Source organism: Pseudomonas sp. PB101 (assembly GCF_009764265.1).
GTDB lineage: Bacteria > Pseudomonadota > Gammaproteobacteria > Pseudomonadales > Pseudomonadaceae > Aquipseudomonas.
In genome coordinates this window covers 1-56817 of the sequence record NZ_RWIR01000005.1, presented here as the reverse complement: position 1 = coordinate 56817, position 56817 = coordinate 1, and the positions used below count along the sequence as shown (strand labels likewise).

54 protein-coding genes (1 of these 54 only partly in view) are annotated in these 56817 nt (G+C 59.9%); 31 read left to right on the top strand and 23 right to left on the bottom strand.

The window, feature by feature from the left end; genetic code table 11:
- Positions 1 to 1445, top strand: the 3' portion of a protein-coding gene (locus EI969_RS01305; RefSeq protein WP_160385598.1) for an MDR family MFS transporter. The gene continues 73 nt to the left of window position 1, outside the view; the window shows 1445 of its 1518 coding nt (coding positions 74–1518); its start codon lies beyond the left edge, outside the window; it ends in the stop codon at positions 1443 to 1445.
- Positions 1446 to 1608: 163 nt separating this feature from the next.
- On the opposite strand, the gene EI969_RS01300 is transcribed toward EI969_RS01305, so the two are convergent.
- From EI969_RS01300 to EI969_RS01285, 4 genes are all read right to left on the bottom strand, one after another.
- Positions 1609 to 2457 (bottom strand): cache domain-containing protein, encoded by an 849-nt coding sequence (locus EI969_RS01300; RefSeq protein WP_160385597.1) that lies wholly within the window; start codon positions 2455 to 2457, stop codon positions 1609 to 1611.
- A gap of 94 nt (positions 2458 to 2551) precedes the next feature.
- Complete coding sequence (locus EI969_RS01295; RefSeq protein WP_160385596.1) at positions 2552 to 3424, bottom strand: ATPase; 873 nt, start codon at positions 3422 to 3424, stop codon at positions 2552 to 2554.
- A gap of 119 nt (positions 3425 to 3543) precedes the next feature.
- The gene (locus EI969_RS01290) at positions 3544 to 4536 is read right to left on the bottom strand and encodes an NAD(P)-dependent oxidoreductase (RefSeq protein ID WP_160385595.1); all 993 of its coding nucleotides are present in this window, start codon (positions 4534 to 4536) and stop codon (positions 3544 to 3546) included.
- Positions 4537 to 4591: 55 nt separating this feature from the next.
- Positions 4592 to 5485 carry a LysR family transcriptional regulator ArgP gene (locus tag EI969_RS01285; RefSeq protein WP_160385594.1) on the bottom strand — a complete coding sequence of 298 codons (894 nt, stop codon included), beginning with the start codon at positions 5483 to 5485 and terminating at the stop codon, positions 4592 to 4594.
- A gap of 96 nt (positions 5486 to 5581) precedes the next feature.
- Here EI969_RS01285 and EI969_RS01280 point away from each other — a divergent pair, with 96 nt between their 5' ends.
- The 3 genes from EI969_RS01280 (at position 5582) to EI969_RS01270 (ending at position 7353) form a co-directional block, all read left to right on the top strand.
- The gene (locus EI969_RS01280; protein WP_160385593.1) at positions 5582 to 5983 is read left to right on the top strand and encodes an ACT domain-containing protein; all 402 of its coding nucleotides are present in this window, start codon (positions 5582 to 5584) and stop codon (positions 5981 to 5983) included.
- Between the two features lie 6 nt (positions 5984 to 5989).
- Positions 5990 to 6592, top strand: a complete 603-nt coding sequence (locus EI969_RS01275) for a LysE/ArgO family amino acid transporter (RefSeq protein ID WP_103396360.1) — start codon at positions 5990 to 5992, stop codon at positions 6590 to 6592.
- A 164-nt stretch (positions 6593 to 6756) separates the two neighbouring features.
- Positions 6757 to 7353, top strand: coding sequence for a superoxide dismutase (locus EI969_RS01270; protein ID WP_160385592.1), 597 nt, complete (start codon positions 6757 to 6759; stop codon positions 7351 to 7353).
- A 177-nt stretch (positions 7354 to 7530) separates the two neighbouring features.
- Here the strand turns inward: EI969_RS01270 and EI969_RS30390 are convergent, their stop codons facing one another.
- Positions 7531 to 7794 (bottom strand): DUF6124 family protein, encoded by a 264-nt coding sequence (locus EI969_RS30390; RefSeq protein ID WP_160385591.1) that lies wholly within the window; start codon positions 7792 to 7794, stop codon positions 7531 to 7533.
- A 770-nt stretch (positions 7795 to 8564) separates the two neighbouring features.
- Here EI969_RS30390 and EI969_RS01260 point away from each other — a divergent pair.
- The 7 genes from EI969_RS01260 to EI969_RS01230 all read left to right on the top strand — a co-directional run bounded on the left by EI969_RS01260 (position 8565) and on the right by EI969_RS01230 (position 20523).
- Complete coding sequence (locus EI969_RS01260) at positions 8565 to 10616, top strand: bifunctional diguanylate cyclase/phosphodiesterase (protein WP_160385590.1); 2052 nt, start codon at positions 8565 to 8567, stop codon at positions 10614 to 10616.
- 231 nt (positions 10617 to 10847) lie between these two features.
- Entirely contained in the window at positions 10848 to 12203 is a 1356-nt protein-coding gene (locus tag EI969_RS01255; RefSeq protein WP_160385589.1) for an imelysin family protein, read from the top strand.
- A 294-nt stretch (positions 12204 to 12497) separates the two neighbouring features.
- The gene (locus tag EI969_RS01250) at positions 12498 to 13925 is read left to right on the top strand and encodes a di-heme oxidoredictase family protein (RefSeq protein WP_160385588.1); all 1428 of its coding nucleotides are present in this window, start codon (positions 12498 to 12500) and stop codon (positions 13923 to 13925) included.
- A 27-nt stretch (positions 13926 to 13952) separates the two neighbouring features.
- Complete coding sequence (locus EI969_RS01245) at positions 13953 to 15017, top strand: imelysin family protein (protein WP_160385587.1); 1065 nt, start codon at positions 13953 to 13955, stop codon at positions 15015 to 15017.
- A 14-nt stretch (positions 15018 to 15031) separates the two neighbouring features.
- Positions 15032 to 16132, top strand: coding sequence for a DUF1513 domain-containing protein (locus EI969_RS01240; RefSeq protein WP_160385586.1), 1101 nt, complete (start codon positions 15032 to 15034; stop codon positions 16130 to 16132).
- A 190-nt stretch (positions 16133 to 16322) separates the two neighbouring features.
- A complete protein-coding gene (locus EI969_RS01235; RefSeq protein WP_160385585.1) occupies positions 16323 to 17471 on the top strand; it encodes an efflux RND transporter periplasmic adaptor subunit in 1149 nt (382 codons plus the stop codon).
- A gap of 13 nt (positions 17472 to 17484) precedes the next feature.
- A complete protein-coding gene (locus tag EI969_RS01230; RefSeq protein ID WP_160385584.1) occupies positions 17485 to 20523 on the top strand; it encodes a multidrug efflux RND transporter permease subunit in 3039 nt (1012 codons plus the stop codon).
- Positions 20524 to 20705: 182 nt separating this feature from the next.
- Here EI969_RS01230 and EI969_RS01225 read toward each other — a convergent pair whose 3' ends face one another.
- The 5 genes from EI969_RS01225 to colR all read right to left on the bottom strand — a co-directional run bounded on the left by EI969_RS01225 (position 20706) and on the right by colR (position 24423).
- Complete coding sequence (locus tag EI969_RS01225; protein ID WP_160385583.1) at positions 20706 to 20933, bottom strand: hypothetical protein; 228 nt, start codon at positions 20931 to 20933, stop codon at positions 20706 to 20708.
- Positions 20934 to 20935: 2 nt separating this feature from the next.
- Positions 20936 to 21649 carry a lipopolysaccharide kinase InaA family protein gene (locus EI969_RS01220; protein ID WP_160385582.1) on the bottom strand — a complete coding sequence of 238 codons (714 nt, stop codon included), beginning with the start codon at positions 21647 to 21649 and terminating at the stop codon, positions 20936 to 20938.
- Between the two features lie 4 nt (positions 21650 to 21653).
- Complete coding sequence (locus tag EI969_RS01215) at positions 21654 to 22322, bottom strand: class I SAM-dependent methyltransferase (protein ID WP_160385603.1); 669 nt, start codon at positions 22320 to 22322, stop codon at positions 21654 to 21656.
- Positions 22323 to 22475: 153 nt separating this feature from the next.
- Positions 22476 to 23750 (bottom strand): HAMP domain-containing sensor histidine kinase, encoded by a 1275-nt coding sequence (locus tag EI969_RS01210; protein WP_160385581.1) that lies wholly within the window; start codon positions 23748 to 23750, stop codon positions 22476 to 22478.
- Positions 23740 to 24423, bottom strand: coding sequence for a two-component system response regulator ColR (gene colR / locus EI969_RS01205; RefSeq protein ID WP_150718794.1), 684 nt, complete (start codon positions 24421 to 24423; stop codon positions 23740 to 23742). The genes EI969_RS01210 and colR overlap by 11 nt, the downstream gene beginning before the upstream one ends.
- A gap of 218 nt (positions 24424 to 24641) precedes the next feature.
- Between colR and EI969_RS01200 the strand changes: the two genes are divergently transcribed.
- Complete coding sequence (locus EI969_RS01200; RefSeq protein ID WP_160385580.1) at positions 24642 to 25385, top strand: phosphatase PAP2 family protein; 744 nt, start codon at positions 24642 to 24644, stop codon at positions 25383 to 25385.
- A gap of 123 nt (positions 25386 to 25508) precedes the next feature.
- On the opposite strand, the gene groL is transcribed toward EI969_RS01200, so the two are convergent.
- From groL to EI969_RS01180, 4 genes are all read right to left on the bottom strand, one after another.
- Complete coding sequence (gene groL / locus EI969_RS01195; RefSeq protein WP_160385579.1) at positions 25509 to 27155, bottom strand: chaperonin GroEL; 1647 nt, start codon at positions 27153 to 27155, stop codon at positions 25509 to 25511.
- A 49-nt stretch (positions 27156 to 27204) separates the two neighbouring features.
- Entirely contained in the window at positions 27205 to 27498 is a 294-nt protein-coding gene (locus tag EI969_RS01190) for a co-chaperone GroES (RefSeq protein ID WP_007985847.1), read from the bottom strand.
- Between the two features lie 248 nt (positions 27499 to 27746).
- Complete coding sequence (locus tag EI969_RS01185; protein WP_150718792.1) at positions 27747 to 28223, bottom strand: FxsA family protein; 477 nt, start codon at positions 28221 to 28223, stop codon at positions 27747 to 27749.
- A gap of 66 nt (positions 28224 to 28289) precedes the next feature.
- Positions 28290 to 29021, bottom strand: coding sequence for a HugZ family protein (locus EI969_RS01180; RefSeq protein ID WP_160385578.1), 732 nt, complete (start codon positions 29019 to 29021; stop codon positions 28290 to 28292).
- A 165-nt stretch (positions 29022 to 29186) separates the two neighbouring features.
- Between EI969_RS01180 and EI969_RS01175 the strand changes: the two genes are divergently transcribed.
- Positions 29187 to 29945 (top strand): SDR family oxidoreductase, encoded by a 759-nt coding sequence (locus EI969_RS01175; RefSeq protein WP_160385577.1) that lies wholly within the window; start codon positions 29187 to 29189, stop codon positions 29943 to 29945.
- A 91-nt stretch (positions 29946 to 30036) separates the two neighbouring features.
- Here the strand turns inward: EI969_RS01175 and apbC are convergent, their stop codons facing one another.
- Positions 30037 to 31131 (bottom strand): iron-sulfur cluster carrier protein ApbC, encoded by a 1095-nt coding sequence (gene apbC, locus EI969_RS01170; protein WP_160385576.1) that lies wholly within the window; start codon positions 31129 to 31131, stop codon positions 30037 to 30039.
- A gap of 187 nt (positions 31132 to 31318) precedes the next feature.
- Between apbC and metG the strand changes: the two genes are divergently transcribed.
- From metG to EI969_RS01130, 8 genes are all read left to right on the top strand, one after another.
- Complete coding sequence (gene metG, locus EI969_RS01165; RefSeq protein ID WP_160385575.1) at positions 31319 to 33370, top strand: methionine--tRNA ligase; 2052 nt, start codon at positions 31319 to 31321, stop codon at positions 33368 to 33370.
- Between the two features lie 131 nt (positions 33371 to 33501).
- The gene (locus tag EI969_RS01160) at positions 33502 to 34071 is read left to right on the top strand and encodes an electron transport complex protein RnfA (protein WP_160385574.1); all 570 of its coding nucleotides are present in this window, start codon (positions 33502 to 33504) and stop codon (positions 34069 to 34071) included.
- Positions 34068 to 35081 carry an electron transport complex subunit RsxB gene (gene rsxB / locus EI969_RS01155; RefSeq protein WP_160385573.1) on the top strand — a complete coding sequence of 338 codons (1014 nt, stop codon included), beginning with the start codon at positions 34068 to 34070 and terminating at the stop codon, positions 35079 to 35081. The genes EI969_RS01160 and rsxB overlap by 4 nt, the downstream gene beginning before the upstream one ends.
- Positions 35068 to 36054, top strand: coding sequence for an RnfABCDGE type electron transport complex subunit D (locus tag EI969_RS01150; RefSeq protein ID WP_160385572.1), 987 nt, complete (start codon positions 35068 to 35070; stop codon positions 36052 to 36054). Before rsxB ends, EI969_RS01150 begins: the two co-directional genes overlap by 14 nt.
- Positions 36051 to 36662, top strand: a complete 612-nt coding sequence (locus EI969_RS01145; RefSeq protein WP_160385571.1) for an RnfABCDGE type electron transport complex subunit G — start codon at positions 36051 to 36053, stop codon at positions 36660 to 36662. Before EI969_RS01150 ends, EI969_RS01145 begins: the two co-directional genes overlap by 4 nt.
- Positions 36655 to 37230, top strand: a complete 576-nt coding sequence (locus EI969_RS01140) for an Rnf-Nqr domain containing protein (protein ID WP_160385570.1) — start codon at positions 36655 to 36657, stop codon at positions 37228 to 37230. Before EI969_RS01145 ends, EI969_RS01140 begins: the two co-directional genes overlap by 8 nt.
- Positions 37231 to 37254: 24 nt before the next feature.
- Positions 37255 to 37893, top strand: a complete 639-nt coding sequence (nth, locus tag EI969_RS01135) for an endonuclease III (protein ID WP_160385569.1) — start codon at positions 37255 to 37257, stop codon at positions 37891 to 37893.
- Between the two features lie 106 nt (positions 37894 to 37999).
- Entirely contained in the window at positions 38000 to 38179 is a 180-nt protein-coding gene (locus EI969_RS01130; RefSeq protein ID WP_007972325.1) for a PA3496 family putative envelope integrity protein, read from the top strand.
- A gap of 80 nt (positions 38180 to 38259) precedes the next feature.
- Here EI969_RS01130 and EI969_RS01125 read toward each other — a convergent pair whose 3' ends face one another.
- Positions 38260 to 38886, bottom strand: a complete 627-nt coding sequence (locus EI969_RS01125) for a response regulator transcription factor (protein ID WP_160385568.1) — start codon at positions 38884 to 38886, stop codon at positions 38260 to 38262.
- A 514-nt stretch (positions 38887 to 39400) separates the two neighbouring features.
- Between EI969_RS01125 and EI969_RS01120 the strand changes: the two genes are divergently transcribed.
- On the top strand, positions 39401 to 40111 hold the full coding sequence (locus tag EI969_RS01120; RefSeq protein ID WP_160385567.1) for a hypothetical protein: 711 nt from the start codon (positions 39401 to 39403) through the stop codon (positions 40109 to 40111).
- A gap of 147 nt (positions 40112 to 40258) precedes the next feature.
- Here EI969_RS01120 and EI969_RS01115 read toward each other — a convergent pair whose 3' ends face one another.
- Both EI969_RS01115 and EI969_RS01110 read right to left on the bottom strand, forming a co-directional pair.
- The gene (locus tag EI969_RS01115) at positions 40259 to 41476 is read right to left on the bottom strand and encodes an argininosuccinate synthase (RefSeq protein ID WP_108215004.1); all 1218 of its coding nucleotides are present in this window, start codon (positions 41474 to 41476) and stop codon (positions 40259 to 40261) included.
- A 129-nt stretch (positions 41477 to 41605) separates the two neighbouring features.
- Positions 41606 to 42511: an OmpA family protein gene (locus EI969_RS01110; RefSeq protein ID WP_160385566.1), complete on the bottom strand. Its 906-nt coding sequence runs from the start codon at positions 42509 to 42511 to the stop codon at positions 41606 to 41608.
- 159 nt (positions 42512 to 42670) lie between these two features.
- Here EI969_RS01110 and pyrC point away from each other — a divergent pair, with 159 nt between their 5' ends.
- Positions 42671 to 43717, top strand: a complete 1047-nt coding sequence (gene pyrC / locus EI969_RS01105) for a dihydroorotase (RefSeq protein ID WP_160385565.1) — start codon at positions 42671 to 42673, stop codon at positions 43715 to 43717.
- Entirely contained in the window at positions 43714 to 44391 is a 678-nt protein-coding gene (gene rnt, locus EI969_RS01100; RefSeq protein WP_110660659.1) for a ribonuclease T, read from the top strand. The genes pyrC and rnt overlap by 4 nt, the downstream gene beginning before the upstream one ends.
- 170 nt (positions 44392 to 44561) lie before the next feature.
- Here the strand turns inward: rnt and EI969_RS01095 are convergent, their stop codons facing one another.
- On the bottom strand, positions 44562 to 45164 hold the full coding sequence (locus EI969_RS01095) for a peroxiredoxin (RefSeq protein WP_160385564.1): 603 nt from the start codon (positions 45162 to 45164) through the stop codon (positions 44562 to 44564).
- Positions 45165 to 45475: 311 nt separating this feature from the next.
- Here EI969_RS01095 and EI969_RS01090 point away from each other — a divergent pair, with 311 nt between their 5' ends.
- Together EI969_RS01090 and bfr are read left to right on the top strand one after the other, a co-directional pair.
- Positions 45476 to 45694 carry a bacterioferritin-associated ferredoxin gene (locus tag EI969_RS01090; protein WP_160385563.1) on the top strand — a complete coding sequence of 73 codons (219 nt, stop codon included), beginning with the start codon at positions 45476 to 45478 and terminating at the stop codon, positions 45692 to 45694.
- 198 nt (positions 45695 to 45892) lie between these two features.
- Positions 45893 to 46369: a bacterioferritin gene (bfr, locus tag EI969_RS01085; protein ID WP_110660658.1), complete on the top strand. Its 477-nt coding sequence runs from the start codon at positions 45893 to 45895 to the stop codon at positions 46367 to 46369.
- A gap of 198 nt (positions 46370 to 46567) precedes the next feature.
- Here the strand turns inward: bfr and grxD are convergent, their stop codons facing one another.
- Positions 46568 to 46909: a Grx4 family monothiol glutaredoxin gene (gene grxD / locus EI969_RS01080; protein WP_034149018.1), complete on the bottom strand. Its 342-nt coding sequence runs from the start codon at positions 46907 to 46909 to the stop codon at positions 46568 to 46570.
- 97 nt (positions 46910 to 47006) lie between these two features.
- A complete protein-coding gene (locus EI969_RS01075) occupies positions 47007 to 49115 on the bottom strand; it encodes a molybdopterin oxidoreductase family protein (RefSeq protein WP_160385562.1) in 2109 nt (702 codons plus the stop codon).
- A gap of 485 nt (positions 49116 to 49600) precedes the next feature.
- On the opposite strand from EI969_RS01075, the gene argF reads away from it, so the two are divergent.
- Both argF and EI969_RS01065 read left to right on the top strand, forming a co-directional pair.
- Positions 49601 to 50521 carry an ornithine carbamoyltransferase gene (gene argF / locus EI969_RS01070; RefSeq protein WP_110661864.1) on the top strand — a complete coding sequence of 307 codons (921 nt, stop codon included), beginning with the start codon at positions 49601 to 49603 and terminating at the stop codon, positions 50519 to 50521.
- A complete protein-coding gene (locus tag EI969_RS01065) occupies positions 50518 to 51627 on the top strand; it encodes an ABC transporter ATP-binding protein (protein ID WP_160385561.1) in 1110 nt (369 codons plus the stop codon). Before argF ends, EI969_RS01065 begins: the two co-directional genes overlap by 4 nt.
- 125 nt (positions 51628 to 51752) lie before the next feature.
- On the opposite strand, the gene EI969_RS01060 is transcribed toward EI969_RS01065, so the two are convergent.
- Entirely contained in the window at positions 51753 to 52535 is a 783-nt protein-coding gene (locus tag EI969_RS01060; protein ID WP_160385560.1) for a PhzF family phenazine biosynthesis protein, read from the bottom strand.
- A 102-nt stretch (positions 52536 to 52637) separates the two neighbouring features.
- Positions 52638 to 53108 (bottom strand): Cys-tRNA(Pro) deacylase, encoded by a 471-nt coding sequence (gene ybaK / locus EI969_RS01055; RefSeq protein ID WP_160385559.1) that lies wholly within the window; start codon positions 53106 to 53108, stop codon positions 52638 to 52640.
- A gap of 348 nt (positions 53109 to 53456) precedes the next feature.
- On the opposite strand from ybaK, the gene EI969_RS01050 reads away from it, so the two are divergent.
- The 3 genes from EI969_RS01050 to EI969_RS01040 all read left to right on the top strand — a co-directional run bounded on the left by EI969_RS01050 (position 53457) and on the right by EI969_RS01040 (position 56740).
- Positions 53457 to 54308, top strand: coding sequence for an MIP/aquaporin family protein (locus tag EI969_RS01050; RefSeq protein WP_160385558.1), 852 nt, complete (start codon positions 53457 to 53459; stop codon positions 54306 to 54308).
- Positions 54309 to 54383: 75 nt separating this feature from the next.
- Complete coding sequence (glpK, locus tag EI969_RS01045) at positions 54384 to 55889, top strand: glycerol kinase GlpK (protein WP_160385557.1); 1506 nt, start codon at positions 54384 to 54386, stop codon at positions 55887 to 55889.
- Between the two features lie 95 nt (positions 55890 to 55984).
- Positions 55985 to 56740 (top strand): DeoR/GlpR family transcriptional regulator, encoded by a 756-nt coding sequence (locus tag EI969_RS01040; protein ID WP_007971301.1) that lies wholly within the window; start codon positions 55985 to 55987, stop codon positions 56738 to 56740.
- The last annotated feature ends 77 nt before the right edge of the window (positions 56741 to 56817 follow it).

The following is a 56817-nucleotide window of genomic DNA, read 5'->3' as shown; positions in this document are numbered from 1 at the left end:
TCTTTCTCGGGGCGCTGGACCAGACCATCGTCGCGGTTTCGATGCCGGCCATCTCCGCGCAATTCAAGGACGTCAGCCTGCTGGCTTGGGTGATTTCCGGCTACATGGTGGCAATGACCGTGGCGGTGCCGATCTACGGCAAACTCGGCGACCTGTACGGGCGGCGCAAGCTGATGCTGTTCGGCATGGGCCTGTTCACCCTGGCGTCGGTGTTCTGCGGCATGGCCCAGAGCATGGAACAACTGGTCCTGGCGCGGATCTTCCAGGGCATCGGCGCCGGCGGGATGATTTCGGTCAGCCAGGCCATCATCGGTGACATCGTGCCGCCACGGGAACGCGGGCGTTATCAGGGTTACTTCAGCAGCATGTACGCGGTGGCCAGTGTGGCCGGCCCGGTGCTCGGCGGTTACATGACCGAGTATCTGTCCTGGCGTTGGGTGTTCTTGATCAACCTGCCGCTGGGCCTGGGTGCCTGGCTGGTGGCCCGTCGCACACTGGTGGGGCTGCCGGTTCCGCAACGCAAGCCGGTCATCGATTACCTGGGCACCGTGCTGATGATCATAGGGCTGACGGCGCTGTTGCTGGGCATCACCCAGGTCGGCCAGGGTCATTCGTGGCACAGCGCCGAAGTGCTGGCGCTGCTCGCTTGTGCGGTGCTGGTGCTGGGGCTGTTCGTCGTTCACGAGCGGCGGGCGCGGGAGCCGTTGCTGCCCATGCATCTGTTCGCCAACCGCAATGCGATCCTGTGCTGGTGCACGATTTTCTTTACCAGTTTCCAGGCCATCTCACTGATCGTGCTGATGCCGTTGCGCTTCCAGAGCGTGACTGGCGCCGGTGCCGACAGCGCCGCTTTGCACCTGTTGCCGCTGGCCATGGGCTTGCCGATTGGCGCGTACTTCGCCGGCCGTCGCACTTCGGTGACCGGGCGCTACAAACCGATGATCCTCACTGGCGCTGCGCTGATGCCCATCGCAATTCTCGGCATGGCGTTCAGCCCGCCGCAGGCCTTCGTGTTGAGCAGCCTGTTCATGTTGCTCTGCGGGATCTCATCCGGCATGCAGTTCCCGACATCGTTGGTGGGCACGCAGAACTCGGTGGAACAACGCGACATCGGCGTGGCCACCAGCACCACCAACCTGTTTCGCTCGCTGGGAGGCGCGGTCGGCGTGGCCTTGATGTCGGCGCTGCTGCTGGCGTTGTTGCAGGATTCCAGTTTCGCGCACCTGGCCAGTTCGACGCTGATTGCCGAAGGCAGTTCGGGGAATGTGTTGCTCGACGGTTTGAACGCCGCACCGGGCGAGGCGCAGAACGCCTTGCGCGCGGAGTTGTTGCTGACGTTCCGGCAGTTGCTGACGGTCAGTGCGGTGGTGTCGTTGCTGGGGCTGGCGGCGGCGATTGCCATGCCGAACATGTTGTTGCGCGGACGTGAGGACAAGGTTCGATAGGTAGACCGTGTTGCGGCCATCGCTGGCAAGTCGGATCGCCGCACCGCAGCTCCCACAAGTATTGATGTCGCTCACAAAATTTGTGGTCAACACTCAAACCTGTGGGAGCTGCGGTGCGGCGATCCGACTTGCCAGCGATGACGTCATGTCAAACACCTTAAATTCAAGGGCTGTAATACCCGACCGCCACCAGAAAATGCCCAACTTTCTTCAGGTAGGCATGCTTGTTCTCGACCTTGCCGGTCACCGGGTTTTTCCAGCGGTATTCGTATTCGCCGTAATCCTGCTTGCCCATCAGCGCCAGCATCGGCTCGCCCACCGGCTTGCCTTCCGGATCCACGATCTTGCTGAAGTCGGTATTGATCAGCCGCAGGTTGGTGCCGTGGGCCACGTACCGTTGGGTGTCCAGGTCGACGACAAAGACATACAGGTCATCCTGCAGGTAGCCGCCCTTGAGGGAGTTGATGGCCGTCAGGGTGCCCTTCTCGTCCCTGGCCAGATCGGTTGCCGCTTTGTTGAGCAAGGCCATGGCCTGTTCGGCGGAAGCCCGGGGCAGGTAATAACCGACCGCCAGAATCCGCTGGCCGATGCGCTGGTAGTAGACATGCTTGCGCTCGACCTTGCCGTCGTTCCAATTCTGCCAGCGATATTCCGCCTGCTGAATGCCATTGCCTTCCGGCACTTTCAGGGCGTCCTTGAAGGTTTTCTGCAAGTCCGGCCCGAGCACCTCCGATACGTCGCGGCCAATCAACGCCGACGAAGGCCCGCCGCTGGCAAGCATCACGCCCTTGGTGTCGAGCACGAAGACATAACGGTCCTTGTCGACAAACTCGCCCTGGCGACTGAATGCCGCAAACGCCTTGTCGCCATGCTCGTGGTAGTAGGCCAACGCTTTTTCCAGCAGGGCGATGGCCGCCTTGCTGTCGTCCTTTTCCGTCCCGGCCGCTTGCGCCTGCCCCAGGCAAAGCAAAAACATGCCGCACAGCAAGGCGAACCTATGCAAATACCCCATTGCGCATCCCTCGTTCCTGATGATGTTTCAAGAGCGTAGACGGCAATGGGGGATGCATGGATTTCAGCAGTCGCGGGTCTTCCCGGGCAGACGATTACTGCTTGGTGCGCAATTGCTGTTGCAGGTTCTGGATCTGCGCCTGAAGGGTATTGATGTTACGGGTGACCTGGCTGCGGAACGCATCGAACTCGGCAGTGTTGGTCGCGCCCTGCGCGGCGGCCGGACGGTTGTCCTGCACGCTTTTGAGCACGAGCATGTCTTGCTCGAGACGCTCGATGGCTGCGCTCGGGTTGCCTTGTTTCTTCAATGCGGTGATATCGGCGCCCAGGCTTTTGAGCTGCGCATCGAATTTTTCCGCGTCGGACGGGGCATTTTTCAGGGCGGTCAATTCCGCAGTCAAGGCTTTGACCTCGGCCTGCAACTGCGTATTGGTCGCCTGGTGTTCGCTGTCCTGAGCGGTCAACTGCGCCAGGCGCTTGTCCGCCTCGGTGGTTTGCGCGGTCATTTGTGCCAGTCGCTTGTCCAGGTCCGAGGCCTGGCCGGCGACGCCTTGCTGTTGGGTGCTCTGGTCCTGGAGCTTGCTTTCCAGCTGGCGGATTTGCAGCTTCAAGGCCTCGCTGTCGGTGCTGACACTGGTCTGGCTGGCAACCACCTTGCCGGAAATATCCTGCAGGCGCCCTGCCGCTTCCTCGCTGATCCGGGCGAAACTTTCCTGGGTCGCGACCAATTGCTGTTCCATCAGGGAAATCTGCTGAAAGCTCCACCAGGCCAGGCCCGCGAACGCAAAGAACAACGCCCCGACCAACGCCCACAGCGGACCGGTGCTCGCCGCCTTGACCTTCACCACCGGTGCCGTGCGCGGGTGCACGACCGAGCGGACAGTGGGCGGATAATCGTCATCGAGAACGTCTGCACGCAGGCTCGGTACATCGTCGAAGTCGTCGTTGGCATCGTTTCGCATGGACATTGAATCAACCTTAATGAATCACATAATGGCTTTATGCCGCGCAGTATAACCCCACAGGCGCAACCATTGACCCCGAAGCCCGTATCCGGTTCAGAAAGGGGGGCGCGGTTTGAGCTTCATCAGCGAATATCCTGCGCCTTCCACCAGCCACAGTACTCATCAAGCGCGGTCCAGAGGCTGACCTTGGGATCGTAATCCAGATAATGCCGGGCGCGGCTGATGTCCAGGGTGAAATTTTTCTTCATGACCTGCATGCCCAGCCGCGACAGCGTCGGCTCGGGGCGCCCCGGCCACAACTTGCACACCCCCTCGTTGAGCGCCGCCACGCTGTAGGCCAGGCCGTAGGAACGATAACGGGTGACCTGTGGGACGTCCATTTTACGCATGACGTAATTGACCACGTCCCACAAGGGCACCGGCGCGCCGTTGCTGATGTTGTAGACCTTGCCCAGCGCCGAACCGCTGGCCAGCAAACTGCTGAGCAACGCCTCGTTGAGGTTTTGCACGCTGGTGAAATCCACTTTGTTCAGGCCGTTGCCGATGATCGCCAGGCGACCCTTGCGCTGCATGTTCAACAGACGCGGGAAGATGCTCATATCGCCAGCCCCGGTGACGAAACGCGGGCGCAGGGCCAGGGTTTCGAGGCCGAATTCCTGGGCGCCGAAGACTTTTTGCTCGGCCAGGTATTTGGTGGCGGCGTAATGATGCTTGAAACGCTTGGGCACCTGCTCTTCGGTCAGGCCCAGGTGATCGCGGCCATCGAAGTAGATCGACGGCGACGACAAATGCACCAGCCGCCGAACCCGTTGCTTCAGGCAGGCTTCGACTACGTTCTCGGTGACCTGGACGTTGCCCTGGTGGAAGTCCTGATAACGTCCCCATAAACCGACGGCACCGGCGCAATGCACCACGGCCTCGACGTCCGCACACAGTTCGCGCGCCAGTTCCGGGTCGCTCAAGTCACCCTGGATGAATTCGGCTCCACGACGTACCAGATGCTCCACGCTTTCGGCCCGGCGACCGTTGACCCGCACTTCCAGGCCCTGCTCCAGGGCAAAGCGCGCAAAGCGCCCGCCGATGAAGCCGCTTGCGCCGGTAACCAGAATCTTCATGTATTGCTCCGAAATATTTCGATTTGCGTATTACGTCAGGTCTTGACGCTGCGCGTCAGGCCAAGGGCACCAGCCATTGTTTCGATGCGCTGACCAATTGATCGGTGAGCATCCCCAGCAACTGGCCGCCATTGCGCCAATGATGCCAGTACAGCGGCACATCGATCGGCTTATCTGGCAGCAACTCCTGCAATACGCCCCTTTGCAGTTGCTCGCGCACTTGCAGTTCCGGCACCAGCCCCCAGCCGAGTCCGGCTTCCGTCAGACGAATGAAACCTTCGGAAGACGGGCACAGATGGTGTTCGAAACCACCCTCGACACCCAGGGACGCAAGGTAGCGATGCTGCAGGAAATCATCCGGGCCAAACACCAGCGCCGGGGTGCGGGCCAACTGATCGGCGCGTACGCCTTGCGGAAAATGCCGGGCAATAAAGGCCGGGCTGGCCAGTGCACGGTAACGCATGGCCCCCAGCAGCACGCTGCGCGCGCCGGCCACCGGGCGCTCGCTGGCGCAGACACAGGCGGCCACCTCACCGGCACGCATGCGCTTGAGGCCGACGGTCTGGTCCTCCACGACCAGATCCATCAACAGATGCTGCTCCGCGCAAAACGCCCCCACCGCCTGCGCCCACCAGGTGGCCAGGCTGTCGGCATTCAGGGCGATCCGCAGGCGTTCCGGCAAACCCTCTTCATCCAGCGCCGGCACCAGGCTTTGCAAATCCCGTTCAAGCAGGCGCACTTGCTGCACGTGGTTGAGCAAGCGTCGACCGATTTCCGTCGGCGTCGGCGGCGTGGCCCGCACCAGCACTGGCTGGCCGACCCGGGCTTCCAGCAGCTTGATGCGCTGGGATATCGCCGATTGCGACAGGCCCAGCACCTGGGCCGCCCGTTCAAAACCGGCCTGCTCGACCACGGCGGCCAGGGCAGAGAGCAATTTATAGTCGAACATCAGTTTTCCTAATGAGCGATCAGCAAGATTGGTTTTTCTTATACAGCCTTCCCAAGGACAATGACCAGCAAGAACTCTTGAACAAGGATCACCCACATGGCTGGCGAAACTTCATTGGCAACGCTGCTGCGCAGCATGAGCCCGCAACTCAATGCCGGCGAATACGTGTTCTGCACCCTGCGCGACGGTCAGTTGCCTGCGGGTCTGGAGATTGTCGGCAGCTTCCGCGAACAGGAAGGCCTGACCGTGATTCTCGAACGCGCTCACGCCGAACGCGCCGGGTTCAGCTTCGACTACGTCGCCGCCTGGATCACCCTGAACGTGCATTCGGCCCTCGAAGCGGTCGGCCTGACCGCCGCGTTCGCCACGGCATTGGGCAAGGCCGGCATCAGCTGCAACGTGATTGCCGGCTACTACCACGACCATTTGTTTGTCGGCCAGGCCGATGCCGACCGTGCCCTGCAGGTGCTGCGGGATCTGGCAGCCAACGCGGAGTAAAAAATCATGTGGCAAAGTTATGTGAACGGGTTGCTCGTGGCCTTTGGCCTGATCATGGCGATCGGCACCCAGAATGCGTTTGTCCTGGCGCAAAGCCTGCGCCGCGAACATCACCTGCCGGTAGCGGCGCTCTGTGTGGCCTGCGACGCTTTGTTGGTGGCGGCCGGGGTTTTCGGCCTGGCGACGGTGCTGGCACAAAACCCGACACTGCTGGCGATTGCCCGCTGGGGCGGCGCAGCGTTCCTGTTGTGGTACGGCAGCCAGGCACTGCGCCGGGCCTTTTCGAAGCAGAGCCTCGAACAGGGCGAAGGCCAGACCGTACGCTCGCTGCGCGCGGTGATGCTCAGCGCGCTGGCGGTGACGTTGCTCAATCCGCACGTCTACCTCGACACCGTGTTGCTGATCGGCTCCCTGGGCGCACAACAAACCGAGCCCGGCGCTTATGTCGTCGGCGCGGCCAGTGCCTCGCTGCTGTGGTTCTTCACCCTGGCGCTCGGCGCGGCATGGCTGGCACCCTGGCTCGCCCGCCCCAGTACCTGGCGAATTCTCGATCTGCTGGTGGCAGTGATGATGTTTGCCGTAGCGCTGCAGTTGATCACGGCCATCTGATTCGCGGAACCTCTATTCCACACAGTTGTTGCGTGGTTATGCCGCCCCCCCGGTGCTATGATCCGACTCCCTGCGCCGCAAAGAGTACAAACTCCCCGGCGCTTGTCTGGCCGCCCGTGATCGGCCTTGCGCTCACCGCAACTGACCTGATTAGGAGAATCAATATGGCTTTCGAATTGCCGCCGCTGCCGTACGCACACGATGCCCTGCAGCCGCACATTTCCAAGGAAACCCTGGAATACCACCACGACAAGCACCACAACACCTACGTCGTGAACCTGAACAACCTGGTGCCAGGCACCGAGTTCGAAGGCAAGACCCTGGAAGAAATCGTCAAGACTTCCTCGGGCGGTATCTTCAACAACGCCGCTCAGGTCTGGAACCACACTTTCTACTGGAACTGCCTGGCGCCAAACGCCGGCGGTCAACCAACCGGCGCACTTGGCGATGCCATCAACGCAGCGTTCGGTTCGTTCGACAAGTTCAAGGAAGAGTTCAGCAAGACTTCCATCGGCACCTTCGGTTCCGGTTGGGGCTGGCTGGTGAAGAAGGCTGACGGTTCCCTGGCCCTGGCCAGCACCATCGGCGCCGGCAACCCGCTGACCAACGGCGACACCCCGCTGCTGACCTGCGACGTCTGGGAACACGCTTACTACATCGACTACCGCAACGTTCGTCCAAAGTACGTCGAAGCGTTCTGGAACCTGGTCAACTGGAAATTCGTGGCTGAGCAGTTCGAAGGCAAAACCTTCACCGCTTAAGCTCGACGCCAGTCAAGAAAACCCGGCTTTTTAGCCGGGTTTTTTATTGCCCGGGATTTTCAGCGTTCGTCAGGGCCCCTTCGCGAGCAGGCTCGCTCCCACATTGGGTCGGTCTACACCGGACCACTGTGGGAGCGAGCCTGCTCGCGAAGAACGATAATGCGGTCAGCCTGCCAACTACTGCGGATCGACATTATCCAACGCACGATTCACCGCCAGCTCCGCCAGCATGATGATCTGCGCAATGGCCAACGCCATGTTGCGCTGAGGGCCGGTCAGGAAGGTGGCGAAATCACTCGCCATGACATTGGCCGAAGCCAGTGATTCACAGGCGTGGGCCAGCAGGGATTCGGTACCCATGTCCGGGACGATCATGAACATGGTGTTGGGGGTGTAGGGTTTGGTGGTGTTGTTGGGGGGATCGGGGATTAACTTATCCACTGAAATATTCCTATGCGGTGGGTGCCGCCCATTGCCGTTCTCACACGGCAAAGAGGTGGCAGCTATGTGCGAGGTGAGAAACCGGTCATAGGCACCCGGCCAGACATAAGTCTGCCCGCACACAGCCGCCATAACGCACTTACAGACAGCGTATAAGCTGGCGGCAATTATGCGGACACTGGCACTGGATGACTATGACTTGCCGGGTTCTCACACCCGATCGCTGAGTTTTCAGCGACAGCCAAAGGCTATTCAGCCCGCTTCCGACGGACAACCTGAAAACTGCGTGGGAAACTTCTGGCGCTTTCCTACACCGCGCCATCCCATGTGGGAGCGAGCTTGCTCGCGAAAAACGCCAGGACAACGCGGGCAATCAGGCAGCACGCGTTATCGTTGACGTCCATCGCGAGCAAGCTCGCTCCTACAGGGCCGGGCGCTTGTTAAAAGTGACTCGCCGTAAGGGCGAAACCATAAGTGGCCGTTACCGCAGAAACGGATATGCACTCCGTTAAAAACCCAAACCCACTCACCTTGCCCCACCACCACAGACAGCTAACATCAAACAAAAGGAAAATATCTACCCCCCGCCCCTCAAGTTGAAGGACTCGACAACCGACACAGTACTAATAGGCAAACTCGTCAAGACAACTGCAAATCGGCCAAGCTGCAGGCAAAATCCCCCAAGGATGATTGTCCCTTTGACTGCCATCACGGGATTGCCAATACTCATGGCAACTTGATGCTACCCGCACGGAACAAGGAATAACCCTTTGAAGCTGGAACTCAAGAACAGCTTGTCGGTGAAGTTGCTCCGGGTCGTGCTCCTGTCGGCATTGATCGTCGGCGTGGTCTTGAGCTGCGCACAGATCGTGTTCGATGCCTATAAAACCCGCCAGGCCGTCGCTGGCGATGCCGAGCGCATCCTCGACATGTTTCGCGACCCCTCGACCCAGGCCGTCTACAGCCTGGACCGGGAAATGGGCATGCAGGTGATCGAAGGCCTGTTCCAGGACGACGCCGTGCGCAAGGCCTCCATCGGCCATCCCAACGAAGCCATGCTCGCGCAGAAATCCCGCGAGCTGCAGCAATCGAGCAGCCGCTGGCTGACCGACCTGATTCTTGGCAAGGAACGCACCTTCACCACTCAGTTGGTCGGTCGCGGGCCTTACAGCGAGTATTACGGCGACCTGAGCATCACCCTCGACACCGCCACCTACGGCCAGGGGTTCATTGTCAGCTCGGTGATCATCTTCATCTCCGGCGTACTGCGCGCGCTCGCCATGGGGCTGGTGTTGTACCTGGTCTATCACTGGCTGCTGACCAAGCCATTGTCACGGATCATCGAGCACCTCACCGAAATCAATCCGGACCGCCCCAGCGAACACAAGATCCCGCTGCTCAAGGGCCACGAGAAAAACGAACTGGGCATCTGGATCAACACCGCCAACCAGTTGCTCGAATCCATCGAACGCAATACCCATCTGCGTCACGAAGCGGAAAACAGTCTGTTGCGCATGTCCCAGTACGACTTCCTGACGGGACTGCCGAACCGCCAGCAATTGCAGCAGCAACTGGACAAGATCCTCATCGACGCCGGCAAGTTGCAGCGCCGGGTCGCGGTGTTGTGTGTCGGCCTCGACGACTTCAAGGGCATCAACGAGCAGTTCAGCTATCAAACCGGCGACCAGTTGCTGCTGGCCCTGGCCGATCGCCTGCGGGGCCATAGCGGCCGCCTGGGCGCCCTCGCCCGCCTCGGTGGCGACCAGTTTGCCCTGGTCCAGGCCGATATCGAGCAACCCTACGAAGCCGCCGAGCTGGCGCAAAGCATTCTCGATGATCTGGAAGCGGCGTTTGCCCTCGACCATCAGGAGATCCGCCTGCGCGCCACCATCGGCATCACCCTGTTCCCCGAAGATGGCGACAGCACCGAGAAGTTGCTGCAAAAGGCCGAGCAGACCATGACGCTGGCCAAGACCCGGTCGCGCAACCGCTATCAGTTCTATATCGCCAGCGTCGACACCGAAATGCGCCGTCGCCGCGAACTGGAAAAAGACCTGCGCGATGCGCTGATCCGCAATCAGTTCTACCTCGTCTACCAGCCGCAGATCAGCTACCGCGATCACCGCGTGGTCGGCGTCGAAGCGCTGATTCGCTGGCAACACCCCGAGCACGGCCTGGTGCCGCCAGACCTGTTCATCCCGCTGGCCGAACAGAACGGCACCATCATCGCCATCGGCGAATGGGTGCTGGACCAGGCCTGCAAACAGCTACGCGAGTGGCATGACCAGGGTTTCAGCGACCTGCGCATGGCGGTGAACCTGTCCACGGTTCAATTGCACCACGCCGAACTGCCGCGGGTGGTCAACAACCTGCTGCAGATGTACCGCCTGCCACCGCGCAGCCTGGAGTTGGAGGTCACCGAAACCGGCCTGATGGAAGACATCAGCACGGCCGCCCAGCACTTGCTCAGCCTGCGCCGCTCCGGCGCGCTGATCGCCATCGACGACTTCGGCACCGGCTATTCGTCCTTGAGCTATCTCAAGAGCCTGCCGCTGGACAAGATCAAGATCGACAAGAGTTTCGTTCAGGACCTGCTCGATGACGACGACGATGCGACCATCGTTCGCGCCATCATCCAGTTGGGCAAGAGCCTGGGCATGCAGGTGATTGCCGAGGGCGTGGAAACCGCCGAGCAAGAGGCCTACATCATTTCCGAAGGCTGCCACGAAGGTCAGGGCTATCACTACAGCAAACCGTTGCCGGCGCGGGAACTGGGTGCCTATTTGAAACAGGCCCAACGCAGCAATGCCGCTATTTTGTAAACCCAGCCCCCTGTAGGAGCGAGCTTGCTCGCGATGGACCTGAGAGCAACACGTTCATTCAGAATGAACGCGTCATCGTTCACGTCCATCGCGAGCAGGCTCGCTCCCACAGCGAATAAGAAATATTTCCAGCTACAACCCTTTACACATAATGCGAAAGATTTGCATTATGTCGCAGTTTTGCGTGCGCATAGCACCACTCCACCCCCTCATCGAAGCAGGATGTTCGCCATGATTCGTATGCCTCTGGCTACCGCCAGTCTGTTGGCCATCGCTATTTCCCTCGCTGGTTGCGGCGAAGGCAAAGACAAAGACAAAGCTGCCGCGCCTGCGCCAGCTGCCAGCACTGCGGCTGCCCCGGCTACTCCAGCCGCTGCGCCTGCCGCTGCCGGTAAAGTCGACGAAACCGCTGCCAAAGCCGTTGTCGCTCACTACGCCGACATCGTTTTCGCCGTTTACAGCGATGCCGAATCCACTGCGAAGACCCTGCAAACCGCCGTCGACGCCTTCCTCGCCAAGCCGAACGACGACACCCTGAAAGCCGCCAAGGCTGCCTGGGTTGCCGCTCGCGTGCCTTACCTGCAGAGCGAAGTGTTCCGTTTCGGCAATACCATCGTTGACGATTGGGAAGGTCAGCTGAACTCCTGGCCACTGGACGAAGGCCTGATCGACTACGTCGACAAGTCCTACGAGCACGCCCTGGGCAACCCGGGTGCGACCGCCAACATCATCGCCAACACTGAAGTGCAGATCGGCGAAGACAAGGTCGATGTCAAAGACATCACCCCGGAAAAACTCGCCAGCCTGAACGAACTGGGCGGTTCCGAGGCCAACGTCGCCACCGGCTACCACGCCATCGAATTCCTGCTCTGGGGCCAGGACCTGAACGGCACCGGCCCTGGCGCCGGCAACCGTCCGGCTTCGGACTACCTGGAAGGCAAAGGCGCTACCGGCGGTCACAACGATCGTCGTCGTGCTTACCTGAAGTCCGTGACTCAACTGCTGGTCAGCGACCTGGAAGAAATGGTCGGCAACTGGAAGCCGAACGTGGCCGACAACTACCGCGCCACGCTGGAAGCCGAACCGGCTGAATCCGGCCTGCGCAAAATGCTGTTCGGCATGGGCAGCCTGTCCCTGGGCGAACTGGCGGGCGAGCGCATGAAGGTTTCCCTGGAAGCCAACTCTCCTGAAGACGAACAGGATTGCTTCAGCGACAACACTCACAACTCGCACTTCTACGATGCCAAGGGCATTCGTAACGTGTACCTGGGTGAATACACTCGTGTCGACGGCACCAAAATGACCGGCGCCAGCCTGTCGTCCCTGGTGGCCAAGGCCGACCCGGCTGCCGACACCGCCCTGAAAGACGACCTGGCCGCCACCGAAGCCAAGATCCAGATCATGGTTGATCACGCCAACAAGGGTGAGCACTACGACCAACTGATCGCTGCCGGCAACACCGCAGGCAACCAGATCGTCCGTGACGCCATCGCCGCCCTGGTCAAGCAGACCGGTTCGATCGAATCCGCCGCTGGCAAACTGGGCATCGCCGACCTGAACCCGGACAACGCTGATCACGAATTCTGATCAACGCTGGCTGAGTGAGAAAGGCGACCTTCGGGTCGCCTTTTTCATGCCTGTTTTTTGGGCGATGCTCATGGCCTCATCGCGGGCAAGCCCGCTCCCACAGTATCCGTGCTGAACACATGATCTGTGTGCACCTTCAATCCCTGTGGGAGCGGGGCTTGCCCGCGATGGCAGCGCCGCGGTCTCAAGTGAAAAACCCTGCCCCACATCAAGCAAACGATAATTCCTCTTATTCAATTTCCCATGCCCTGTTAGACTTTGCGCCCTTGTTTTGCTCGTCTTGCAGGATCTCTGATGCCCCCGCTGCCTCTTCGCTTGTCCGCACTGTTTCTGGCCCTGGGCCTGAGTGCCTGCGATGACGCCCCGAAATTCACCCAGGCCGAACCCGGTGAAGCCCGCTCAGGTGGCAGTGCGACGGTGCGCAAGACCGATCAGAACGCGTTTTCCATGCCCTCGGCGAATCTGCCACCGTCACGGCGAGTGGATTTCAGCGTCGGCAACAGTTTCTTCCGCAGCCCCTGGGTGATCGCCCCGTCGACGACGACCGCCCGCGATGGCCTTGGCCCGCTGTTCAATACCAATGCCTGCCAGGGCTGCCACATCAAGGACGGCCGCGGCCATCCGCCGACTGCGGACGATGTGAACGCCGTGTCGATGCTGGTACGCCTGTCGATTCCCGACGCCCCAGCGTATGCCGGGGTCATCGAACAGCTCGGCGTGGTGCCCGAGCCTGTCTACGGTGGCCAGTTCCAGGACATGGCCGTACCCGGCGTAGCCCCCGAAGGCAAAGTACGGGTCGATTACACTGCCGTGCCGGTGCGGTTCAAGGACGGCACCGAAGTCGAGCTGCGTAAACCGAGCCTGAACATCACCCAGCTGGGCTACGGCCCGATGCACCCCGATACGCGTTTCTCGGCACGCGTAGCGCCGCCGATGATTGGCCTGGGCCTGCTCGAAGCGATTCCCGACGAGGCGATCCTGGCCAACGCCGAGGCACAGGCCAAGGCGAACGACGGCATCGCTGGACGTCCGAACCAGGTGTGGGACGACGCCCAACAGAAGACAGTGTTGGGACGATTCGGCTGGAAAGCCGGACAACCGAACCTCAATCAACAAAATGTTCACGCGTTTTCCGGTGACATGGGCCTCACGACCAGCCTGAGACCCATGGATGACTGCACGGACGCGCAAACTGCCTGCAAACAGGCACCCAGTGGCACCGGCCCGGATGGCGAGCCGGAAGTCAGCGATAACATCCTGCGACTGGTGCTGTTCTACAGCCGCAACCTTGCCGTCCCGGCCCGTCGTGATATCAACGCGCCTGCAGTGCTGGCCGGCAAAACCTTGTTCTATCAGGCCGGCTGCCAATCCTGCCACACACCGAAATACACCACCGTCGCCAACGCCGCCGAACCTGAACTGGCCAATCAAGTGATCCGCCCGTACAGCGATCTGCTGCTGCATGACATGGGCGACGGCCTGGCCGACAACCGTACGGAATTCCAGGCCAGCGGCCGCCAATGGCGTACCCCGCCGTTGTGGGGCATCGGCCTGACACAGGCGGTCAGCGGCCACACCCAGTTCCTGCATGACGGCCGCGCCCGCAACCTGCTCGAAGCGGTGCTCTGGCACGGCGGCGAGGCGACGGCGGCGCAGCAACAGGTTTTGTCTTTCAATGCCGAGCAGCGCAGTGCGTTGCTGGCGTTCCTGAATTCCCTTTAACACGCATTCCACTCGCGGGAGCCCGACATGTTCCGTCCCAAACTGTTGTTCACCAGCCTTGCCGCACTCGCCCTGGGCGCCTGCTCGCCACAGGATCCGCAAGCAGTCACCTCGGCGGCCATCGCCAAGTCGGTGATCCTGCCGACCTACACCCGTTGGGTTGAAGCCGACCGTCAATTGGCGGTCAGCGCCCTCGCCTACTGCCAAGGCAAGGAAACCCTGGAAACGGCCCGTGCCGACTTCCTGCATGCGCAAAAAGCCTGGGCCGAGCTGCAACCACTGCTGATCGGGCCGCTGGCCGAAGGCAACCGTTCGTGGCAAGTGCAGTTCTGGCCGGACAAGAAGAACCTGGTCGGCCGTCAGGTCGAGCAACTGGTCATCGCCCAGCCGCAAATCGATGCCGCAGCGCTGGCCAAGTCCAGCGTCGTGGTGCAGGGCCTCTCGGCCTACGAATACATTCTGTTCGACAGCAAGCCTGACGTGGCCAATGCAGAACAGAAGGCCAAGTACTGCCCGCTGCTGGTCGCCATCGGTGAACGCCAGAAACAGTTGGCCGAAGAAATCCTGCAAAGCTGGAACAACACCGACGGAATGCTCGCGCAAATGAGCAAATTCCCGAACCAGCGTTATGCCGACTCCCATGAAGCGATCGCCGACCTGCTGCGGGTGCAGGTCACCGCCATCGACACCCTGAAGAAAAAACTCGGCACGCCGATGGGCCGCCAGAGCAAGGGCGTGCCGCAACCGTTCCAGGCCGATGCCTGGCGTAGCCAGTCGTCCCTGACCAGCCTGGAAGCCAGCCTCGCGGCTGCCAAAACGGTCTGGGAAGGTGTGGACAACAAAGGCTTGCGCGGCCTGTTGCCGAGCGAGCAGAAGCCCTTGGCCGACAAGATCGATGCAGCCTATGCCGCCTCGCTGAAACTGTTCGCCGGCATCCAGCGTCCGCTGACCGAAATGCTCAATGACGACGCCGGCCGCCAGCAACTCAACGAACTGTACGACAGCCTCAACGTTGTCCATCGCCTGCACGAGGCTGATCTGGCCAAGGCGCTGGGCATCCAGCTGGGCTTCAACGCCAACGACGGTGACTGATGAGGGCGAGTTCCATGCTGCGACGCCAGGCTCTGACACTAGGTAGTTTGTTGCTGGGAGCGGTGACGCTGGGCGGCTGGAAGCTGTTCAGGCAAAAGGACAAGAGTCCGTTGTTGCTTTCGGCGCGGGACGATACCGATGGCCGGCATTACGCCGTCGGTTATCGGCTCGATGGCACCCTGCAGTTCGCCACCCGCGTCGGCCAGCGTTGCCACGACATCATCAACCACCCGACACAGCCTATTGCGCTGTTCGTCGCTCGCCGTCCGGGTACCGAGAGCTACCTGATCGACCTGCGCGACGGCGCGCTCCTGCAAACCGTGGTGTCACAGCCGAACCGGCACTTCTACGGACACGCGGTCATCCATCACAGCGGCGACTGGCTGTACGCCACCGAAAACGACACCACCGATCCGGGTCGCGGCCTGCTCGGCGTGTACAAATTCGAGGGTGAACGGCTGGTGCACAGCGGTGAGATTTCCACCCACGGCCTCGGTCCGCACCAGGTGTCGTGGATGCCCGACGGCGAAACCCTGGTGGTGGCCAACGGCGGGATTCGCACCGAGGCCGAAAGCCGGGTGGAGATGAACCTCAACGCCATGGAGCCGAGCCTGGTCCTGATGCACCGCGATGGCACCCTGCTGAGCAAGGAAACCCTCGCCCAACATATGAACAGCGTGCGCCACCTGGCCATCGCCAGCGACGGCACCATCGTCGCCAGCCAGCAGTTCATGGGCGCGGCCCACGAGTCGTCGGAGCTGTTGGCGATCAAGCGTCCGGGTCAGCCCTTCGTCGCGTTCCCGGTGCCCGAGCACCAGTTGCAGGCCATGGGGCACTACACCGCCAGCGTCGCGATACACAGCGACTTGCGCCTGGTGGCGTTGACTGCACCACGGGGCAACCGGTTTTTCATCTGGGACCTGGACAGCGGTGAAGTACGCCTGGATGCACCACTGCCCGATTGTGCCGGGGTCGGCGCCGTGGCCGATGGTTTTGTCGTGACTTCGGGTCAGGGGCGCTGCCGCTACTACGACTGCCGCAAGGCTGACCTCGTCGCAAAGCCGCTGGAGCTACCCGCAGGGCTCTGGGACAACCATCTGCATCTGATGGCATAAATACCTCCCCTTGCAGGCGCTGACTTGCCAGCGATGGCAATCTCGAGAGCACCGTAAATTCAACGGCACTATCGCCGGCAAGCCGGCTCCTACAGGTTATGGAGTTCCAATAAACAGCCATTGGATTACCTGTCCCAGTCGCGGTAATGTGCGCGACTGTCTCACCTGATTTTCTCCAAGGAACTGGAATATGCTGCGTCGCCGCATGCTGATCATGTTGGGTGTTGTGCTGCTGATTGTGCTGGTCCTGGGCGCGTACAAAGCCTTCTCTGTCTACACGATGATTCAAGGCTTCTCTGCGCCCAAACCGCCGATCAATGTCGCGGTGGCCACCGCCACCGAACGTCCGTGGCAAGCCCGGCTGCCTACCGTGGGCACCCTGACGGCCCTGCAAGGTGTCGACCTGAGCCTGGAAATCGCCGGCACCGTCACCGACGTGCAGTTTGAGTCGGGGCAGAAGGTCAAGGCCGGCCAGCCGATCGTGCAACTCGACAGCGCCGTGGAATCCGCCCTCCTGGAAACCGCTCAGGCCGATCTCGGGCTGGCCCAGGTGGATTACGGTCGTGGCAGCCAGCTGGTGGGCAGCCAGGCGATTTCCAAGGGTGAGTTCGACCGACTCTCGGCGGTCCTGAAAAAGAACAAGGCCACGGTCAATCAGCTGAAGGCTGCGCTCGAGAAAAAACGCATCCTCGCGCCGTTCAGCGGCACCATCGGCATTCGCCAGGTGGACGTCGGCGACTACGTCGCCAGCGGCACCATGATCGCCACCCTGCAGGACCTCAGCAGCCTTTACGTCGACTTTTTCATACCGGAACAATCGGTGCCGAAGGTCGCCATTGGCCAGCCGGTACAGATCATCGTTTCGGCCTATCCGGCCCGGACGTTCCCCGGCAGCATCAGTGCAATCAATCCCAAAGTCGAAAACAGCACCCGTAACGTGCAGGTCCGCGCCACCCTCGCCAACCCCGATGGCAAGTTGCTGCCCGGGATGTTCGCCAGCCTTGACGTGCTCCTGCCCGACCCGCAACCACGCATCGTGGTGCCGGAAAGCGCGATCACCTACACGCTCTACGGCAACTCGGTGTATGTCGCCGTGCAAAAGAAGGGCGAAGACGGCAACCCGGAAAAGGATGACAAGGGCCAGCCAGTGCTGATCGCCGAGCGGCGTTTTGTCGAAACCGGCGAACGCCGCGAGGGGCAAGTGATAATCACCAAAGGCGTGCAGAACGGCGAGAAAGTGGTGACGGCCGGCCAGCTCAAACTGGATAACGGCGCACACATTGCCATCAGCGACGATAAAACCCTGGCCGAGCAGAACAGCCCGCCACGTGCGGACTGATCAAGGAATCCCCATGGCTTTTACCGACCCGTTCATTCGCCGCCCGGTTCTCGCAACCGTGGTCAGCCTGCTGATTGTGCTGCTGGGCTTCCAGGCCTGGAGCAAGCTGCCGCTGCGCCAGTATCCGCAAATGGAAAACGCCCTGATCACGGTGACCACCGCTTACCCCGGGGCCAACGCCGAGACCATCCAGGGCTACATCACCCAACCGATGCAGCAAAGCCTGGCCAGCGCCGAGGGCATCGACTACATGACCTCGGTGAGTCGCCAGAACTTTTCGGTGATCTCGATCTACGCACGCGTCGGCGCCAACAACGACCGTCTGTTTACCGAACTGCTGGCCAAGGCCAACGAGGTCAAGAACCAGCTGCCCCAGGACGCGGAAGACCCGGTGCTGAGCAAGGAATCTGCCGATGCGTCAGCATTGATGTACATCAGCTTCTTCAGCAAGGAACTGAACAACCCGCAGATCACCGATTACCTGTCGCGGGTGATCCAGCCGAAACTGGCGACCTTGCCCGGCATGGCCGAAGCCGAGATCCTCGGCAACCAGGTGTTTGCGATGCGCCTGTGGCTGGACCCGGTCAAGCTCGCCGGCTTCGGCCTCAGTGCCAGCGATGTGACCAACGCGGTACGCCAGTACAACTTCCTCTCGGCGGCTGGCGAGCTGAAAGGCGAATACGTGGTCACCAGCATCAACGCCAATACCGAGCTCAAGTCGGCCGAAGCCTTCGGCGCCATTGCGCTCAAGGTCGACGGCGACAGCCGTGTGCTGCTGCGCGATGTGGCGCGCGTGGAAATGGGTGCGGAGAACTACGACACCATCAGCTCGTTCGGCGGCACCCCTTCGGTGTACATCGGCATCAAGGCGACGCCCGGCGCCAACCCGCTGGACGTGATCAAGGAAGTGCGCAAGATCATGCCGGACCTTGAGGCTCAGCTGCCACCGAGCCTCAAGGGTGAAATCGCCTATGACGCCACCCTGTTCATCCAGGCCTCGATCGACGAAGTGGTGAAAACCCTGTTCGAAGCGGTACTGATCGTGATCGTGGTGGTGTTCCTGTTCCTCGGCGCCCTGCGTTCGGTGGTGATCCCGGTGGTGACCATCCCGCTGTCGATGATCGGCGTGATGTTCTTCATGCAGATGATGGGGTATTCCATCAACCTGCTCACCCTGCTGGCGATGGTGCTGGCCATCGGTCTGGTGGTGGACGACGCCATCGTGGTGGTGGAAAACATTCATCGCCACATCGAGGAGGGCAAGACCCCGCTGGACGCCGCCATTGAAGGCGCCCGGGAAATCGCCATGCCGGTGGTGTCGATGACCATCACCCTGGCGGCGGTGTATGCCCCGATTGGCTTCCTGACCGGCCTGACCGGTGCGCTGTTCAAGGAGTTCGCCCTGACGCTGGCCGGTGCGGTGGTGATTTCCGGCATCGTCGCCCTGACCCTGTCACCGATGATGTGTGCGTTCCTCCTGCGTCACGATGAGAACCCCAGCGGCCTGGCCCATCGCCTGGACATGATTTTCGAAAGCCTCAAGCGCCGCTACCAGAGCATGCTTCACGGCACCCTCAACACCCGGCCGGTGGTGCTGGTGTTCGCGGTGATCGTGTTGTGCCTGATTCCGGTGTTCCTCAAGTTCACCAAGTCGGAGCTGGCGCCGGACGAGGACCAGGGCATCATTTTCATGCTGGCCAACGCCCCGCAACCGACCAACCTCGACTACCTGAACACCTACACCGACGAGTTCATCTCGATCTTCAAGGCGTTTCCCGAGTACTACTCGTCGTTCCAGATCAACGGTTTCAACGGCGTGCAGTCGGGCATCGGCGGTTTCCTGCTCAAGCCATGGAACGAGCGCGACCGAACCCAGATGGCGATCCTGCCCGAGGTTCAGAGCAAACTGGAAAGCATCCCCGGGTTGCAGGTTTTCGGTTTCAACCTGCCGTCCTTGCCGGGCACCGGTGAAGGCCTGCCGTTCCAGTTCGTCATCAACTCCGCCAACGATTACGAACTGCTGCTACAAGTGGTCGACCGGGTTAAAAAACGCGCGATGGAGTCGGGCAAGTTCGCCTTTGTCGACGTTGACCTGGCCTTCGACAAACCGGAAGTGGTGGTCGATATCGACCGCGCCAAGGCCGCGCAGATGGGGGTTTCCATGCAGGATCTGGGGGGAACCCTGGCGACCCTGCTGGGTGAAGCCGAAATCAACCGTTTCACCATTGAAGGTCGCAGCTACAAGGTGATTGCCCAGGTCGAGCGGCCGTTCCGCGACAATCCGGACTGGCTGAACAATTACTACGTGAAGAACACCAAGGGCGAGCTGTTGGCATTGTCGACCCTGATCACCATCACCGACCGTGCTCGACCGCGTCAGTTGAACCAGTTCCAGCAGCTCAACTCGGCGATCCTGTCCGGCGTGCCGCTGGTGAGCATGGGGGAAGCCATCGACCTGGTGCGTCAGATCGCCCGGGAAGAGGCACCCGTCGGTTTTTCCTTCGACTACGCCGGGGCGTCGAGACAGTATGTTCAGGAAGGCAGTGCCCTGTGGGTCACCTTTGCCCTGGCACTGGCGATCATCTTTTTGGTGCTGGCGGCCCAGTTCGAAAGCTTCCGCGACCCGCTGGTGATCCTGGTCACCGTACCGCTGTCTATCTGCGGCGCATTGATTCCGCTGTTCCTGGGTTGGTCGAGCATGAACATCTACACCCAGGTCGGGCTGGTGACGTTGATCGGGTTGATCAGCAAACACGGCATTCTGATCGTCGAGTTCGCCAACCAGCTACGCAAGGACAAGGGGCTGACGGCACGGGAAGCCGTGGAGGAAGCGGCGGCCATCCGCCTGCGTCCGGTCTTGATGACCACCGCGGCGATGGTGTTCGGCATGGTGCCATTGATCATCGCCACCGGAGCTGGCGCGGTCAGCCGGTTCGACATCGGCACGGTCATCGCCACGGGCATGTCGATCGGGACGATGTTCACCCTGTTTGTACTGCCTTGCGTGTACACGCTGCTGGCCAAACCCGATAAACCCGAAGAACACCCTTGACCCTGTAGGAGCCGGCTTGCCGGCGATGGACTCAAGTGCGCCGCGTTTATCCAGTTCATACGCGTTATCGTTAACGACCATCGCCAGCAAGCCGGCTCCTACAAGGGACCGTGACCAAACCAATGAAAGCCCGAAAAAAAGGCCTCGCAAATGCGAGGCCTTTCATTTGGGCTTCAATCGGTTCAACTTTGCGGCCTCAATCCCTGAGAAAGTCCGAACATGAACAACAACAGGTCATGATCGGGTCGAGTGGCCACGGATGCCTTCGCAACCCGTGGCAACGGACAGTGATCTTCTGCGTTTACCGAGCTGAGCACCTGGGGGCGTGGTTGCTCCCAGGCTGCCATCGCGATTGATGCAACTGCCAAGGCTCCTACCAGAAACAAACCTCGTGCAATTTCGAGTTTCATCGCTATAAACCCTTGATAGCGCTGCCAAACGCCGTCTCATAAAAGTAGACGAGCTTTTTCCAGTCCGCATCGCTGAACGACGAGTGGCGACGCAATTGCTTCATGTCATGGGCTGCTGCGCGATAGGCAGTCAAACGCTGGCGGCATTTCTCCAGATCGATCAGGGCAATCTCGACCTTGGCCGACTCGCCTTCACCGGTCACGCGAACAAACACGTGCTTGATGTAGATGCAGCTGTGCTGCCAGCGGCCCTTGTGCATGCGGGCCAGGTTTTCAGCCAGGTCCTTGAGTACGCGGTCGTTGACGGCTTCACCATGGCGTTCGCGACCGCCACCTTCGTACCAGCGCTCGATTTCTTCAAAGCCATCCAGCGACTTGGTGACCAGCAAGGCACGCCATTTGTGCACCGGGTCGCGCTGTGCGCCGCAGAAAACGATGTGCGGAACCCTTACGCCAAGCGCGGTCACACCGATGAGCGCAGCTTGCTCGCGCAGTACGGTCGGCCGCCCGAAAGGGTGCAGCCAGCTGCGATGGATATGCCCGGTCTGACGCTTGACGTAGAGCAGTTGACCATCACTGCCCGTAACGCGTTGAACGCCGCTTTCCCCGCCACGACGGACGTTGGGTTCTTCTACCCATTCACCGCGCTGATTCCAGAAATAATCGAAGCGGTCCTGGGGAGCGACTTCCGTTTCTGCTGCACACTGCACTGCCATCCTGTTACCTCTTGCGTAATACGTAAACTCGCCACATGGCATAGAGCGGCAAAAAGTCCAGTTGTTCCTGGATGCGGAAACCCGCCTGTTCAAATTCCTTTTCTACAGTAGCGGCCGGTAACACAAACCGGTTTTGGTAACCTTCCTGCCCACGTGTTTTCTCTGAACGCTTGCGTTTCCAGGCCTTGAAGTTGCCATCGACCCACAGCGAAAGGATCACGCTGTCACGGGAAACGCGCTCGAATTCACGCAAGATAGCCAGGCGATGCTCGGCTTCACCGATGTGGTGGAGCAAGCGCATGCAAAAAATGCTGTCGACGGCGTTGTCCGGCAAGGCGATGTCGAATGCAGAAGTGTGCAAGGGTTGTACCCGTTTCACCACATCGGCCGGTTGCGCCTGGGTTGCTATCTTCAGCATGGACTCCGAGTTATCGGCGCCGATGATCACGCGGTTGGGCTTTTCCGCGAGCATGGGCCAGAAACGCCCTGCACCGCACGGCAAGTCGAGGACCAGGCCAGGCTCGCCCACCAGGGCCAGTGCCTTGCGTCCCAGTTGCACGTCACGCCAGTGAGACAATTTACGGCCGAGACCGTCCTGGTGCTTACGCAGATAACGCTGTGCGTGTTGATCGTCATACTTTTCGGAAAAATCGAGTTTGATCGGGCCGTCCATCATCAGGTCTCCTGAACTTCTGATAGCAACTACCTTAGGTATCAACGTGTCGGTGCCAAGTGATCCATTTGTGAAAAATTTGTCATGTTGACCTTGAAGTATTACAGGATTTTACAGAATTGACAGGGTTTGCTGGACGTCCGGCGCAACTGATCAGGCTCGCGACAACTCCACCTGAAAACGGCAGCCATTGGGCTCCATGGTGGTCAGGCTGACGCTCCAGCCCTGGTTTTCACAAATCCGCTGCACCAGTGAAAGCCCCAGGCCCAAGCCCTCCCCGCGCTTTTCGCTGCCCCGGACAAAGGGTTCGAACATCGCCTCGCGTTTTTCCTCGGGAATGCCCACACCCGAGTCTTCGACCAGGAAGCCCGTGCCCGTCAGGGTCAGGCGGATGAAGCCCTGTTCCGTGTAATGCAAGGCATTGCGCAGCAAGTTGCCCATCACCGCGTGCAGGAGCGTCGCGTTGTAGCTTTTGGCCTCAGGCTGGCCCGGTTCGAAGATCAGCTTCAACCCTTTGTTTTCAATGGGCCCGCGCCACAGGCTGAGCAAACCCTCGGCCACCTGGCTCAGCGGCTGTTGCGGGGCCACGCCGGTGTCTTCGCGCTGGGCACGGGCGAGCATCAGGAAGGTTTGCACCAGCTCACGCATTTCCTCACAAGCCCGGGCGATGCGTTCGACCTGAGCGCGACCGCGCTGATCGATACCCGGATTTTCCAGCAACAACTCGCAGGAACTGGCCAGGATCATCAGGGGTGTGCGCAATTCGTGGCTGACGTCGCTGGTGAACAAGCGCTCGCGGGTCAGGGCCTGGCGCAAGCGCCCGAGGGTGGCGTCGAAGGCCACGGCCAGTTCGCCCACCTCATCGGCGGCATAGTCCGGCGCCAAAGGGGGGGCCAGACCGAGCAACTGATCGCGATGGCGCACCTGGCGGGCCAGCCGCACCACCGGCGCCATGACCTTGCGCGCCAGGACCCAGCCGAGGAACACCGCCAGCGCCAGGCTCAGTACGAAACCCACCAGCACCACGGCAAACAGCACCCGCTCACGCTCTTCGAAGTCGCTCTGATCCTGCAACAGCACGTACCGTCGACCGTCGACGATCTCGACCATGGCGTGGTACGACAGGTTTTCACGGAACACTTCGTGAAAGCCCGGCTCCAGGTGCCGCAGATCCTTGGGCAACCTGAAATCGCCCGGCCCATTGCTGAAGTAGAACAATTGGTCCGGCTCGGGGCGATGGCTCCAGTCCGTGACATTGTCCATCAGCAACAAGCGCTGCAAATCGCCGCCCAAGCCAGCCGAAATCAGTTTTTCTTCCACCAGGTGCACGGTCGCGACGATACCCATGGCAAAGGCGCCCGCCACCAGTGCGCTCATCAGCGCAAAGGCAATGATGATGCGTTGAGAAAGGCTCTGCTTAAACTCCATCACGCCCCTCGGCCAAGCGATAACCCACACCGTGCACGGTCTGCAGCAACGGCTTGGCGAACGGTTTATCGATCACCTGGCGCAGTTGGTGCACATGGCTGCGCAGGCTGTCGCTGTCCGGACAATCGTCGCCCCAGAGTGCCTCTTCAAGAATTTCACGGCGCAGCACGTGCGGGCTTTTCTGCATCAGCACAGCCAGCAACTTCAGGCCGACCGGATTGAGCTTCAGCAGCCGGCCTTCGCGGGTGACTTCCAGGGTGTCGAGGTCATAGCTCAGGTCGCCGACCTGCAAGGTGCGTCGCCCGCCGCCCTGGGTCCGGCGCATGACCGCTTCGATACGCGCCGCCAGCTCAGACAGGGCAAACGGCTTGACCAGGTAATCATCGGCGCCGGACTTGAAGCCTTGCAGGCGGTCGTCCAGTTGATCGCGGGCGGTGAGCATGATCACCGGCGTATCGCGGCGCGCGTCTTCGCGCAGGCGCTTGCACAAGGTATAGCCATCGATGCCGGGCAACATGATATCGAGCACGATCAAATCGTAATGCTCGGTGGCCGCCAGATGCAGGCCCGACAGGCCGTCCTGCGCGCAATCCACGGTATAGCCTTTGAGCCCCAGGTAATCGGCCAGATTGGCCAGGATATCGCGGTTGTCTTCAACCAATAGAATTCGCATGGGTATCTCTCCGTCCACAGTAACGGCCGTCATGGCCCGCGCAGCTTAAGGCGAAGTTCAGCTCACGGCTAGGACTGAGTGAAGCGTAAAAGCGTGGAAACTGACCGTTTACAGCCTTGACGAGTTTTTCACCAGTGATTCACACCCAAACGACAAAAACGGGTTCAAACTCTGCGCGGCTGCGCATTCGAGAACACTTCACTGATCAAGGAACTAGCATGGTTTCGAGCCTTTCCCGCCCCGCTCCTCGCCCCCTCAATTTCTGGGTGTGCCTTGGAGTCCCCGCCATTGCTGCGATCATTCTGGTGTTGCTCGAATTGACCACGCTGGACATGGACCTGGCCAGGCTGTTTTACGACCCGGTCGCCGGGGACTTCATCGGACGCCACAGTTACTTCCTCGAGGACATCCTGCACGATCGGGCCAAGCAAGTGGTCATCGCCTTCTCGGTGTTTGCCATCCTCGGTTACATCGCTTCGTTCTTCATGGCCAGGCTCAAACCGTTCAAGCGAGAACTGGGTTGCCTGGTGCTGTCCCTGGGCCTGGCGACGTCCTTTGTCACGCCCATGAAGGCGGTGACTGCGGTGCAGTGTCCATGGAGCCTTGAGCAATTTGGCGGTCACGAGACCTACAGCGAACTGCTGAGCCCTCGCCCGCCTACCGATAAACCGGGACGTTGCTGGCCCGGCGGCCATGCGGCTACGGGGTTCACCCTGTTTGCCCTGTTTTTCGTACTGCGTGACCGTCGTCCGCGCATGGCTCGCGCAGCGTTGGTTTTCGCCTTTGCCCTCGGCTCGGTGTTCTCCATCGCGCGGATGATGCAGGGCGCGCACTTCTTCTCGCACAACGTGTGGACGGCGGTGTTCTGCTGGCTGATTTGTCTGGGGTCGTATTACTACGTTCTGTATCGACCGGCCCTGAGGGCTAAACGCGAGGCCTGCGCGGTACCTGTCGGCGCCTGATCCGACGCCATCGCGGGCAAGCCACGCTCCCACAAGGGATTTATGTGACTCTCAAAATGAATGAATAAAAAAACCCCGCCTGCTTGCGCAGGCGGGGTTTTTTCGTACAGGGGTAAGGCTGGCTTACATCATGCCGCCCATGCCGCCCATACCGCCCATGTCTGGCATACCGCCGCCAGCACCGCCGTCTTTCTTCGGTGCATCAGCAACAGCAGCTTCGGTGGTCAGGATCAGACCGCCGATCGACGATGCAGCTTGCAGCGCGGAACGGGTGACCTTGGTTGGGTCCAGGATACCCATTTCGATCATGTCGCCGTATTCGCCAGTCGCAGCGTTGTAACCGAAGTTACCTTTGCCGTTCTTGACTTCGTTGACTACAACGCTTGGCTCGTCACCGCTGTTGGCAGCGATCTGACGCAGCGGTGCTTCAACGGCACGGCGCAGAACAGCGATACCTACGTCCTGATCAGCGTTGTCGCCTTTCAGATCGTTCAGGGTTTGCAGAGCGCGGATCAGCGCAACGCCACCGCCAGGTACCACGCCTTCTTCAACGGCTGCACGGGTAGCGTGCAGGGCGTCTTCAACGCGGGCTTTCTTCTCTTTCATTTCTACTTCGGAACCAGCGCCAACCTTGATCACTGCAACGCCGCCGGACAGCTTGGCCAGACGCTCTTGCAGTTTTTCACGGTCGTAGTCCGAGGAAGTTTCGGCAACCTGAGCACGGATCTGAGCGATACGGGCTTCAATGTCGCCTGCTACGCCAGAACCATCAACGATGATGGTGTTTTCCTTGGAGATGGTCACGCGCTTGGCGCTGCCCAGGTTTTCCAGGGTAGCGGCTTCCAGGCTCAGGCCGATCTCTTCGGAGATAACGGTACCGCCGGTCAGAACGGCGATGTCCTGCAGCATGGCCTTGCGACGGTCGCCGAAGCCTGGAGCCTTGACGGCTGCGACTTTAACGATGCCACGCATGTTGTTCACGACCAGAGTCGCCAGGGCTTCGCCTTCAACGTCTTCGGAAACGATCAGCAGTGGACGGCCGGCTTTGGCAACGGCTTCCAGCACTGGCAGCATTTCGCGGATGTTCGAGATCTTTTTGTCGACCAGCAGAACCAGTGGGTTGTCCAGTTCGGCAACCATGGTTTCCGGCTTGTTGACGAAGTACGGGGACAGGTAGCCACGGTCGAACTGCATGCCTTCTACAACCGACAGTTCGTTTTCCAGGCCAGTGCCTTCTTCAACGGTGATCACGCCTTCTTTACCGACTTTTTCCATGGCTTCGGCAATGATGTCGCCGATGGAGTTGTCGGAGTTGGCGGAGATGGTACCAACCTGAGCGATTGCCTTGGTGTCAGCGCATGGCTTGGACAGGTTTTTCAGCTCTTTGACGATGGCGATGGTCGCCTTGTCGATGCCACGCTTCAGGTCCATCGGGTTCATGCCGGCAGCGACGGCTTTCAGGCCTTCGTTGACGATCGACTGAGCCAGAACGGTAGCGGTGGTGGTGCCGTCGCCTGCGTCATCGTTGGCACGGGAGGCAACGTCTTTGACCAGCTGCGCGCCCATGTTTTCGAAACGGTCTTCCAGTTCGATTTCTTTTGCGACCGAAACGCCGTCCTTGGTGATGGTCGGAGCGCCGAAGCTCTTCTCGATGATCACGTTACGGCCTTTCGGGCCCAGGGTCGCTTTTACCGCGTCAGCCAGGACGTTGACGCCCTTGAGCATTTTTTTACGGGCGGAATCGCCAAACAGAACTTCTTTAGCAGCCATGATCGATATTCCTTAAATACTTTGTAGTAGCGGAAAATGAACGGGGGTATCAGCCTTCGATAACAGCGAGGATTTCGTTCTCGCTCATTACCAGCAGGTCTTCGCCGTCGACTTTCACAGTGTTGCTGCCGGAGTAAGGACCGAACACAACCTTGTCGCCCACTTTCACGGACAGTGCACGCACTTCACCGTTTTCCAATACGCGGCCGGTGCCTACAGCGAGGATTTCGCCGCTGTTGGCTTTTTCAGCAGCCGAACCTGGCAGGACGATACCGCCAGCGGTTTTCTTTTCTTCTTCGCTGCGACGGATGACGACGCGGTCATGCAGAGGACGAAGCTTCATTGTCGATCTCTCCTAATTGTGGTTTTCATCGGCCGGTGTAGTCCCGGCGGGTTTAACAAAGGCCGGCGGTGCCGGTTGCGGTTCGTCAAGCGAACCGCGGAAGTCTGTCTGGCGTATTCGCCAGAAACCTTGCGGTGACCGTTACATAAGGGCGCATAAGCTTATTACAAGGGCGGGGAGCGAAAAATTTTCTGTTCGCTGCCCTGCAAACGAACACGGCACCCGAAGGTGCCGTGTCGATGGGCGTATTACTTGGTATCGCGGTGTTCGAACTCGCCTTCGATCACGTTGGGCTCGCGGCCCAGCGGTTCGCGAGGCGCCGGGCCGCCACGGGCTTGCAGGTCGTCGGCGAACGCTCGCTGACGCATGGCCTGCTCTTCGGCGCGCTGGCGCATTTTATTGGCCAGCAGGCGACGGCTGAACGGCAGCAGCATGACCAGGCCGATCACATCGCTGATGAAACCCGGAAGAATCAGCAGGCCACCGGCCAATGCCAGCATCAGGCCTTCGAGCATGGTCTGGGCTGGCAGCTCGCCGCGGTTCAGGCTTTCACGGGCACGCAGCGCCGTGGCCAGGCCGGCGACGCGCAGCACGAACACACCGAACATCGAGCCGAGAATGATCAGCAGCAGGGCCGGGAAAAACCCGATAGACCCTGCCACCTTGACGAATACGAACAGCTCCAACACCGGGAACAGCAGAAAGAGCAACAAAAAAGGGCGCATCAAATGGTTCCTCAACGCAAGAATGCCTTGCCAGTTCACCTTAGATGACGTCGCCGTTTCGTGAATTCAAGCGTCGGCCTCTTCATTTTTCGGCCAATGTTCGGCGTGGGCCAGAGAAACCAAGGCTTCGCGGACTTGTGTCGGGGTATTACAAGGCGCTTGAAACGGCAACCAGTACAGGCTCTGGCCGATCCGCAGATGCATGCCTTCGGTATCGATACCGGCCATTTGCGCTGGCACGTTGTTCGGCAACCCGGCCAGATCGACGTAATGGGCGATGGCCTTGGCGTGATCGGCGTTCATGTGCTCGACCATGCTCACTTCGGCCTTGCCGGCGAACGGGTTGGCCAGGGTCAGGTCATTGACCCAGTGAATTGCGCCAAAACCACCGATGTAGCGGTGACGAACCGGCTTGAGCACCCAGAAGTCGAAATCGTGAGCCTGGTGATAACCCTGCGATTCCGGGAAGTAGCGGTAGTAACGCTCGGAGGCGGCTTCGATCGCGGCTTCGTCTTCGATCTGCTGAGCTTCGGCCAGATAGGTCAGGCGACCAACGGCCTGGACATCCTCAGCCCCGCGCTCGCCCACGAACAGCGAGCATTTAGGGTCTTTTTGCAAATTGTGAGTGTGCTGCGCGATGCGGCTGATCAGGATCAGCGGTCGGCCCAACTCGTCCAGGCAGTACGGAACCACGGAGCCGAACGGAAAACCGGGCATCGATTTGGAGTGCGTCGAGAGCACTCCACGGTATTCCTTGAGGAGCAATTCTCGTGCATGCTTAGCCGCTTCAACGCTCAATTTATGACTCCTTAAATAGAATCCGTCAAAAAAACGGACGAGCTGCTGGTGAAAGTCCCAGCACGCCATCGGGGGCAGATCTCATGTGCAGCCGGGCCACATCAGGCGCAGATCGAGAGGCTCTCTACAAGGAAACCACTCAGACCTGCTGCCGGGGGCATGCGAATGCAACTCACTGACAAAGTAATCATTATCACTGGCGGTTGCCAGGGTTTAGGCCGTTCCATGGCCGAGTATTTCGCCAGCAAGGGCGCGAAACTCGCACTGGTAGACCTCAATCAGGAAAAACTCGACGACGCCGTCGCGGCCTGCAAGGCCCAGGGTGTAGAGGCGCGCGCGTACCTGTGCAACGTCGCCAATGAAGAGCAAGTGACACACATGGTCGCCCAGGTCGCCGAGGATTTCGGCGCGATCCACGGCCTGATCAACAACGCCGGGATCCTGCGTGATGGCCTGCTGCTCAAGGTCAAGGATGGCGAAATGACCAAGATGAGCCTGGCGCAGTGGCAGGCTGTCATCGACGTCAACCTGACCGGCGTGTTCCTGTGCACCCGGGAAGTCGCGGCGAAGATGGTCGAGCTGAACAACAGCGGCGCGATCATCAATATCTCGTCGATTTCCCGCGCCGGCAACGTCGGCCAGACCAACTACTCGGCGGCCAAGGCCGGTGTCGCTGCGGCGACCGTGACCTGGGCCAAGGAACTGGCGCGTTACGGCATTCGTGTCGCCGGCATTGCACCGGGCTTCATCGAAACCGAAATGACCCTGGGCATGAAGCCTGAGGCGCTGGAGAAAATGACCGCCGGGATTCCGCTCAAGCGCATGGGCAAGCCGGAAGAAATCGCCCATTCGGCGGCGTATATCTTCGAGAACGACTATTACACCGGTCGGATTCTGGAGATGGATGGCGGGTTGCGTATTTAAAGCAGAGCAATGATCTGTAGGAGCCCGGCTTGCCGGCGATGGCGTATTCAAATCCGCCATCGCCGGCAAGCCGGGCTCCTACAAAAGCTTATCAATCGTCGCTGATGCTGATGTTCGGCATCGCCGGCGTCAACGCTTCCTGCAATACGATCCGCGCGCCAACGTGACGGGCCAGTTCCTGGTAAACCAGGGCAATCGGGCTGTCCGGCTCGGCGATCACCGTCGGCTTGCCGCCGTCGGCCTGCTCGCGAATGGACATCGACAGCGGCAATGAGGCCAGCAGCTCGACGCCATACTGATTGGCCAGTTTCACGCCGCCACCCTCTCCGAACAGGTGCTCGGCATGTCCGCAATTGGAGCAGATGTGCACGGCCATGTTTTCCACCACGCCCAGCACCGGAATGTTGACCTTGCGGAACATTTCCACGCCCTTGCGCGCGTCCAGCAATGCCAGGTCCTGCGGGGTGGTCACGATGACTGCACCGGCCACCGGCACTTTCTGCGCCAGGGTCAGCTGGATGTCGCCGGTGCCTGGCGGCATGTCGATGACCAGGTAATCCAGGTCGCCCCACGCGGTCTGGGTCACCAGTTGCAGGAGGGCGCCGGAGACCATCGGCCCGCGCCAGACCATCGGCGTGTTGTCGTCGGTCAGGAACGCCATGGACATCACTTCCACGCCATGGGACTTGAGCGGCACGAACCACTTCTGGTCCTTGACCTCGGGACGGGTGCGTTCCGGGATACCGAACATGATGCCCTGGCTCGGACCGTAGATGTCCGCATCGAGAATCCCGACCTTGGCGCCTTCGCGGGCCAGGGCCAGGGCCAGGTTGGCCGCCGTGGTGGATTTGCCCACGCCGCCCTTGCCGGACGCCACGGCCACCACGTTTTTTACGTTCGCCAGGCCCGGTATCTGCGCCTGAGCCTTGTGCGCAGCGATCACACTGGTGATTTCGACCTTGGCACTTGCCACGCCATCCAGACCCTGAATGGCCATTTCCAGCATCTGCGCCCAGCCACTCTTGAACAGCCCGGCGGCGTAACCCAGCTCAAGCTGAACGCTGACGCGGTCGCCCTGGACCTCGATGTTGCGCACGCACCCGGCGCTGACCGGGTCCTGGTTCAGGTATGGGTCGGTGTATTGGCGAAGGACGGCTTCCACCGCTGCGCGATTGACGGCGCTCATGGGCAACTCCGAAAACAGGACTTGGAAAAGATGGTGAGTATCGTACCTGTTCCAAGCGTTCGGCGGGATGTTGAAAAGATCAAAGCCTTTACCTGTTACTCATCCAATGAAACAGGCTCACAGGGTGAAAAATATGCGCCGGCGCTTTATAGTGGCCGACCTCCGTTTCATCAAGTAGCCGAGCCCCATGTCCGAGCCACGCAAGATCCTCGTCACCAGCGCCCTGCCCTATGCCAATGGTTCGATTCACCTCGGCCATATGCTGGAATACATCCAGACCGATATGTGGGTGCGCTTCCAGAAGCACCGCGGCAATCAATGCATCTATGTCTGCGCCGACGACGCCCACGGTTCGGCCATCATGCTGCGCGCGGAAAAGGAAGGCATCACCCCGGAACAACTGATCGCCAACGTCCAGGCTGAACACAGCGCCGACTTTGCCGACTTCCTGGTGGACTTCGACAACTTCCACTCCACTCACGCCGAAGAAAACCGTGAGCTGTCGAGCCAGATCTACCTGAAGCTGCGTGACGCCGGGCACATCGCCACACGCTCGATCACCCAGTATTTCGACCCGGAAAAGAAAATGTTCCTGGCCGACCGCTTCATCAAGGGCACCTGCCCGAAATGCGGCACCGAAGACCAGTACGGCGACAACTGCGAAAAATGCGGCGCGACCTACGCACCGACTGACCTGAAGGATCCGAAGTCGGCGATCTCCGGCGCCACCCCGGTGCTCAAGGATTCCCAACACTTCTTCTTCAAGCTGCCGGACTTCCAGCAAATGCTGCAAACCTGGACCCGCAGCGGCACCCTGCAGGATGCCGTGGCCAACAAGATCGCCGAATGGCTGGACGCCGGCCTGCAGCAGTGGGACATCTCCCGCGATGCGCCGTACTTCGGCTTCGAGATTCCCGACGAGCCGGGCAAGTACTTCTACGTGTGGCTGGATGCGCCGATCGGCTACATGGCCAGCTTCAAGAACCTGTGCGACCGCACGCCGGAGCTGGACTTCGACGCGTTCTGGGGCAAGGACTCCACCGCCGAGCTGTACCACTTCATCGGCAAGGACATCGTCAACTTCCACGCCCTGTTCTGGCCAGCCATGCTCGAAGGCGCCGGCTACCGTAAGCCGACCGGGATCAACGTACACGGCTACCTGACCGTCAACGGCCAGAAGATGTCCAAGTCCCGCGGCACTTTCATCAAGGCCCGCACCTACCTGGACCACCTGTCGCCGGAATACCTGCGCTACTACTACGCGGCCAAGCTGGGCCGTGGCGTCGACGACCTCGACCTGAACCTCGAAGACTTCGTGCAGAAGGTCAACTCCGACCTGGTCGGCAAAGTCGTCAACATCGCCAGCCGCTGCGCCGGGTTCATCAACAAGGGCAATGCCGGCGTGATGGTCGACACCAACGCCGCGCCTGAACTGACCGAAGCCTTCCTGGCCGCCGCGCCAGGCATTGCCGACGCCTATGAAGCCCGCGACTTCGCCCGCGCCATGCGCGAGATCATGGGCCTGGCCGACCGCGCCAACGCCTGGATCGCCGACAAGGCACCGTGGTCGCTGAACAAACAGGAAGGCAAGCAGGATGAAGTCCAGGCCATCTGCGCCACCGGCGTCAACCTGTTCCGCCAGTTGGTGATCTTCCTCAAGCCGGTGCTGCCATTGCTGGCCGCCGATGCCGAGGCGTTCCTCAACGTTGCGCCGCTGACCTGGAACGATCACGCCACCTTGCTCGCCAACCATCAGTTGAACGAGTTCAAGCCGCTGATGACCCGCATCGACCCGGTGAAGGTGCAAGCCATGACCGACGCTTCGAAAGAAGACCTGACCGCCAGCCAGACCGACACCGGCGCAGCCGCACCTGCCGGCAATGGCGAACTGGCCAAGGACCCGCTGTCGCCGGAAATCGAGTTCGATACCTTCGCGGCAGTCGATTTGCGCGTCGCGCTGATCGTCAAGGCTGAACACGTGGAAGGCGCCGACAAGCTGTTGCGCCTGACCCTGGACATTGGCGACGAGACCCGCAACGTGTTCTCCGGGATCAAGAGCGCTTATCCGGACCCGTCCAAGCTCGATGGTCGCCTGACCATGATGATCGCCAACCTCAAGCCACGAAAAATGAAGTTCGGCATCTCCGAAGGCATGGTGATGGCGGCCGGCCCTGGCGGTGAAGAGATCTACCTGCTGAGCCCTGACAGCGGCGCCAAGCCTGGTCAGCGCATCAAGTAAGTTTCTGCGTTGAACCGATCCCACAGTCGTGCCTGGCGCGACTGTGGGATTTTCATGTCTGGCCCACCCTCCGTCCTTGCCGGATAATGCCTAAGCTCCTACAAAAACTACTGCTCCTGCCGGCATGAACAATGACCGAAATCCTGCTTACGCTTATCAGCGCCGCCCTGATCAACAACCTCGTGTTGCACTGGCCGCTGGCCGTCGACCCGCTGTTGGCCGGCCAGCGCCGTCAGGTCCATGCCCTGGGCATTGCGACAACGTGCCTGATGCTGATCGTGGGCATGCTCGGCTACGCGCTCTATCACTGGCTGCTGGTGCCCCTGCAATTGACGGCGCTGCGTCTGTTTGTGTTTCTGCCATTGAGCGTGCTGCTGATCAGCCCGTTGCTGAAGCTGCTGGCACGGGTGTTTTCGACTTTGCCTTTCGAAGGCCTCTGGCCGTTGTTGCTGGGCAATGCCGGCGTGCTCGGCGTGGCCTTGCTCATTGCTCAGGAGGACAAAGGCATGTTTCACGCCGCAGCCTTGAGCCTCGGTGCAGGGTTGGGTTTCTGGCTGGTGTTGAGCCTGTTCACTGATTTACGCGAGCGCACGGCCGACAACGATGTGCCCCTGCCCTTTCGCGGCCTGCCGATCGACCTGATCGGTGCCGGCCTGGTCGCAGTGGCTTTTCTCGGATTCAGCGGACTGATCAAAACATGAGTCTGATTCAACGCATCGACGCACTCTTGCCGCAGACCCAATGCGGCAAGTGCGGCCATCCCGGATGCAAGCCGTACGCCGAAGGCATCGCCAGCGGTGAACCGATCAACAAGTGCCCGCCCGGCGGCAACGAAACCATCGCGGCCCTGGCCGAACTGCTGGAAGTGCCGGTTCTGCAACTGGACATCACTCGCGGCTCGGCACCTGCACAGATCGCCTTTATCCGCGAAGCCGAGTGTATCGGTTGCACCAAGTGCATTCAGGCCTGCCCGATCGATGCCATCGTCGGCGCGGCCAAGCTGATGCACACGGTGATCATCGATGAGTGCACCGGCTGCGACCTCTGCGTGGCACCGTGCCCGGTGGACTGCATCGAAATGCGCCCGCTACCGTCGAACACGGTACTGCCCATTGTCGGAGGGCTGGCCCTGACACCACAGGCGCGGCAGGCCCGTACCCTCAAGCGCGATCACGCACGGCGCCGCTTCGAACAACGCAATGCCCGCCTGCAGCGTGAAGAGCAACAGAAAATCGCCGAACGCCTGGCCCGGCAACGCGCCGCGCAGCCTGCCCAAGCAGCTGTCGACCCGGTGCAGGCTGCCCTCGAACGTGTGCGCACACAGAAAGCCGCCAATGCCGATGCGGCGCTGAAAAAGGCCAGGATCGACGTGGCGATGAGTCGGGCGCAACTGCACAAATCGCTGAAGGCCTTTGGGCATCCGCCGACCTTCGAACAGCAATCGCAGTTGATCGTCCTGCAACAGCAGTTCGAAGCTGCCGAACAGAACCTGGCGCAACTGGAAAGCGCCGCTCCCCCAGCCCCCGCGCTGACGGTTGCCGCCGTGTCGTCAACGGATGCCGATCTGAAACGGGCCAAAATCCAGCTGGCCATGCGCCGAGCCGAACTCAAGAAGGCCCAGGCCAACGAAGCACCGGCGCAGCAAATCGAAGCCCTGGAGCGCGCACTCGCAGAAGCCGAACGTCTGGTGGACGCCCATGCCAGCCCTTGAAGCGGTGGACGATCGCCTGCAACAGGCGATGAAACTGGTGTTGCTGGCCACGCTGCCGGGCATGCTGGCGGCGTTCTGGCTGTACGGCTGGGGCGTGTTGATCAACCTGATTCTGGCGGCCGCTGCGGCACTGGCGGCCGAGGCCGCCGTCGTGCATTGGCGCAAGCGACCGCTGCGACCGACCCTGAGCGACGGTAGCGCACTGGTCACTGCCACATTGCTGGCGCTGGCGCTGCCGCCTTATTGCCCATGGTGGCTGACGCTCAGTGCTGGCGTTTTTGCGATGATTTTCGGCAAGCACCTGTATGGCGGCGTCGGCTCGAATCCCTTCAACCCGGCGATGCTCGGTTTTGCTCTGGTGCTGGTGGCCTTTCCCCAAGCCATGACCCAGTGGCCATCGTCCCATGGCATGGACCTGTCGAGTGGCTTGCAGCAAGTGTTCGGTGGCGGCCTTGCACCGGATGCCTGGGTGCAGGCCACGGCACTGGACAGCCTGCGGATCAACAGAAGCCTGACCATGGATGAACTGTTTGCCGGCAACCCGGCATTCGGCCACTTCGGCGGTCGCGGGGTGGAATGGGTGAACCTGGCGTTTCTGGCGGGTGGACTGTTTCTCCTGCAACGAAGGGTGATCAGTTGGCACGCACCGGTCGGCATGCTGGCCAGCCTGTTCATCATCAGCCTGCTGTGCTGGAACGGTTCCGGCTCCGACTCTCATGGCTCGCCGCTGTTTCACCTGCTGACCGGCGCAACGATGCTCGGGGCGTTCTTCATCATCACCGAACCGGTGTCCGGCGCCAGAAGCCCCGGGGCAAAACTGCTGTTCGGCGCGGGCGTCGGGCTGCTGACTTACTTGATTCGTACCTGGGGCGGTTATCCGGACGGCATCGCCTTTGCCGTGCTGTTGATGAACCTGTGCGTACCGGCGCTGGAGCGGTTCATCGCAGCCAGACAACAGCCGGAGGTGTCATGAGCAGGTCGTCGAGCATCGCGCTTCTGCTGCTTTTGGCCGTACTTGGCCTTGGCGCGACGTACTTCGTGCAGCTCGGCAGCGCGCCGCGCATTGCTGCCGAACAGCGTCTGATCGACAGCCGTAATCTGCTGGACCTGATCCCCTCGGACAGCTACGACAATCAACCACTCGAACACCCCGTCCGGATCGAAACGACTGCCCTGACCAACAGCACCTTGCTCGGTGGTTATCTGGCGATGCGGTCAGACCGACCCGTCGCAGTGTTGCTGCGCAGTCAAACCCTTGGCTACGCCGGTGCCATCGAACTGCTGATCGCTGTCGACGCCAATGGCAGGTTGCTCGGCGTCAAAACCCTCAAGCAATCGGAAACACCTGGACTGGGGGCGCGGATCGCCGACTGGCCCAATGCCTGGCTACAGATTTTTTCCGGCAAATCGCGAACCGGACCCGGTGACAGTGGCTGGGCGCTGAAAAAGGATCAGGGGCAGTTCGATCAGATCGCGGGGGCGACCATCACCTCAAGAGCGGTGATCAATGCCATCCACGATGCCTTGCGCTACTTCGATGAACACCGGCAACAACTGCTCGGGAACCCGGACCATGGATAACTCGGCGACTCTGCGCAACGCCCTGATGCTGACGCCGCTGATCGGCGCCACTCACTCGCTGATGGCCGCACTGGGCCTGATCCTCATGTTCCTGATAGTGACTCGGTTGTTCGGTCTAGCCATGGGTGTCCTGCGATCCCGACTGGTCCCGGCGACCCGCCTGCTGGCCAGCATCCTGCTTGCCGCCACGCTCACCAGTTGCGCGCAACTCATGGCCCAGGCCTGGTCGCTGCAATGGCAGCAGCATCTGGGGTTCTATGGCGCCTTGATCGCTTTGCAATGCGTCGTACTGGAACACTCCGGGTACTTTCAGCAGGGCTGGCACCAACGCCTGCGACTGGACGGCCTGTTTGCCGCGCTGATGGTCGCGCTGGGCCTGCTGCGCGAAGTCATCGGCAACGGGACGCTTGGAAACCATCTATCGTGGCTGTTCGGCACAACACACAGTGGCTGGGGGCTGCTGGCTGATGGCGGCTTGCACCTGGCCACATTGGTTCCTGGCGGTTTCATTCTGCTTGGACTGCTGATCGCCGCCTGGCAGGCCCGGCGCCCCACTCCCACACATTGATTGCCTCGAGGAAACGCACCGCCCATGAATGCCGCAAAACGTCTGGAAATATTCCGCAGGCTGCACGAGGACAACCCGGAACCCAAGACCGAGCTGGCCTATTCCTCCCCCTTCGAATTGCTGATCGCCGTGATTCTCTCGGCGCAGTCGACCGATGTCGGCGTCAACAAGGCCACAGCCAGGCTGTTCCCGGTCGCCAATACCCCGGCAGCGATCCATGCCCTGGGTGTCGAGGGGCTGTCGGAGTACATCAAGACCATCGGCCTGTACAACAGCAAAGCGAAAAACGTGATCGAAACCTGCCGCTTGCTGGTCGAGCGTCACGCAGGTGAAGTGCCACAAACCCGCGAAGAGCTGGAAGCGCTGCCCGGCGTCGGCCGCAAAACCGCCAACGTGGTGCTCAACACGGCATTCCGCCAACTGACCATGGCCGTCGACACGCACATTTTCCGAGTCAGCAACCGCACCGGCATCGCGCCCGGCAAGAATGTGGTGGAAGTCGAGAAAAAGCTGATGAAGTTCGTGCCCAGGGAGTACCTGCTCGACTCCCATCACTGGCTGATCCTTCATGGCCGCTATGTTTGCCTGGCCCGCAAGCCCCGGTGCGGAAGCTGTCGGATCGAGGACCTGTGCGAATACAAGCAGAAAACCTCAGACGATTGAGGCGCTATTGGGTTTTATGACTTTTCGATTGAAAAAATCTTTTTTACCCGCCGGGAGATTGTCGATATAAGGGGCGCCAAAGGCCTTCTTAGCCTGGAGCAACTAAATGAGTACTGGCAAAGAGCAATTGGACGTAGAAGACGACTTCACCACCGCCGAAACCGATGACGCCGAGCCGGTGGTAGAAGTAGCGAAAACTAATCTGAGCAAACGCCGCACCATCGACAACCTGCTGGAGGAGCGCCGACTGCAGAAGCAATTGGCCGATTACGATTTTGACTTATGACACCTGAAAGCCTCCCGAAACGGAGGCTTTTTACTAAGTGCCATCTTTCGGTGGACGCCCCTTGAAGCGCTGTTATGCCATCACACCAGACCATTGCGTTGGGCCAGCTCGATCAAATCGACCAGCGACCTTGCATTCAGTTTCAGCAAAAGCCGGGTCTTGTATGTGCTGACTGTTTTATTGCTGAGAAACATTCCATCGGCGATCTCTTTATTGGTCTTCCCTCTGGCCAACTGTTGCAGGACCATCATTTCCCGCCCCGACAACCGATCAACCATATCGGCCTCACTGGCATTCCCCAAACTGCAGCGCACGGTATGCAGGGCCTGATTGGGAAAGTAACTGTAACCTGACAGCACGGCCTTTATTGCACTGAGCAACTCCGTCAGGTCCTGTTGTTTGCAGACATAACCGGCTGCACCGGACTGCATGCAGCGCATGGAAAAATGCCCCGGAGCCTGGGACGTCAGGATCAGCACTTTCATCGGCGTCGGGGTCGAAGACAAACGCGCAATCACTTCCAATCCGTCCAGCTTCGGAATCCCGATATCCAGAATGACAATGTCCGGCGTAAGTTCACGGGCTAGTTGCAGTGCATCCACACCATTATCGGTTTCTGCAATAACTTCGTAGCCATGACGTTCCATTAGCATACGTACCGCAAGACGAATGACGGGGTGATCATCCACGATCAGCACTTTATTCATGGGCAAGTCCAATTTTCGCTGTTCGAATTTTTAGAGCCCGCACAATAGCCTAGTCGTTTCACCCATGGCATGTCGCCCCTTCCAGCCACCCGCACCAAGAGACATACCCTACAAACAACACGGATTCCTCCTACAAAAATCCTTGGCACGGAATGAGTTGAAAACTGTATCAGCGTCAGGATTCGCAGTTTTCAGCAATCGTCCCTGTGGATTTATGGCCAGAATTTTCCAGGACCCAGCCACCTCCCTGAGAAACATCGGCTTCAACTTTCCCGTAAAAACGTAACCGATATTTACGCATTCAACATTAAGACCAGAAATATCACACACCAAGCATCCAACTACTCTTACAGCAAATAATATTTTTTGCGCAATCATTAACATAACCACCGCCCAAAAAATCGAAGAGCAACAAACAACGAACAACAATCACTAGAGCCAACAAAAAACAACAGCAACTACAATAAGCAACACTTAAAAACTTGAGACCTCATTCAAGAAAAGAGAATTCAACATGAGCACTGAACAGGACAGAAAACGAACGACCAACCCAATGACAATCATTGCCATATTCGCAACGCTCTCTGAAACCTCAGCCGCTGTTTCGCTACCCTTCCTTGGCGAAGAAGAAAAAGAACTCTATGTCTGGTTTCTGATCAGCTTTCCGTTTTATTTACTTTTGCTTTTTTTCGCGACACTAAACTTCAACTACAGATCACTGTATGCGCCATCCGACTTTGAAAAGGGAAAACACTTCATGAAGGTCATGGATGATGCCGGGCGATCGGAAAAAAAAACATCCGGGAAGTCATCCGGCATTCCCGCTCCGGAAACGCCAATGAATGGCCAGCAGTCGGTCCGAACGCCCTGCGGCGCACAAGACCCGCCAACGGAGATTGGCCTGCACACCCACGTCTTCGCTCAGCATCGACTTCAGTTGGCGCAAGCGGTAAAGGACCTGTCCATCGTGGATACGCGCTGGATGAGCAAGGAGATTGAATTCGCAGCGCTACTGGAGAGAGTCCAGAGGCCACAGGAACAGACGGCGTACGTGATTCTGTTTGTCACGTGTGCCGTTTCGGAGGTTTTACTGAAAGCCAGTGCGCTCAAACTTTCAAAGCAGACCGGGAAGCGCAGCGGCGCCTTTTACGTCGCCTACAACCCGGACTCGCACAGGTTGACGGTCATTGATCAGGCCGGACAACCCGCAAACAACAACGCATAGATCAGGACAGACCAGTGAAAGGAGAAAAACAGGAAACCGTCAGCGGCAACGAAAACACCGGACAACGCAGTAACCGGCGTCCCCCCTTTTTCAGGTGCCTGACCTCGTGCTGGACGAGATCAGGCACCCTTCACGATTTCAAAGGTCTCAGAACAGCTTCCGGCCTTTGTTCGCTGCAATGCGCATGCGCAAGGCGTTGAGCTTGATGAAGCCCGCCGCGTCCGCCTGGTTGTACGCGCCGCCATCTTCTTCGAAGGTGGCAATGTTGGCGTCGAACAACGACTCGTCAGACTTGCGACCAGTGACGATCACGTTGCCCTTGTACAGTTTCAGGCGCACAACGCCATTCACGTGGGCCTGGGACGCATCGATCATCTGTTGCAGCATCAGACGCTCAGGGCTCCACCAGTAACCGGTGTAGATCAGGCTGGCGTATTTCGGCATCAACTCGTCTTTGAGGTGAGCCACTTCGCGGTCCAGGGTGATCGATTCGATCGCACGGTGGGCGCGCAGCATGATGGTGCCGCCAGGGGTTTCGTAGCAACCACGGGACTTCATGCCCACGTAACGGTTCTCGACGATGTCGAGGCGGCCGATACCGTGTTCGCCACCGATACGGTTCAGGGTCGCCAGCACGGTGGCCGGAGTCATTTCGACGCCGTCCAGCGCGACGATGTCGCCGTTGCGGTAGGTCAGTTCCAGGTACTGCGGCTTGTCTGGCGCGTTCTCCGGGGAGACGGTCCATTTCCACATGTCTTCTTCGTGCTCGGTCCAGGTGTCTTCCAGCACGCCGCCTTCATAGGAGATGTGCAGCAGGTTGGCATCCATGGAGTACGGGGATTTCTTCTTGCCGTGGCGCTCGATCGGAATCGCGTGCTTGTCGGCGTAGTCCATCAGCTTTTCACGGGACAGCAGGTCCCACTCGCGCCACGGAGCGATCACTTTCACACCTGGCTTCAAGGCGTAGGCGCCCAGTTCGAAACGAACCTGGTCGTTACCCTTGCCGGTGGCGCCATGGGAAATGGCGTCTGCGCCGGTTTCGTTGGCAATTTCGATCAGGCGCTTGGCGATCAGCGGACGAGCGATGGAAGTACCCAGCAGGTACTCGCCTTCGTAAACGGTGTTGGCGCGGAACATCGGGAAAACGAAATCGCGCACGAACTCTTCGCGCAAGTCGTCGATGTAGATCTCTTTGACGCCCATGGCCTGAGCCTTGGCGCGTGCAGGTTCGACCTCTTCGCCCTGACCCAGGTCAGCGGTGAAGGTCACCACTTCACAGTTATAAGTATCCTGCAGCCACTTGAGGATCACCGAAGTGTCCAGGCCGCCGGAATACGCCAGAACGACCTTGTTTACGTCCGCCATGCCATCACTCCACGGGGTTCTACGGAAAGCCGGGAAGTCTACCGCTCATACAGAATAATTTACAGTGGCGCGACAGCTTATGACGACGAAGCGACAGATTATGTCGAGAGCGCGACGATGACCAAGTAGTCAGGAAGTAGCCGAAGCGGCCGCCTTCGTTGCTTGCGGGGCGACTTGTTCGGCAGGTGCTCCACGCTCCAGGCGTACCGCTACACGGCGGTTCTTCGCGCGGTTGGCATTGTTGGTATTGGGTGCCAGCGGATAACGTTCGCCGTGGAAGCGCAGGGTGATCTGCGACTCCTGGATGCCGTTGGCCTTGAAGAAATCCATCACTGCCAGGGCCCGGCGTCGCGACAGGTCGCGGTTGGTCAGGCGGTTGCCGCTGTTGTCGGAGTGACCGTCAAGCTCGATGTGATTGACCGTCGGGTCGGCCTTCATGTATTCCAGCATGACCTGAAGCCTGGCCTTCGCAGCACTGTCGAGCTCGATTCCGCCACCGGGGAAGCCGACCTCCGATTGCTTCACTTGCTCGAAGTTCTGCGGCAACAGTTTCGCCACACAGCCTTGATAATCGGCAAACGCCTTGGTGAACCTGACCGGCAGCAGACGCACTTCCGACACCCGGCCGTCCGCCGAGGAGTGGCGAACCACCGGGCTGCGACCGTCCATCAATCCGCTGATCAGGCGTCCGGCCTGGACCTGCGAACTGTTGAACAACACATTGCCGCTGCCGATTCTCACGGTGCCCAGGTTGATGTCGTCACGCCCCGGTTGCCACGGTGCGGCAGCGGCCAGCAAAGTCGCCGAACCGCCGCCCATCATCGGGTTATAGGCTTTGAGACGAAACGTTGCCTGCTCACCGGCCTTGCGCACGAACTCGCCCGAACCGAAATCGGTAATCGGCTGCGTCAGGCGGCATTCGAACTTGTCACCTTCGACCGTCCACTCAATGCTCTCCATACGGGTCTGGAAAGTCAGCGCCATCGCGGGAAGGCTGGCAAACACACTGAGCAAGGCTAAATAACGCTGGCGCACGGGAGGCTCCACTGGCTTCTACAACAAAAAGACCGACACACAGATGTTTACGGCATACCTGTTGGATATCGGAAGCTTCCCGTAAAACTTGATAGCGAGTGCCTGCAAGAGTCTTTTCCGGTAGCATTCCCCTCAGTTTGACCCGCCTGGAATCCCCTCATGTCCGACCGCCTGACCCTGCTGCGTCCCGACGACTGGCACATTCATCTTCGCGATGGTGCCGTGTTGACCAATACCGTCGCGGATGTCGCGCGCACTTTTGGCCGCGCCATCATCATGCCCAACCTGGTTCCGCCAGTGCGCAACGCGGCCGAAGCCGACGGCTATCGCCAGCGGATTCTCGCTGCCCGCCCGGCCGGCAGCCAGTTCGAACCACTGATGGTCCTGTACCTGACCGACCGCACCCAGCCTGAAGAAATCCGCGAGGCCAAGGCCAGCGGATTCGTGTACGCCGCCAAGTTGTACCCGGCTGGCGCGACCACCAATTCGGACTCCGGTGTTACCAGCATCGACAAGATCTTCCCTGCACTCGAGGCCATGGCCGAAGTCGGGATGCCGTTGCTGATTCACGGTGAAGTCACCCGCGGCGATGTCGACGTATTCGACCGCGAAAAAATCTTCATCGATGAGCACATGCGCCGTGTGGTCGAGCGCTTCCCGACCCTCAAGGTCGTGTTCGAACACATCACCACCGCGGACGCCGTGCAGTTCGTCAACTCGGCTTCGGCCAACGTTGGCGCGACCATCACCGCGCATCACCTGCTGTACAACCGCAACCACATGCTGGTGGGCGGGATTCGGCCGCACTTCTATTGCCTGCCGATCCTCAAGCGCAATACGCACCAGGAAGCCCTGCTCGACGCCGCCACCAGCGGCAGCGAGAAGTTCTTCCTCGGCACCGACTCGGCGCCCCATGCCCAGCATGCCAAGGAAGCCGCCTGCGGTTGCGCCGGCTGCTACACCGCTTACGCGGCGATCGAGATGTACGCCGAAGCCTTCGAACAGCGCAATGCGCTGGACAAGCTCGAAGCCTTCGCCAGCCTCAACGGCCCGCGCTTCTATGGCCTGCCGGCAAATACCGATCGCATCACCCTGGTCCGCGAAGAATGGACCGCCCCTGCCAGCCTGCCGTTTGGCGAGCTGACCGTTATCCCGCTGCGCGCCGGTGAAAAACTGCGCTGGCGCCTGCTGGAGGAACACGCGTGAGTGAAGAGCATTTCGACGACGAACTGGAAGGCAATGGTGGCGGAGGCGGTTCCCGCCATCCAATGGCCGCACGGTTTCGTGGTTACCTGCCGGTTGTCGTCGACGTAGAAACCGGTGGCTTCAACTCCGCCACCGACGCCCTGCTGGAGATCGCCGCGACCACCATCGCCATGGATGAAAAGGGTTTTGTGTACCCGGATCACACCTACTTCTTCCGTGTCGAGCCGTTTGAAGGCGCGAACATTGAAGCGGCGGCCCTGGAGTTCACCGGGATCAAGCTTGATCACCCGCTGCGCATGGCCGTGAGTGAAGAGTCTGCCCTGAACGATATCTTCCGCGGCGTGCGCAAGGCCCTCAAGGCCAATGGCTGCAAGCGGGCGATCCTGGTCGGGCATAACAGCAGTTTCGACCTGGGCTTTCTGAATGCAGCGGTTGCGCGCCTGGACATGAAGCGCAATCCGTTCCATCCGTTCTCCAGTTTCGATACCGCGACGCTCGCCGGCCTCGCATACGGTCAGACCGTGCTGGCCAAGGCGTGCCAGGCAGCGGACATCGACTTCGACGGTCGTGAGGCTCACTCGGCACGCTATGACACCGAGAAGACGGCCGAGCTGTTCTGCGGCATCGTCAATCGCTGGAAACAGATGGGTGGCTGGGAAGATTTCGACGATTGATGTTTTTCTGTAGGAGCGAGCTTGCTCGCGATGGACGTCAACGATAACGCGGGGAGCCTGACACCCCGCGGTGTTCTTGATTCCATCGCGAGCAGGCTCGCTCCTACAGGGTCAGTATCCAACGCATAAAAAAACCGGCCTCGAGGGCCGGTTTTTTTGTACCTGGTACCTTACAGCGCGGCAGCGTGCTCGGTCAGGTAAGCCGCAACGCCTTCTGGCGAAGCGTTCATGCCTTTGTCGCCTTTCTTCCAGTTGGCAGGGCAGACTTCGCCGTGCTCTTCGTGGAATTGCAGAGCGTCGACCAGACGCAGCAGCTCTTCCATGTTACGGCCCAGCGGCAGGTCGTTGATGATCTGCGAACGGACAACGCCTTTGTCGTCGATCAGGAACGCGCCACGGAAAGCCACGCCGTCAGCGGACTGAACGTCGTAGGCCTTCATGATTTCCTGCTTGATGTCGGCAGCCATGGTGTAGCGGACTTCGCCGATACCGCCATTGTTGACCGGGGTGTTGCGCCAGGCGTTGTGAGTGAAGTGCGAGTCGATCGACACAGCGACCACTTCAACGTTGCGCGACTTGAACTCGGACATGCGGTTGTCCAGAGCGATCAGCTCGGACGGGCAAACGAAGGTGAAGTCCAGCGGGTAGAAGAACACCAGGCCGTATTTGCCTTTGATCGCCGAAGACAGGGTGAAGCTGTCAACGATCTCGCCATTGCCGAGTACGGCCGGTACGGTGAAGTCAGGGGCTTGCTTGCCTACGAGTACGCTCATTGGATATCTCCTGGTGTAATAGCGTGAGAAACAGGGTTCGCATCAGCCTGCCACCCTGAGGCGACAGCCCTGTGACACGATCCCCGGTCGCAAAAGACCGGACATCATACACCGCGTGTTTGAGCTGGCTTAGCTGTTTTTTCCCCTTGCGATGAAATCCCCGACGGTTTTGCATCACCGACTTGCCAGGCAGACCGTTCGTCAGCCATCCGCACTTATGAGGAAAAGCGCCCTGAAACCACTTTGACAATCATTCTCGTTAACATTAAGATCCATCGCAATTGAGACAGAATCAGCGACGGTCCTTCCTTATGTATGTTTGCCTCTGCACTGGTGTCACCGACGGTCAAATCCGCGATGCGATCTATGAAGGATGCTGCAGCTACAAGGAAGTCCGCGTGGCCACCGGCGTAGCCAGCCAATGCGGCAAATGTGCCTGCCTGGCCAAGGAAGTGGTCCGCGAGACCCTGACAAAACTGCAAACGGCCCAGGCTGCAATTCCCTATCCAGCAGAATTTAGCGCCGCTTGAATATCGAATTTTAAAGAACCGGACATATGTCCGGTTTTTTTATGTCTGAAAATCAACTAGTTATGCTCTAGACGCGGAACACAAACATTCTTATTCCGATTAATTTTCATTTAAGTTTCAATAACTTAGGTTTGACACTAGCAAATACGCGGCTCAAACTCTGTTCTATTGACAGCTATTACAGGGCAGGACCCCATCATGAAAGGCGACGTTACAGTCATCCAGCATCTCAACAAGATCCTTGCCAATGAGCTGGTCGCGATCAATCAATATTTCCTGCATGCGCGCATGTATGAAGATTGGGGCCTGAACAAGCTCGGCAAGCACGAGTACCACGAGTCCATCGACGAGATGAAGCACGCGGACAAGCTGATCAAGCGGATCCTGTTCCTTGAAGGCCTGCCGAACGTTCAGGACCTGGGCAAGCTGCACATCGGCGAGCACACCAAGGAAATGATCGAGTGTGACCTGCGTATTGAAAAAACCGGCCATGCCGATCTGAAAGTGGCCATCGCACATTGCGAGAAAGTTGGCGACTTCGGCAGCCGTGAACTGCTCGAAGACATTCTCGAGTCCGAAGAAGAACACATCGACTGGCTGGAAACCCAACTGGGCCTGATCGACAAGATTGGTATCGAGAACTACCTGCAATCGCAGATGGGCGAAGACGAGTAAGTTCTACGCCGTTAATCTCGATGCAATAAAAAGCCCCGCTCTCTTTTAAAGAGGCGGGGCTTTTTTGTGCCTGCTGCTTTTATTGTAGGAGCGAGCATGCTCGCGATGGACTAGAGAGCGCTGCGGGGAACCAGGCTCCCAGCGTTATCGTTAACGACCATCGCGAGCGAGCTCGCTCCTACAGGTACAGGAACCGAATCAGGCTTCGGACTTGTTGGCAGCAGCGGCTTCAACAGCAGCCTTGATGGTGGTCTGCAACGAACCGTCAGCAGCCATCTCGGTCATGATGTCGCTACCGCCGACCAGCTCGCCACCCACCCACAATTGCGGGAAAGTCGGCCAGTTGGCGTATTTTGGCAGGTTGGCGCGGATTTCCGGGTTCTGCAGGATGTCCACGTACGCAAACTTTTCGCCACATGCCATCACGGCCTGTGCAGCTTTCGCGGAGAAGCCGCACTGCGGGGCATTCGGCGAGCCTTTCATGTAAAGCAGAATGGTGTTGTTGGCAATCTGCTCTTTAATCGTTTCGATGATATCCATGGAGCACCTCGGCTGAACTTTCCGACTCATGGGTCGGCACGGTGGCGCATTGTAACGGAAAGCCGAGCGCGCTGCTCGGTCTCTCCGTCGGTCTGACTCAAGCGGCTGCCACGGTCACCGGCACGCCATTGAGTGCGGCATTGCCCGACAATTCGTCAACCCGACATTCGTCGGTCAGGTCGTTGGCGCTGGAGCCCGGCTGGCTGCTGGCAATCGTCATTTGCACGCCCGGCCGCGCATGCCCCCAACCGTGGGGCAAACTGACCACGCCTTTCATCATGTCCAGGCTGCCAAGCACTTCGACTTCGATCACACCCACCCGCGAACTGACTCGCACCCGCTGTCCGTCAGTGAGACCGCGACTGTCCAGGTCGTCCGGATGCATCAGCAACTGATGACGCGGCTTGCCCTTCACCAAACGGTGATAGTTATGCATCCATGAGTTGTTGCTGCGCACATGCCGGCGGCCAATCATCAACAACTCGTCGGCGGCCGGCGCCTGCAAGGCTGCGAAGCGCGCCAAGTCAGCGACAATCGCTGCCGGCGCGGCCTGGATGCGTTGATTGGAAGTCTTCAGGCGTGGTGCCAGGTTAGGCTTGAGCGCGCCCAGATCGACGCCATGGGGATGATCGAACAAAGTCGCCAGCGACAGCTTGTGCTCGGACGTGTCGCCGTACATTCCCATGCGCAGACCGCGATCGATCATTTGCGCCGGGGCGATGGTGGGTTTCAACTCTTTGCCGGTCCTGGCGGCAAATGCCTTGGCCAGCCCGACGAAGATCTCCCAGTCGTGCAATGCACCTTCGGGTTTGGCGAGGACGGCGCGGTTGAAACGGCTGACGTTGCGCACCGCAAACAGGTTGAACGTGGTGTCGTAATGGTCGTTTTCCAGCGCCGATGTCGACGGCAGGATCAGGTCGGCGTAACGCGTGGTTTCATTGATGTACAGGTCGATACTGACCATGAACTCCAGCCCGTCCAGCGCCTGCTCGAGCTTTCGGCCATTGGGCGTGGACAGTACCGGATTGCCAGCCACGGTGATCAACGCGCGGACTTGCCCTTCCCCTTCGGTGAGCATCTCCTCGGCCAGCGCCGAGACAGGTAATTCTCCAGCGTATTCCGGGCGCCCGGATACCCGGCTCTGCCACAGATTGAAATGCCCGCCCGAAGTCGTCGCCACCAGGTCCACTGCTGGCTCGGTGCACAAGGCACCACCCACGCGATCGAGATTACCGGTAACCAGGTTGATCAACTGCACCACCCAATGACACAGTGTACCGAAGGCCTGGGTCGAAACGCCCATGCGGCCATAGCAGACCGCACTCGGTGCTGCGGCGAAGTCCCGCGCCAACTGGCGGATCTGTTCGGCCGGTACGGCGCACAACGGGCTCATGGCCTCGGCGGTGAACGCCGCGACGGCCTCCCGCACCTCCTCCAGTCCATCAACGGGCAGATGGCTGTCGCGGGTCAGGCCTTCGGCGAACAAGGTGTTGAGCAGTCCGAACAACAGCGCGGCATCACCGCCAGGGCGCACAAACAGATGCTGATCGGCAATCGCCGCCGTTTCACTGCGGCGCGGGTCGACCACCACCACTTTGCCACCCCGGGCCTGAATCGCCTTCAAGCGTTTTTCCACATCCGGCACGGTCATGATGCTGCCGTTCGAAGCCAGCGGATTGCCGCCCAGGATCAGCATGAAATCGGTGTGATCGATGTCCGGGATCGGTAGCAGCAAACCGTGGCCGTACATCAAATGACTGGTCAGGTGATGAGGTAGTTGATCGACCGACGTCGCGGAAAACCGGTTGCGGGTCTTCAGCAGGCCGAGGAAGTAATTGCTGTGGGTCATCAGCCCGTAATTGTGCACGCTGGGGTTGCCTTGATAGACCGCCACGGCGTTTTGCCCGTGATGCGCCTGAATGGCCGCGAGACGTTCGGCGACCAGGTTGAATGCGGCCTCCCATTCGATGGGCCGCCACTCATTGCCTATCCGCTGCATGGGCTGGTGCAGGCGGTCCGGATCGTTCTGGATGTCTTGCAGCGCCACGGCCTTGGGGCAGATGTGCCCGCGACTGAAGGTGTCCAGGGGGTCGCCCTTGATCGACGTGATCTGGACCTTGCCGCCTTCGACCTCGGTGGTTTCGATGGTCAGGCCACAGATCGCTTCGCACAAATGGCAGGCACGGTGATGGAGAGTCTTGGTCATGGCCAGTCTCTGTCTTGTCATGGGGCGGGCAACGTAAGCCGCGGAAACAAAACTATGGCGCCAGACCCGTCGCTACACCAGCGACGTTCGTCTTGTGAATCGAGGGTTATCAGGCCGGCCGATGGCCGCCGAAGTTCAGTTCGAAGGCAGTGTTCGTCGAGCCCGGCGCTGATGAATGACAGGTCGGAAACCGACTGTCAGCGCACCATTGCCGCCCCGCCTGATTGCCAAGCCCCGAGGGGCCGGTGTACAAATGAGGCGCTGCTATCAGGAAACAGGCTTCAAAAGCGCTACCCCGGTGAACCCGTAGCCCCTCTGAAACTCCCTAAAAACTGTAGCCCTATTGGTAAGACGCGACATTTAATTATAAGATCGCGCCTTCCCCTATTTCGTCGCCCCGTGCGGCTTACGCCGCAGGTCTCGCCCGTTGTTCCGTTAAACAAGGCTTTGAGCATCTGCGGTTTGTAGCAAAAAGGTAGTCAATGATGAGCGCAAGGCACTTTCTCTCCCTGATGGATTGCACGCCCGAAGAGCTGGTCAGCGTGATCCGTCGAGGCGTTGAGCTCAAGGACCTGCGTAACCGCGGCGTACTGTTCGAGCCCCTGAAAAACCGCGTCCTGGGGATGATTTTCGAGAAATCCTCGACCCGCACCCGGATCTCCTTCGAGGCCGGCATGATCCAGCTCGGTGGCCAGGCGATCTTCCTGTCGCCACGTGACACCCAGCTGGGCCGAGGCGAGCCGATCGGCGACTGCGCCATCGTCATGTCGAGCATGCTCGATGCGGTGATGATCCGTACCTTTGCCCACAGCAACCTGACCGAATTTGCCGCCAACTCCCGCGTACCGGTGATCAACGGCCTGTCCGATGACCTGCACCCGTGCCAGTTGCTGGCGGACATGCAGACCTTCCTCGAACACCGCGGCTCCATCCAGGGCAAGACCGTGGCCTGGATCGGCGACGGCAACAACATGTGCAACAGCTATATAGAAGCGGCCATCCAGTTCGACTTCCAGTTGCGCGTCGCCTGCCCGGAAGGCTACGAGCCCAATCCTGAATTCGTGGCCAAGGCCGGCGATCGGGTCACCATCGTTCGCGACCCGAAAGATGCCGTGCGCGGCGCCCATCTGGTAAGCACCGACGTCTGGACCTCCATGGGCCAGGAAGAAGAAACCGCCAAACGCCTGAAGCTGTTCGCCCCGTACCAGGTCAATCGCGCCCTGCTCGACCTGGCCGCTGACGACGTGCTGTTCATGCATTGCCTGCCGGCGCACCGTGGCGAGGAAATCAGCGTCGACCTGCTCGACGACAAACGCTCGGTGGCCTGGGATCAAGCGGAAAATCGTCTGCATGCGCAAAAAGCCCTGCTCGAATTCCTCGTCCCACCTTCGTATCACCACGCATGAGCCAGCCATTACTGCTTAACCTGCGCAACCTCGCCTGCGGCTACCAGGACCAGCGCGTGGTGCAGAACCTGAACCTGCATTTGAACGCTGGCGACATCGGTTGCCTGCTGGGCTCCTCGGGCTGCGGCAAGACCACCACCCTGCGGGCGATTGCCGGCTTCGAACCGGTACACGAAGGCGAAATCCAGCTGGCGGGCGAAACCATCTCCAGCGCCGGGTTCACCCTCGCCCCGGAGAAACGTCGCATCGGCATGGTGTTCCAGGACTACGCGCTGTTTCCGCATTTGAGCGTGGCCGACAACATCGCCTTCGGCATCCGCAAGCACCCGCAAAAAGATCGCGTCGTCGAAGAGTTGCTGGAACTGGTCAACCTGAAGAACCTCGGCAAGCGCTTCCCTCATGAGCTGTCCGGTGGTCAGCAACAACGTGTCGCCCTGGCCCGCGCCCTGGCGCCGGAACCGCAACTGCTGCTGCTCGACGAACCATTCTCCAACCTCGATGGCGAATTGCGCCGCAAGCTCAGCCATGAAGTGCGCGACATCCTCAAGGCCCGTGGCACCAGCGCGATTCTGGTGACTCACGACCAGGAAGAAGCCTTCGCCGTCAGCGACCACGTTGGCGTGTTCAAGGAAGGTCGACTGGAACAGTGGGATACGCCCTACAACCTGTATCACGAACCGCTGACACCCTTTGTGGCCAGCTTCATCGGCCAGGGCTATTTCATTCGCGGTCAGTTGAGCAGCCCGGAGTCGGTGCAAACCGAGCTGGGTGAGTTGCGCGGCAATCGGGCCTATACCTGGCCGGTAGGCGGCGCCGTGGACGTGCTGCTGCGCCCGGACGATATCGTCTATGCACCGGACAGCGCGCTGAAGGCGCGAATCGCCGGCAAGACATTCCTGGGTGCGTCGACCCTGTATCGCTTGCAGCTGCCGACAGGCGCACAGTTGGAGTCGATTTTCCCGAGCCATGTCGATCGTCAGGTCGGGGCCGATGTGGGCATTCGTGTCGCGGCTGAACACCTGGTGCTGTTCCAGGCGTCCGGCAGCACGGCGGCGCAGATTCCTGCCGTTGAATCAGGTGTGCGGCGCTACAGCACCGCCCACTGATACACACAAAAACCTGTAGGAGCGAGCCTGCTCGCGATGGACGTCAACGATAACGCGTTCATCCTGGATGAACGCGGTGCCCTTGAGACCATCGCGAGCAGGCTCGCTCCTACAGTGGATATGCATTAGCCCAACATTAGCGTGCCGCTCGCTACGAGCGTCGCATCCCCGCCAATCTTCACCCGATCGCCTTCCAGGCGGCAGAACAGCTCCCCGCCCCGCGCCGAACGCTGACACGCCGTCAGGCTCGACTTGCCCAAACGCTCGGACCAGTACGGAATCAGCAGGCAATGGGTCGATCCAGTCACCGGGTCTTCATTGATGCCGATCGCCGGTGCGAAATAGCGGGAGACGAAATCGTGCTGGCTGCCTCGTGCCGTCACGATGGCGCCCAGCCACGGCAGTTTCGCCAGGGCAACCATGTCCGGCTTGCAGTCGAGCACGGCCTGCTCGGATTCGAGCACCACGAACAGCTCGTTCGAAGCCAGCACCTCCACGACGTTCACACCCAGTGCACGTTCGATAGCCAGAGTGTCGCTCACTGGCGTCGGCACGATGGTCGGAAAATCCAGCCACAACCGCCCACCCTCCCGGGTCACGCTCAGCGGGCCGGATTTACAGGTGAAGTCCAGGCGCTCGACGGGCTCTTTATAGATCTCGAACAACACATAGGCGCTGGCCAGCGTCGCGTGCCCGCACAATGGCACCTCGGTGGTCGGTGTAAACCAACGGATGTGCCAGCCCTGCCCTTCGCGCACGACAAACGCCGTTTCGGCGAGGTTGTGCTCGGCAGCAATCTTCTGCATCAACTCATCGGCGAGCCAGGTATCGAGCCGATAGACCATCGCCGGGTTGCCGCCAAATGGCTGATTGCTGAACGCGTCGACCTGATGAAACTCAAGCTGCATAACCTTCTCCCTGTGTCAGACCCGTCGAGCATGCCGCGTTGGTCGAACCGGCACCAGTGACAGAGCAGGCCGATTTTCACCATACAGCGCCGTGCCGGCGCCTCAGGCACGGCCGATATCGGCAAACTTCGCCTGGGTGTGTTCAGCCAGCACCGTCGGTGCCAGTTCGACTTCCAGGCCGCGCCGACCCGCACTGACAAAAATGCTGGCGAAGGGTTGGGCCGAATTATCGATGAACGTGCGCAAACGCTTCTTCTGCCCCAACGGACTGATCCCGCCCAGCAGATAGCCAGTAGAGCGCTGGGCTGCGGCCGGATCAGCCATTTCGACCTTTTTCACACCCGCGGCGTGGGCCAGCCCTTTCAAGTCCAGACTGCCGGCAACCGGCACCACGGCCACCAGCAACTCACCTTTTTCGCTGGCCGCCAGCAAGGTCTTGAACACCCGCGCCGGATCGAGGCTGAGTTTTTCCGCTGCTTCCAGCCCGTAGGAGGCAGCCTTGGGGTCATGTTCGTAACTGTGTACGCGATGTTCGGCCCGAACCTTTTTCAACAAATCCAATGCGGGGGTCATGACAGCTCCAGACTGGGCGGCAGAAGAAAAATACAGCGCATGATTCTAGGACATTGATCAATAAAAGGCTCTACGGCGGAGTATCCATGACGCCATTGCCTGGCCATCCCATTCATCAACAACTCGTTCATTCATACAGCGAATAGTTTCTTTGTGACCGACGGTTCACTTTCGACCTTTGACAGCAGCGTTTCTTGTCTATATTTTTTCGTTTCTGAAACTGTACGAAACGTCCTACCGCAGTAGCCAGCAGTAAACCGCGACCAGGATGCACATCCTGCCTCGGCGAAAACCGCGCTTCGACCATGATGGGAAAAGCGCCAGACAACAAAAAGAATTGAGGTTTCAATGACAACTGCTTTGCAACAACCGTCGCTCTCGAGCCAATGCATGGCCGAGTTTCTGGGTATGGCGCTGCTGATCTTTTTTGGTACGGGATGTGTTGCCGCGCTCAAGGTCGCGGGTGCCAGTTTTGGCTTGTGGGAAATCAGCATTATCTGGGGCGTCGGCGTCAGCATGGCGATCTACCTGACCGCCGGGGTTTCCGGTGCTCACCTGAACCCTGCCGTCAGTATTGCCCTGAGCATTTTTACCGATTTCGAAAAGCGTAAATTGCCGCTCTACATTCTCGCCCAGGTCGCTGGTGCCTTTTGTGGAGCGTTGTTGGTTTACACGCTGTACAGCAATCTATTCTTCGAATTCGAACAAACGCACCATATGGTTCGTGGAACCCAGGCCAGCCTTGAACTGGCATCGGTGTTCTCCACCTTCCCGAACCCTGTGCTGACCACCGCCCAGGCGTTTCTGGTCGAAGTGATCATCACCGCCATCCTGATGGGCGTGATCATGTCCCTGACCGACGACAGCAATGGTTTGCCCAAAGGCCCGCTGGCACCGCTGCTGATCGGCCTGCTGATTGCGGTAATCGGCAGTTCGATGGGACCGCTGACTGGTTTTGCCATGAATCCGGCGCGCGACTTCGGCCCTAAACTGATGACTTTCTTCGCTGGCTGGGGTGAAATTTCCTTCACTGGCGGACGCGATATTCCGTATTTCCTGATTCCTGTTTTTGCACCGATTGTCGGTGCCTGCCTCGGCGCCGCTGCCTATCGCGGGCTGATTGCCCGCCATCTGCCCAGCGCCGTACCTGCTACAAAGGATGCAGCAGTTGCCATAGACGGCAAACCGAGAACTTCTTGATACCGTTGGCGCGTGCCCCCTGCCCTTTGATCACGCGCCAGACCTCACTCCCTTATTTCGTCCAAGGCAATCGACATGACCGACACACAGAATAAGAACTACATCATTGCCCTCGATCAGGGTACGACCAGCTCCCGCGCGATCATTTTCGACCGCGACGCGAACGTGGTCTGCACCGCCCAACGGGAGTTCGCACAGCATTACCCGCAAGCCGGCTGGGTCGAGCATGACCCGATGGAGATCTTCGCCACCCAGAGCGCGGTGATGGTCGAGGCCCTGGCGCAAGCCGGCCTGCATCACGACCAGGTGGCGGCCATCGGCATCACCAACCAGCGTGAAACCACCGTAGTCTGGGACAAGAACACCGGCCGCCCGATCTACAACGCCATCGTCTGGCAATGCCGGCGCAGCACCGAGATCTGCCAGCAGCTCAAGCGCGATGGCCACGAGCAATACATCAGCGACACCACCGGCCTGGTCACCGACCCGTATTTCTCCGGCACCAAGCTCAAGTGGATTCTCGACAACGTCGAAGGCAGCCGCGAACGCGCGCGCAATGGCGAGTTGCTGTTCGGCACCGTCGACAGCTGGCTGATCTGGAAATTCACCGGCGGCAAGGTGCATGTCACCGACTACACCAACGCTTCGCGCACCATGCTCTTCAACATCCACACCCTGGAATGGGACGCGAAGATGCTGGAGGTGCTGGACATCCCGCGCGAGATGCTTCCCGAAGTCAAATCGTCCTCGGAAATTTATGGCCGTACCAAAAGCGGCATCGCCATTGGCGGCATCGCTGGCGACCAGCAAGCCGCCCTGTTCGGCCAGATGTGCGTCGAGCCAGGCCAGGCGAAAAACACCTACGGCACTGGTTGCTTCCTGTTGATGAACACCGGCGACAAAGCCGTGAAGTCCCAACACGGCATGCTCACCACCATCGCTTGCGGCCCACGTGGCGAAGTGGCCTACGCGCTGGAAGGCGCGGTGTTCAACGGCGGTTCTACCGTGCAGTGGCTGCGTGACGAGCTGAAGATCATCAACGACGCCCACGATACCGAATACTTTGCCAACAAGGTCAAGGACAGCAACGGTGTGTACCTGGTGCCGGCTTTCACCGGTCTTGGCGCTCCCTACTGGGACCCGTACGCCCGTGGCGCCTTGTTCGGCCTGACCCGCGGCGTACGCGTGGACCACATCATCCGTGCCGCGCTGGAGTCGATTGCCTACCAGACCCGCGACGTGCTGGACGCCATGCAGCAGGACTCCGGCGAACGTCTCAAGGCGTTGCGCGTGGACGGTGGTGCCGTGGCCAACAATTTCCTCATGCAGTTCCAGGCCGACATCCTCGGCACCCAGGTCGAGCGTCCGCAAATGCGCGAAACCACGGCACTCGGCGCGGCTTACCTGGCAGGCTTGGCCTGTGGCTTCTGGGGCAGCCTGGAAGAGCTGCGTGGCAAGGCTGTGATCGAGCGCCAGTTCGAGCCGACGCTGGATGAAACGGCAAAGGAAAAACTCTACGCCGGCTGGAAAAAAGCGGTCAGCCGCACCCGCGACTGGGCGGTTGAAGACGAGGCTGAATAAGCCAACACGCTGGCTCGTATCTGTATGTAACTGGTCGGGAGCAGATTCCTGCGGCATCATGGGCAAATTTTGCACGGCAGCCCAAAGGACGCCCCATGAATCTGCCTCCCCGTCAGCAGCAAATCCTCGAGCTGGTTCGCGAACGCGGCTATGTCAGCATCGAGGAAATGGCCACGTTGTTCGTCGTTACCCCGCAGACCATCCGCCGCGACATCAATCAGCTCGCGGAAGCCAATTTGTTGCGCCGCTACCACGGCGGCGCGGCTTACGACTCCAGTGTTGAAAACACCGCCTACGCCATGCGCGCCGACCAGATGCGCGATGAGAAACAGCGTATCGGCGAAGCCATTGCCGCGCAGATTCCCGACCATGCCTCGTTGTTCATCAACATCGGCACGACCACCGAATCGATTGCCCGGGCACTGCTCAATCACAGTCATCTGAAGATCATCACCAACAACCTGCACGTCGCCTCCATGCTCAGCGCCAAGGACGACTTCGACGTGCTGCTGACCGGCGGCAACGTGCGCCGCGACGGCGGCGTGGTGGGCCAGGCCAGTGTCGACTTCATCAATCAGTTCAAGGTCGATTTCGCCCTGGTCGGCATCAGCGGCATCGATGAGGACGGCAGCCTGCTGGACTTCGACTATCAGGAAGTACGGGTATCCCAGGCGATCATCGCCAATGCCCGGCAAGTGATCCTCGCGGCCGACTCCAGCAAGTTCGGGCGCAACGCCATGATTCGCCTGGGGCCGATCAGCCTGGTCGATTGCCTGGTCACCGATCAGCAGCCTTCCCCGGCGCTGGCGCAGCTGTTGAACCAGCACAAGGTTCGGCTGGAGGTCGTTTAACACCGAAGGCTGTTAAACAACCTGTAGGAGCCGGCTTGCTGGCGATGGCGTACTCAAGGGCGCCATCGCCAGCAAGC

Excerpts from the sequence above, each read along its gene's own strand:
- colR (WP_150718794.1), bottom strand. The coding sequence starts at position 24,423 with ATGCGAATTCTATTGGTTGAAGACAACCGCGATATCCTGGCCAATCTG.
- EI969_RS01200 (WP_160385580.1), top strand. The coding sequence starts at position 24,642 with ATGGTTTCGAGCCTTTCCCGCCCCGCTCCTCGCCCCCTCAATTTCTGG.
- EI969_RS01230 (WP_160385584.1), top strand. The coding sequence starts at position 17,485 with ATGGCTTTTACCGACCCGTTCATTCGCCGCCCGGTTCTCGCAACCGTG.
- EI969_RS01210 (WP_160385581.1), bottom strand. The coding sequence starts at position 23,750 with ATGGAGTTTAAGCAGAGCCTTTCTCAACGCATCATCATTGCCTTTGCG.
- bfr (WP_110660658.1), top strand. The coding sequence starts at position 45,893 with ATGAAAGGCGACGTTACAGTCATCCAGCATCTCAACAAGATCCTTGCC.
- EI969_RS01240 (WP_160385586.1), top strand. The coding sequence starts at position 15,032 with ATGCTGCGACGCCAGGCTCTGACACTAGGTAGTTTGTTGCTGGGAGCG.
- EI969_RS01250 (WP_160385588.1), top strand. The coding sequence starts at position 12,498 with ATGCCCCCGCTGCCTCTTCGCTTGTCCGCACTGTTTCTGGCCCTGGGC.
- EI969_RS01190 (WP_007985847.1), bottom strand. The coding sequence starts at position 27,498 with ATGAAGCTTCGTCCTCTGCATGACCGCGTCGTCATCCGTCGCAGCGAA.
- EI969_RS01215 (WP_160385603.1), bottom strand. The coding sequence starts at position 22,322 with ATGGACGGCCCGATCAAACTCGATTTTTCCGAAAAGTATGACGATCAA.
- EI969_RS01130 (WP_007972325.1), top strand. The coding sequence starts at position 38,000 with ATGAGTACTGGCAAAGAGCAATTGGACGTAGAAGACGACTTCACCACC.
- EI969_RS01050 (WP_160385558.1), top strand. The coding sequence starts at position 53,457 with ATGACAACTGCTTTGCAACAACCGTCGCTCTCGAGCCAATGCATGGCC.
- EI969_RS01290 (WP_160385595.1), bottom strand. The coding sequence starts at position 4,536 with ATGAAGATTCTGGTTACCGGCGCAAGCGGCTTCATCGGCGGGCGCTTT.
- EI969_RS01160 (WP_160385574.1), top strand. The coding sequence starts at position 33,502 with ATGACCGAAATCCTGCTTACGCTTATCAGCGCCGCCCTGATCAACAAC.
- pyrC (WP_160385565.1), top strand. The coding sequence starts at position 42,671 with ATGTCCGACCGCCTGACCCTGCTGCGTCCCGACGACTGGCACATTCAT.
- EI969_RS01145 (WP_160385571.1), top strand. The coding sequence starts at position 36,051 with ATGAGCAGGTCGTCGAGCATCGCGCTTCTGCTGCTTTTGGCCGTACTT.
- EI969_RS01295 (WP_160385596.1), bottom strand. The coding sequence starts at position 3,424 with ATGTCCATGCGAAACGATGCCAACGACGACTTCGACGATGTACCGAGC.
- EI969_RS01150 (WP_160385572.1), top strand. The coding sequence starts at position 35,068 with ATGCCAGCCCTTGAAGCGGTGGACGATCGCCTGCAACAGGCGATGAAA.
- EI969_RS01090 (WP_160385563.1), top strand. The coding sequence starts at position 45,476 with ATGTATGTTTGCCTCTGCACTGGTGTCACCGACGGTCAAATCCGCGAT.
- nth (WP_160385569.1), top strand. The coding sequence starts at position 37,255 with ATGAATGCCGCAAAACGTCTGGAAATATTCCGCAGGCTGCACGAGGAC.
- metG (WP_160385575.1), top strand. The coding sequence starts at position 31,319 with ATGTCCGAGCCACGCAAGATCCTCGTCACCAGCGCCCTGCCCTATGCC.
- EI969_RS01075 (WP_160385562.1), bottom strand. The coding sequence starts at position 49,115 with ATGACCAAGACTCTCCATCACCGTGCCTGCCATTTGTGCGAAGCGATC.
- EI969_RS01040 (WP_007971301.1), top strand. The coding sequence starts at position 55,985 with ATGAATCTGCCTCCCCGTCAGCAGCAAATCCTCGAGCTGGTTCGCGAA.
- EI969_RS01220 (WP_160385582.1), bottom strand. The coding sequence starts at position 21,649 with ATGGCAGTGCAGTGTGCAGCAGAAACGGAAGTCGCTCCCCAGGACCGC.
- EI969_RS01095 (WP_160385564.1), bottom strand. The coding sequence starts at position 45,164 with ATGAGCGTACTCGTAGGCAAGCAAGCCCCTGACTTCACCGTACCGGCC.
- argF (WP_110661864.1), top strand. The coding sequence starts at position 49,601 with ATGAGCGCAAGGCACTTTCTCTCCCTGATGGATTGCACGCCCGAAGAG.
- EI969_RS01065 (WP_160385561.1), top strand. The coding sequence starts at position 50,518 with ATGAGCCAGCCATTACTGCTTAACCTGCGCAACCTCGCCTGCGGCTAC.
- EI969_RS01115 (WP_108215004.1), bottom strand. The coding sequence starts at position 41,476 with ATGGCGGACGTAAACAAGGTCGTTCTGGCGTATTCCGGCGGCCTGGAC.
- EI969_RS01120 (WP_160385567.1), top strand. The coding sequence starts at position 39,401 with ATGAGCACTGAACAGGACAGAAAACGAACGACCAACCCAATGACAATC.
- apbC (WP_160385576.1), bottom strand. The coding sequence starts at position 31,131 with ATGAGCGCCGTCAATCGCGCAGCGGTGGAAGCCGTCCTTCGCCAATAC.
- EI969_RS01285 (WP_160385594.1), bottom strand. The coding sequence starts at position 5,485 with ATGTTCGACTATAAATTGCTCTCTGCCCTGGCCGCCGTGGTCGAGCAG.
- EI969_RS01280 (WP_160385593.1), top strand. The coding sequence starts at position 5,582 with ATGGCTGGCGAAACTTCATTGGCAACGCTGCTGCGCAGCATGAGCCCG.
- EI969_RS01275 (WP_103396360.1), top strand. The coding sequence starts at position 5,990 with ATGTGGCAAAGTTATGTGAACGGGTTGCTCGTGGCCTTTGGCCTGATC.
- EI969_RS01140 (WP_160385570.1), top strand. The coding sequence starts at position 36,655 with ATGGATAACTCGGCGACTCTGCGCAACGCCCTGATGCTGACGCCGCTG.
- EI969_RS01270 (WP_160385592.1), top strand. The coding sequence starts at position 6,757 with ATGGCTTTCGAATTGCCGCCGCTGCCGTACGCACACGATGCCCTGCAG.
- EI969_RS01060 (WP_160385560.1), bottom strand. The coding sequence starts at position 52,535 with ATGCAGCTTGAGTTTCATCAGGTCGACGCGTTCAGCAATCAGCCATTT.
- EI969_RS01175 (WP_160385577.1), top strand. The coding sequence starts at position 29,187 with ATGCAACTCACTGACAAAGTAATCATTATCACTGGCGGTTGCCAGGGT.
- EI969_RS01245 (WP_160385587.1), top strand. The coding sequence starts at position 13,953 with ATGTTCCGTCCCAAACTGTTGTTCACCAGCCTTGCCGCACTCGCCCTG.
- EI969_RS01255 (WP_160385589.1), top strand. The coding sequence starts at position 10,848 with ATGATTCGTATGCCTCTGGCTACCGCCAGTCTGTTGGCCATCGCTATT.
- EI969_RS01300 (WP_160385597.1), bottom strand. The coding sequence starts at position 2,457 with ATGGGGTATTTGCATAGGTTCGCCTTGCTGTGCGGCATGTTTTTGCTT.
- EI969_RS01235 (WP_160385585.1), top strand. The coding sequence starts at position 16,323 with ATGCTGCGTCGCCGCATGCTGATCATGTTGGGTGTTGTGCTGCTGATT.
- rsxB (WP_160385573.1), top strand. The coding sequence starts at position 34,068 with ATGAGTCTGATTCAACGCATCGACGCACTCTTGCCGCAGACCCAATGC.
- grxD (WP_034149018.1), bottom strand. The coding sequence starts at position 46,909 with ATGGATATCATCGAAACGATTAAAGAGCAGATTGCCAACAACACCATT.
- ybaK (WP_160385559.1), bottom strand. The coding sequence starts at position 53,108 with ATGACCCCCGCATTGGATTTGTTGAAAAAGGTTCGGGCCGAACATCGC.
- EI969_RS01225 (WP_160385583.1), bottom strand. The coding sequence starts at position 20,933 with ATGAAACTCGAAATTGCACGAGGTTTGTTTCTGGTAGGAGCCTTGGCA.
- glpK (WP_160385557.1), top strand. The coding sequence starts at position 54,384 with ATGACCGACACACAGAATAAGAACTACATCATTGCCCTCGATCAGGGT.
- EI969_RS01125 (WP_160385568.1), bottom strand. The coding sequence starts at position 38,886 with ATGAATAAAGTGCTGATCGTGGATGATCACCCCGTCATTCGTCTTGCG.
- groL (WP_160385579.1), bottom strand. The coding sequence starts at position 27,155 with ATGGCTGCTAAAGAAGTTCTGTTTGGCGATTCCGCCCGTAAAAAAATG.
- EI969_RS01185 (WP_150718792.1), bottom strand. The coding sequence starts at position 28,223 with ATGCGCCCTTTTTTGTTGCTCTTTCTGCTGTTCCCGGTGTTGGAGCTG.